Here is a 57671-nt window from a genome sequence, read left to right on the forward strand (position 1 = left end):
TTTGCCAACCATATCATAAGCTGTTTTGAATGCGGCACTCTCATCTGAAGGTTCTTTCCGAGGGGCCGCCTGAATTTGCTCCGGTCTTTTGATTTCAGATGAAATTGTCAGGAAAGGCTTGTAAGTTTCATTTAAGGCACATAAGACTCTGCCTTCCTCCAGAAGCTGATTCAGGTTGGAAATGTAGTCTTTTTTAAGCATGGGCAAATACTGAGCCAGCTTTCCTGCTGAAGACGAGCCGGATTTCTGACATATTTTATTGAAGATAATCTCCTTTAACGGCATGTTAAAACCGATATAGCTGGTTTTTGCCCCTTTGTATTCCCGAATATCACCTTTTATATAGGGCCGCAGTTTTTTGAGAACATCTGCCGGGCCTGAATTTTTTGTAAGCTCCAGATATTTTAGCAAAGCAGTGGGAAGACCGGTTCTGATCTGTGTTATTGTAAGATAATCCTTTTCCGATTTTTTTAACACATCTGAAATTTTTTTTTGAATGTCAGGAATGATCTCCTTTTCCATGAATAATTCCCCCATTGTAAAGCCAAACTCACCAGCGCAAAGGGCGGAGAGATAGCAACGAACAGCACCCCCTTGCATCCGTGTGTATCGCCGAGTTATACCTTTTTATTCAACATCTCCCATAACAATTTTTTCAATTATTGACTCATGAATTGGGTCATACCAATTTATTTTTTCACCAATCAAATCCCTTACCTTTTCGATTTCATCCTCAGTTAATTCTCTATTAAATTCCTGAATAGCAACCGTTTGAATATCTTCGATATTTAATGAATAAATAATATCGTTTTTATTTTTCATATTCCTCCAAAATCATAGATAAAAAATATTTTCTCTATGCCATTTTATTGCATTAGGGTGTGGATGATTTTGTTGGTTCCCAGGTAAAGAAATAAACAGGTCTTCTTTTAACATTTGTCCCATAAAGTTATAATTCCACATCCTACCAAAGTCAGCAGACAAATCTTGAATTTTTCCTGAAACAAGAACCTTAAAATTATCTTTCAAAGTAAACCAGCCAACATCGAATGCCCAATGATGTAAACGACATAATGCTAATCCGTTCAAAATATCATCTTTTCCATTTGAACTGTGAGGAACAATGTGTGCGGCTTCCACTTCCCACTGGTGATTATCCGGTGAGTAAATTTTCATACCGCAAACAGCACATTTAAAATCGTATGCTTCGATAATTGCTTGTCTGAAAGCGCGACTACGGAGTTTAATTTTTTTGGCGATTTTTATAGGTTTTTTAATTTTTTCAAAAGGATTATAGTTTTCCGATCTTTCTTGCTCAATCATTTTCTTTACTATCTTTTGAACCAATACCGTTCAGCACGATTTTTGCATACATTTGTAACTAACTGAATTCATATATCCGGAAAACTGAAATCCCGAAATGTCCGCCGGGCGTTTTTCGGAAACAATTTCTCCAAAATGCGGAAATGCCGGGCATTTCCGTCCGGCTATGCAAAAATCATGCCGAACGATATTGCTTTTGAACCTCAAAATATCTTATTGGCAAGATTTCTTTATGAGTTAAAGGAATATTTAATAATTCGAGTTCCCGCTCATAACCATCCTCTGTAAGCATCCATTCTTTTTTATTTGTTAGCTTCATCGTCTGAGTAGGTCGGGATACTAATTTTTCTTTTACTAAAGAGTCAGCAGCACGAAATAACAAACGATGCCAAAGGTAAGATTTTTTCTGATTATAACGGATTCAGGGGAGGCTCCGATTTCGGGAGGCTGCGCGCGACCTTCCGTTTTCGCAGAAAGCCGGACGGACATTCCCGGAAAACGTCGGTTTCCGGGAAAACAAATATCCTGAATTTCCGGTTCCCGGAACCCCGTGACGGACAGATTTTCCATTCTGACATATAGTCATTTCAGGATGTTGTGCCCTCCCCTAAATCCGTTATAATCAGGATTTTTACTCTGTTTTCTTTTTTATAAATAGTTTCAAGATACGCTGTTCTTTGTTCTTCTTTCAAACCAAAATCATCTGCAATTTCTTCAACAATATCTTCGGCAGCACTAAACTCTTTGATTACTCCATTATGATTGAATAATGATTTTAATAATGCCAGCTCAACTTCTTTTCGAGGTGGCATTTTTAAATTTTCAAGCATTTTTTTCTCGTAGCTCATTGCTTTATTCCGTGAGTGTAGTAATATTATCAGGTTAGGCATTCTTCAGAAAAAGCGGCCCTCTTATTACATTCGGTTGCCAAATATAAAGCATTCGTCGGATAACCCTTATCCCTGTTGACCCAGTTTGAAACATTTTTTCCAAATCCGCTACCAGCTTTTGAATTGTCTCTGATCTTATCTGTTTTGCTTAATTTTTTTAGTCGGTTTTTCGCCCAATCACCCATCGGAACCATGACAGACTCCTGGTACATTTTGAATTTTTTTGATTTATTAAACTGAAGACATCGTTCCCAGGCATCTCTGAAACGGTTAGGCCATTTACCAGGAAAACAGTTCTTCTTATGCCATACAAACTCTTCAGTCCAAAGCCAGCCTTGTTTTCTCATTTCCAATATTAATTCAATGACATAAGTATATCTTTCACCGTTTATGGCTTTTTCTTTTATGTTGAGAATAAACGTGCCATCAGGTTTTAAAACTCTGAGAAACTGTTCTGAACGGGGTAAAAACCATTTTACATATTGATTTGGCTTTATTCCGCCATAGGTATTATTTCTGCTATCAGCATATGGTGGCGAGGTAACTATCAGATTAAAGTGATTATCAGGGAATGTTTTCAGCATTTCCAAACAGTCACCTGTTATTATTTTAGTTTTTGGTATTGCCATTGACTATCTCCAAATATTCAGCGTTTCCAAGGTGTTGCATCGATCTATATAAACACGCCCTTTCAAAGCTTTTACAAAATGTTTTTGATTTACAGAAAATAAAAGTTTGCATAGATTTTTGAATCGTGATAATATTATATAATTTTAGTTAAGACCGTATTTTTTAAGTATCTGGAAAAAACGAAGTGAGGTTAGCAATTTTTATGAAAATTGTAAAGAAATACCTTAATTAAATAAGAGGCAAAAATTTCCCAAATTCAAAAGAACAAAGCGTATTGCATTTGAGGAACAAATAATAAGGATAAAAAATAAGGGGGATGTGTTATCGAAAAATAACGCAGATAAATCAGAAGGGGGAATTGGTACGCCTGGCAGGATTCGAACCTGCGACCTACGGATTAGCTTACCACTACAGATTTCCCTGCCAACCCGGAAGGGTTGTTTGTGGTCTGGACCATATCTTCACCATCTCAGGTGCAGCACATATGGCCTCTACGGATCCTTACCACAGAAAAGTCTGTGTATTGTAAGTTTCCTCGGTATTGCCATCATCAATCATCCCCCGCGGGGAGAGATAATCCTGTTAAGGTTTCACCGATACAGTGCTGTCCACTTTGCCGGTTCCTGTTTCCCGACAAAGGCTCCTATTTTTGTTGAAGTCCGTTGCTCTATCCAGCTGAGCTACAGGCGCATACCCATTAGTGAATTGCCATATAGCATGTCTTTTTTTACAAGTCCATAAAAAACGTACATGCTCACTCAATATTTTTGTTTTTTTTCTTTAATCGTTTGAATTTAAATCGTTTTTAACGGTATAAAAAAAGGGCTTTCGGTTCAGTTGGCATCAGAACAGACCAGGCAGGGCAGATTTAAGGCGGAAATAAACGCTCATAAAAAACCCGGGTTTTTTGCCCTCCCTGTTATGAAGATATTCTCAGATAAAAAAACGGGTTTTCAAAATGTATTTTCACGGTAAAAGTATAAAACAAATTTTCTTGAAAATATTCACAATCTCTGATATACTTTTTATCAGTTTTTTTTTCAAATAAATCAAAATAAAAGGTGTTAGCAGCATGGAAAACAATGTGCATGAATCCGACCAATCTTCCGACAAAGCCCTTGTCAAGTTTGATCCGCTTCAACGATATCTGGCAGAGGTCAGCCATTATAAACTTCTGACCAGGGAACATGAAAGAGAGCTTGCCGTAAAAGTGTGGGAAGACAGTGACCCTGATGCCGCGTATGAGCTGGTGACTTCCAATCTGAGGCTTGTGGTGAAAATCGCGCTGGAATTTCAGAGAGTCTGGATGCAGAACCTCCTGGATCTGATTCAGGAAGGCAATATCGGACTCATGCAGGCAGTCAAAAAATTTGACCCGTATAAAAATGTCAAATTTTCATATTACGCGTCCTTTTGGATAAAGGCATATATCCTTAAATTCATCATGGATAACTGGCGCCTGGTAAAAATCGGGACTACCCAGGGACAGCGAAAACTTTTTTTCAAGCTGAAAAAGGAAAAGCAAAAGCTGATTGACCAGGGATTTGATCCCAAGCCCAAACTCCTTTCCGAGAGACTGGGGGTGTCTGAGCGTGAAATTGTGGATATGGATCAGCGCCTTGACGGGTGGGATGTGTCGCTGGATGCCCCTCTGAAGAATGATTCTGACACAGAACGAATTGATTTTCTGAGTACAGCTGCCGAATCTGCCGAGGACAAAGTGGCAAAAAAAGAAATGGATATCCTTCTCCATAACAAAATTGCAGAGTTTAGGAAAAAACTCACAAAAAGAGAGCTTGAAATATTTAACCTGAGGATATTTTCTGATGCGCCGGCCACGTTACAGGAAATCGGTGACCGTTACGGAATATCAAGAGAGCGTGTCCGACAGGTGGAAAAAAATATTGTCACAAAAATGAGGGAGTTTTTTAAGCGGGAAATCCTTGACTTCAATTCATATACGAACAACGATGACGGTCAATAGCTGAGGGAGTGACGGGTATCCTCTTCTCAGTTTTTCTGCGCTTCATTATCTGTTACCCAAAAAATAATCAGGATAAAAAACAAATGAGAACCCTTTTTCCAAAGCTGACCATTTTTATTATGGTCGTTATTTTCAATCAGATGCTTTTTTCAGGCTGTGCGACATCTGTAAAAAAAGCAGAACCATTTATCCAAAGTGAAGATACCGAGGTCGCAGTATCACCGCCTGCCGATATTCAGGAGACACCAGTGGCGCCTGCGGATGCTGATATTGTTGAACAGCCAGATGAAAAAACAGTTGCTTATTTCAATCCCACTGAACAATATTATTATTACATAGAAGCGCAACTCCAAAGGAAAAGAGGACATACGGACAAAGCAATATATTATCTGAAAAAAACAATAGAAAATGATCCGGAATCCTTATATTTACAAAGAGAGCTTGCAAACCTTTATCTGCGTAAGAATGACAAGCAAAGTGCATTAAAGCTTGTTGAAAAGATGATCGGAAAGGAACCTGCCGGGAGCGTGGAATCGCTTATTATTTACGGAAGATTAAAACAGGAATTAAAACAGACAGATGGCGCAAAAAAAGCCTATGAGAAGGTTCTTGCTGATGACCCGAAACAAAAAGAGATTTATCTGCTTCTCGGGGGTCTGTATTTTGACGAAGATGATCTGACCCGGGCGTTTCAGGTCTATGAACGCCTGATTCAGAATTTTCCTGAAGCATATGCCGGACATTTTTTTCTGGGAAAAATTTATGAAAAGCGAAGTGATCTGGACGCTGCTGAAAGGGAATTTCAAAAAACACTGGATATTGAGCCTGATCTTGAGGAGCCAAGATTTGAATTGCTAAATATCTATGATACCCGGGGAGAAAAGGAAAAAGCGATCCGGATATACGAAGAGATGCTGGAAGAGAATCCTGACAACATAAGAGCAATGATGGGGCTTGCCTATTATTATCATAAAATCGGCTTATCAGAAAATGCTGAGGAACTGCTGACGGAACTGGGGGAAAGGAGCGCGACAGAGCCTGGAGTAATAAGAAATCTTGTTCAGTTTTATATTGATCAGAAACAATATGAGCCTGCTGTGGTTATCCTTGAGGGGATGCTGAAAGGGGCTCCGGACAATTCAGATATTCATTATGCAGCGGGTATTACCTTTGACGGAATGCAGAATGAGGCTATGGCAATTAAGCACTTCAGCAAAGTGACACCTGATTCCAGATTCTATCAGAATGCCGTGGTTCATATTTCTTTTCTGTATCAGGAGCAGGACAGGGTTGAAGATGCGATCCTTTTTCTGGAAAATGTCATCAGAGAGATACCTGACAATCCGGAATTCATGCTTTATCTGGGTACGTTTTATGAAGAAACTGAGGATTTTGAGGCATCTGTGGATATTCTGGAAAAGGGCCTTGAAATTGATCCGGATAATCCCCGGATTTATTTTCGGCTGGGGGTTGTGTATGACAAATGGGGCAGAAAAGAGGATTGCATAGAGGCCATGAAGGAATCCATACGGCTTGATCCTGAAAATGCCAATGCGTTAAATTATCTCGGGTATACTTACGCGGATTTGGAACAGGACCTGGATGAGGCCGAACGTCTTGTCATAGAAGCTTTGAAATACAAGCCTGATGACGGTTACATCATAGACAGCCTGGGATGGGTTTATTTTAAAAAAGGACTTTTCAATAAGGCCGTGAAGACTCTGGAAAAAGCAGTCCGCCTGGTTCCTGACGATCCGATTATACTGGAACATCTCGGGGATGCATACCTCAAAACAAATGACAGGAAAAGAGCCATTGAATTCTATGAGCGTTCCCTTTTAAAAAAAGAAGACAATGGCAAGGAATTTCTTGAAAAAAAGATTCAGGAACTTACGGAGGAAGAATTTCAACAGTGATGAAAACCAACCCTCTTTCTATTCTTTTGATAATGCTTTTTTTTATCTCCGCATGTACTCCCGTCAGCCCCAGGGTCAGCAAAACCTCCGTTGATTCGGCTGAGGCACAGCACCTGCTTACATCGTTAAAAAATAAAAACCACACCCTTAACTCTTTCAAAGGCATTGGAAAAATAAAGATATGGGATAAGGATAAATTCCAGATCGCCCGGGTGGCATGGCTCGGGGCAGCACCGGGAAAACTTCGTATCGAGGCGCTCAATGTCTCAGGTCAGCCCGTGGCAAGCATCGCAGGAGACGGAAAATGGTTTTATTACCGTAACCACGACGATTTTTATAAAAAACAGGCAAGCGATCCCAGCCTGAAAAAAATCGTTTCTGTCCCTGTCAGGTCCAGTGATATTTTTTCAATGCTCGCCGGCCGTGTGCCAATTCAGGAGCATCATCTGGCTTTGATTGTAAAACATGAATCTGAATATGTTCTGGAGTTGCAATCCAAATGGGGAAACATTATTGAGAAAATATATTTTGATACAAGCAAGACAATCGTGTCTAAAATTGAAATGTTTGACGCATTCGGATCCCTCACATACCGTGCGGCATTTGGCAGGATACGGACCATAGGAGACTACCAGATTCCTTTCACACTGGAATTATCAGATGATGATGATGACGCTGGGTTCCAGCTCCATATAAGCAACTACTGGACAGGCGTTCCTGTTCCGCCGTCAAAATTTATACTGACCCCGACTGATTAGCAGTTTCAAATTTCAAATTTAACCGTCCGAATTTCAAATTAAAAAATGGCAAAAAAAATTGCACTTGAGGCACGTCTTAAAAATTGCAAAAATGTCATCACATTAGGTGTTCGGCCCAATTTTTCCGCTTACAGCCCTCGGGACGCGGAGCTGATACGAAAAGCAGAGAAAATCTATTATCCGACAACTTTTTATGCTGACCTTTTTGACGCGGCAGGTAAAAAAACCTTTCCAAGTTATCACACCTACAAATGTGTTCAGGACAAGATCAGGCAGACCGCCCTGTTTAATCTGTTGGAGATACAACATCCCAGGACAAGAGTCTTTTACGGGAACCGCCAGAAGAATTCCATTCCTGATCATTTTCAATTTCCGTTTATTGCTAAAATTCCAAGAGGTTCCGCAATGGGCAGAGGGGTTTATCTTATTCAGAACAGAGATGACCTTTCCGCGTTCTGCGATCTGACAACTACCGCTTATATCCAGGAATACCTCCCCATTGACCGGGATATGCGGGTCGTTGTGGTAGGAAACAAAATTGTTCATGCTTACTGGCGCATTGCCGCTCCGGGCGAATTCCGGACCAATATCGCGGCCGGGGGAACCGTGTGTCTGGATCCGGTTCCCCAAAAGGCCCTTAATCTGGCGCTTCATACAGCATCCGCATGTCAATGGGATGACGTGGGGATTGATATTTGTGAAAATGACGGAAAATTTTATGTGATTGAAGCAAATATGAAATATGGTAAGGAAGGGTTCAGAAAGGCAGGGATAAATTATATTCAGATGATGGAACATCTGATCGAAAACGGGGAAATCTGATAAGAGGTCATAATAAAATTTTCATTATTTTTCCTAACACCTAACACCTAACACCTAACACTTTTTTATATAAATGTATCAAAATCGGACATATCGAAATTTATTCAGAGATGATCGGGCGTTTTTCAAGGTGGTTGTGAAAGAAACAGACCTGTTTGTACATGCGCCCGGACACCTTGAACAGCTCACAAGGGATCTGATATTGCAGCACAGAGGATATATTGAATCCTACATAAAAATGTATCCGGAATTTGCAACTGCCCTCACTCCCTGGCGCATCACCGGACCGGCCCCGATGATTATCCGGGATATGGCAACAGCCGCTGAAAAAGCCGGGGTGGGACCGATGGCTGCGGTCGCGGGAGCCATTGCCGAACATGTCGGGACAGATTTGCTGTCACATACAGATGAAGTTGTTGTGGAAAACGGGGGGGATATTTTTTTTAAAACAAATGATCCGCTTACCATCGGCATTTTTGCGGGAAGGTCTCCGTTAAGCTTAAAGATCGGTTTGCGGATTGATCCCGGGGAGGAGCCTGTGGCCGTATGCACTTCATCAGGCACAGTGGGGCATTCTTTAAGCCTTGGGAAAGCAGATGCTGTCTGTGTGATATCAAGGTCCTGTTCCCTTGCCGACACGGTTGCCACTTCAGTTGGCAACCGTTTAAAATCAGAGGCAGATATCCAAAAAGCAATTGATTTTGGAAAAAACATACAAGGAGTTATGGGACTTGTTGTAATTATAGGCAATAAGATCGGCGCATGGGGGGACGCGGAGATTATACCGCTTAAAGGAAAAAAAGGTTGAATTTTTAATAAAAAAAAGATAAAAAAACCGGACTTGTGACTTTTTGGTCTTTTGTGATGAAATTTTAAAGATAAAGGGAAAAGAATATGAAAACAATGTGGGCACCGTGGCGGATGGAATACATTCTGGGAGATAAGGAAGAGGGGTGTGTATTTTGCAACGCTTTGTCCGAGCAGGATGATCTGACACTTTACAAGGGCAAAACAACCATGGTGGTTATGAACAAATATCCGTACATCAACGGTCATCTTCTGGTGTCACCCATCAGACACATTTCCGCGCTGGATCATCTCAGCAGAGATGAAATGGGAGATTTGCTGATGACTGTTGAAAAATCCGTGGCCATTTTAAAACAAGTTATGAATCCTGACGGATTTAATGTCGGGCTGAACTTGGGAAAAGTGGCAGGAGCCGGTGTGGAGGAGCATCTTCACTTTCACATTGTGCCGCGGTGGTTCGGTGATGTGAACGCTCTTACTGTTTTTGCTGATGTGCGTGTTATTCCTGAGCATTTGAAAAGCACCTTTGACAATTTAAAGCCTCACTTTAATCAACTCTCACTTCAGAAGCCAGTGTAATACAAATCTGTTTTAACAATCCAGTTTTATTACATTCTTATATTTTTTAACACGTTTTTAAAGGAGGAAACATGAGGAAGGTTAAGATCGGTTACTGGGTAACTATTTTTGTGCTACTCGTGTTGTTTTTTGTGCAGAATCAGGATTTTTTCATGCAGAAAGTGGCGTTCAGCTGGAACATTATAAATATTGATGCGTTGGCAAATTTGGACTGGAAATGGTTCATAGATTATAAGACATCCGAATGGCAACTCATCATCTTTTTCCTGGCTTATTTTCTTGCAGGGGTGGTCGTAACTTTTATCTACAGTTTTTTTATACAACTCAAATATACCCGAACGATCAGTTCTCTGAACAGGACATGCACACTGCATCTTGATAAAATATCTGAGCTTGAAAGTGAAGTGGCATCATTACGAAGCGGTTCTTCTCTCCGGGAGAGCGCTCCGGAAATCAAAGAAGATGTCATTGATATTTCTTCCAAAGAAACAGATTCTCCTGAAAAAAAGAAACTGAAGAAAAAAGAGAAAAGCTCATAACTCACCACCTGTCTCGCCTTTCAGACATCCCCCTGCCCGGAGATGCATAATTCTGTATCCTCTTTCCCTTTGAAGGGAGGGCAGGGGATGTTGTACGCCATACCGGAACATTTATCTGTTTTCACTGAAAATATTTTCATAACTGGGAAAAACCGGGTATTTTATGAGCATTTCTTATTTAACATACTTGGAACAAAAGCAATTTTCATAAATTTTTGTGCAGTAACCCGGAAAACCTGATCATCAGGATTACAATAATTGAAATGGCAATTTTTTCAAACATCAGAATAAAGTTTCAGTTAATTAATGTTTAAAAATATCAAAAGATTATTAACAGAGGTGCTTTTACAAACAACTTAACAAAGAACAAACTATCCGTCAGCAACTATGAGTAACAAAACAACCCCGGTAATACAACAGTACTTATCCATCAAAGAACAATATAAAGACGCCATACTTTTTTACAGAATGGGTGATTTTTATGAAATGTTCTTTGAGGATGCCAAGCTTGCGTCCAAACTCCTTGAAATCACTCTGACCTCAAGAAACAAAAAAGATGATGTTCCCATTCCCATGTGCGGTGTGCCGGTCCGGGCCGTGCAGGGATATATCGCACGTCTCATACAACAGGGCTACAAAGCTGCCATCTGCGAACAGACAGAAGATGCCGCGGCAGCAAAGGGCATTGTCAAAAGAGAGGTTGTGCGGGTGATTACCCCGGGAATGATCATTGAAAATGAATTCCTGGATGAAAAATCAAATAATTATATCTTTTCAATAGCCACCCAGAAGGGTCGCGGCGATGTTTCTGTCATGGGATTTTCCTATCTGGATATTTCAACCGGAACATTTCGGGTATCTGAGTCAGAAGATTCGGATGCTGTTATTGATGAAATGCTCCGGGTCTCTCCCAAGGAAATCCTTTTACCGGAATCTTTGAAAAATCCGTCTTACTCCCAAGCAGCAATGAAAGACCTGCTTGCTTCGGTATCTGAAAAAGCGGTCACTTTTTTGGAAGACAGATTCTTTGATCATACCAGAGGAAGGGAACGACTGCTTGACCAGTTCAAAACCCTGTCTCTTGAAGGGTTCGGATGTGAGCATTTAAAAGCGGCCGTGAGTGCCGCAGGCGCGCTGATTTATTATGTGGGGGAAACCCAGAAACAAAAGATCGAACATCTTACCGGAATTGAAACTTATGTATTGGGTGATTATCTTCTCATTGATGATCTGAGCTGTCGGAATCTGGAGCTTGTCAAAAATCTGCGCACGGGAACCAAACAAGGCACGCTTCTTGGAACCATTGATCGGACAGTTACGGCCATGGGAGGGAGACTGCTGTTCAGATGGCTGAGATATCCGCTCATGAATGTGAAGAAAATCCTTGCTAGGCTTGATGCTGTGGAAGAAGCTAAGGAAAATCTTCAGGCTGCCAGAACAATTCGGGAAAATTTAAAAACCGTTTATGACCTTGAACGTATCGGGAGCAAGATTGCCATGGGATATGCCAACGCGAGGGATCTGATTGCGTTAAAACGATCCCTGAATATGCTTCCGAAGATCGCGTCGTTGCTTTCACAGTTTAAATCAGGGCTTTTTAAATGGAACAAAGAAACGGAGTTTTTTGAAAAAATCGGATTTCTGGCAGACCTTATTGAAAAGGCAATTCGTGAAGACGCGCCTCCCACCATTCATGAAGGCGGAATCATCAAGACCGGTTATAACAGCGAACTGGATGAATTAATAACCATCAGCAAAGACGGCAAAGGCTGGCTCGCACAGTTGGAAGTCAGAGAAAAGAAAGCCACAGGAATAAACACGCTCAGGGTAAGATATAACAAAGTGTTCGGGTACTACATTGAAATTCCAAGAAGCCGTGCTAATGATGTTCCGCCCCATTATGTTCGGAAGCAGACCCTGGTCAACGCGGAACGATACATCACGGATGAATTAAAAACCTTTGAATCAAAGGTGTTAAACGCCGAAGACCGAAGAGGCGCGCTTGAATATGAACTCTTTGATGAAATACGCAAAGAAATTGTAAAAAATAATCCTGAAATTCAGGCAGCTGCCCGGTTTGTGGCCAGACTGGACTGTTTATTGAATCTGTCTGAAATCGCAGAACAAAACAACTATGTAAGGCCCGAAATAAATACACAAGGGCATATTTTTATTGAACACGGACGGCATCCGGTGATAGAGAAGATGATCACAGGTGAACGTTTTGTACCCAATACGGTCAGGCTGGATGACAGTGAAAATCAGATTCTTATCATCACCGGCCCGAATATGGCAGGAAAATCAACAATATTGCGACAGGTGGCGATTCTGAGTCTGATGGCTCAGATGGGTTCCTTTGTGCCTGCGGGGAAAGCCTCAGTCAGTGTCATGGACAGAATATTTACCCGGGTGGGGGCGTTGGATAATCTTTCCCAGGGACAGAGCACCTTTATGGTGGAAATGCAGGAAACCGCCAATATTCTGAACAATGCCACATCAAAAAGTCTTGTGATCATAGATGAAATCGGGAGGGGAACCAGCACTTATGACGGGCTGAGTATCGCGTGGGCTGTTGCCGAATACCTGCACGACCTGAGAGCCAAAGGGGTGAAAACCCTTTTTGCCACGCATTATCATGAACTGACAGAACTGGCCATGACAAAGTCCCGGGTAAAAAATTATAATATCGCGGTAAAAGAATGGAATGATGAAATTATTTTCCTGAGAAAACTGGTCGAAGGCGGCACCAACCGAAGCTATGGCATACAGGTGGCAAGACTTGCAGGCATTCCTGACAAAGTCATACAACGGGCCAAAAAAATTCTTTTTGATATAGAAACCGGGGAGCATGGTGATGATGTTTCATACACAGCCCCGATGGTTCCCTCTCCGGAAGGAAAAGACCAATGCAGGGAAAGACCTGTGCAACTGGAACTGTTTGGCAGTCCCGGGCATTTTTTGACAGACGAACTTCAGAACCTTGATATCTCAACAATGACACCGCTTGATGCCCTCAATTATTTAAATGAACTTCAGGAACGAACAAAGAAATTAGGAATTGAGAATTAAGGAAAATAAGCTGCCTTCACTACTAAGGATTTCATATAAAAAACGGGATTCATAAGAAAAGGATTATGTCCCCTTCTTATACTCGGTGTTCAAATTTTTTTCCGCTGACCGGGTTCATTGGCAATTTCCAACCCGGGATATTATCCGGGGGGGTCCCTGTGTCAGCGCCACAAAGGCACGAAGGCACGAAGTCCCGCGAAGGTTCTTTGTGTGTCTTTGTGTCTTCGTGTCTTTGTGGCATTTTTACATAGTCAGGTACAAAATTTTTGTAGCAAAAAAAAGAGATCCGGCTTTGTTCTTTCAATAAGTTAAAGTGCCATTCCTCGCTAATTTGTAAAAAAACCGCTCGAACTATTGTACTGATAAGGTGTTATGTGTGAGTTATCTCAAAATACATCTTATCCTTTGAATACCCTTTTTATCCCATTGACTTATCCCTGAAAATAGGTAATGGATAACAGACAATATTTTTTAACCACTTTTCCTGTGACGGCCATGATCCGGAGTCACAACGAGACATAAAAGTTTCAGCGTTTTTCCTAACACTTAACACCTAACACTTTTTCTATAAAACCATATCTGATGTTAAACAAAAGCGTTTTCATATATTTTTTTATTATCAGTTGTATTGTTGGAATACTGGGCACCTGTGATTCCTTGGCAATCACAGCGGAAGAACAGTATTACAGAACAGAAGTTGCTTATAAAAACTTCCTGAAAGACCCTGAAAAGCTGAAATACAGGGAAAACTGGCTGGTATATATTGACGAATTTCGGGCTGCTTACAGACTGGACCCTTCCGGTACTCTGGCTGCTGCTGCCTTGTATATGTCCGGGGAACTTTATAAGGAGCTTTATAAGCGTTCATTCAAATCCTCCGACAAAAAACAAGCCATTGACTTGTTTCAGCGGCTATTAAAACGTTTTCCCACCAGCAATTACAGGCGTAAGGCTGAATCAGCCCTGAAAGCCTTTTCCAAGACAAGAGGTGCAAAATCATCTGTTAAAAAGGAAGCCGTTAAAAAAAGTTCATCTGAAAAGGCACGCGTTATAAAAACAAAAGTAAGAAAGGAAGTATTCAGAAGATCAAAACAGGCGTATAAAGCAAACAGAATGAAAAAATCCTGGCAGGAAAAATCCTGGCAGGAACGTAAAACGCGTCTGGTAGAAAAGTCCCAGCCCAAATATAAACCACCGATTATCAGTCCATACATAAATGCGGATACAACCATTATGAATCTGAGATTCTGGTCCAATCCCAACTACACCCGTATTGTTGTTGATGCAAATCAGGATACCTCATATACTTACAGATTGCTGAAAAAAGATTCCTCAGCCAACAAACCCCATCGGCTTTATGTTGATTTTGACAACAGCCAGTTAGGCAAAAACATTAAAAAGATTATTCCGATTAATGATGATTTGCTTATTGACGCACGGGCCAGTCAGTATCAGACAGATTCAGTCAGAGTCGTTGTTGATATCAAGTCCTTTGGAACCTACAAGATATTTTCTCTCAGAAATCCCTTCAGGACAATTATTGATGTGTGGGGGGGAGATAATAATTACCGATATGCGTCAGTACCATTTCAGAACAGAAAATTTGACGTAAAGAAACCAGAACATAAAAAAACAAAAAGTAAATCGCTGAAAACAGAAAAAAATGAAGGTGATGTTTTGAAAATAAAGCCGAGCGATATTGCAAAATCACTTGCATTAGGCGTAAGGCGCATTGTTATTGATCCGGGTCACGGGGGAAAAGACGCGGGAGCTGTCGGCTACAACAAACGTATTCTTGAAAAAAATATTGTTCTGAGCATTGGAAAACGGCTTGCCAGAAAGATTCGCCGAAATCTCGGGTGTGAGGTGATTATGACCCGCAGCACGGACCGTTTCCTCAGTCTTGAAGAGCGAACTGCCATTGCAAACACAAAAAACGCTGATCTTTTTATATCCATACATACGAATGCTCACCCGAAGCGAAGTGCCTATGGTATTGAAACCTATTTTCTGAATCTGGCCACAGATGATGAGGCCATCAGAGTCGCTGCCCGTGAAAATGCGACATCAAGAAAAAATATCAGTGACTTGCAGACCATCCTGCAAGACCTGATGCAAAACGCCAAAATTAACGAGTCGAGCCGTCTGGCAGCCCATATTCAGAAATCCTTATATCGGCAGATGAAAAAGAAGTATAGCAAAATCAAAAACAAAGGCGTAAAGCAGGCTCCTTTTTATGTTCTCCTGGGTGCTCAGATGCCTTCTGTGTTAGTGGAAACATCCTTTATCAGCAATAAAAGAGAATGTCAGAGACTGACCAATGCCACTTACCAGGAGCGTCTGTGTGACGCCATTGTAAACGGAATCCGTAAATATATTAAGGAAATGAATCCGACGGCATTACTGAGATTACATCCGGGAGGAAGCGGATAGCCAATCTGGTTTACTCAACAGTGAAAAGTTCAAAATTCAAAGTCAGAAGTTGTTCCGCAACCTTTTGAAATCACAGGGCGGCATATGCCGCCTCGGAAAATGTCGATACTCTTAATTTCAGGAGGTTATGAGAACTTACGACTGTCGAGTGGTTTAAAAGAAGGGAAAAACTATGACAACGACAAAGAGATTTTTTGTGCTGTTTATCGCTTTTACATGGATTATTTTTCTTGTGATTCTGCAACCGCACAAGCGGTGGGGGGGATGGAATGATGATGAAGACAGCCCTCAGAATGCGAAAACAGCAGCCCTTCTGTCTGCTCCTGCAAAGCTGGCCGAACCACAGATTCCCAACTTCATCACCAACAGCATCGGCATGGAATTTGTCTATATTCCCCCGGGAAGATTTATGATGGGAAGCCCCCGGGGTGAGGCCGGCAGGTATGATGACCGGGAAACACAGCATGAGGTGACACTGACCAGTGGATTTTACATGCAGACCACTGAAGTGACACAATCCCAGTGGGAATCGGTGGTGAAAAAGAACCCGTCTTATTTTAAAGATTGCGGCGGGGACTGCCCCGTGGAACAGGTTTCCTGGAATGATGTGCAGGAGTTTGTCTGGAAGCTGAACCAGATGGAAAAATCAGGACGATACAGCCTTCCGACTGAGGCGCAATGGGAATATGCGTGTAAGTCCGGAACAACCACCCGGTTTAACTGGGGAAATGAGGAGGACTGTTTCAAAGCAAATTACGGTGTGTCCTTTGTCCATCATAAATGCAAGGGGATAAACCCCGGAAAAACAATGAAAGTGTCGAGTTTCCCGCCAAACTCCCTGGGGCTGTATGATATGCACGGAAATGTCTGGGAATGGTGTCTGGACCGGTTTAATCTTTATGTCTCAAATTCAGCCACGGATCCGGCAGGCGCGTATGCTGCCGTGGAACGGGTTTACCGGGGAGGCAGTTGGAGTGTCAGCGCGCGCTATTGCCGCTCGGCCAATCGTGACAGCGGTAATCCGAATGACAGACTCAGCAGCCTGGGATTTCGCCTGGTCAGGGAGCCTTGAGAGGGGGCGAGAGGCGAGGGGCAAAGGGCAAGGGGTTGTTATTTTGCTCGGTTTCTTAACACCCAACGCCCAACATCCAACACCCAACACCTAACACTTAACACTTAACACCTGGGGGGATGAAAATGTTTCCAAGGCTCTGAAAAAGCTGATCCCGTTTTTGTTCCCCGCATTTTTTAACTGCCTGATTTTTAAGTCATAAAAAATTTGCGGAATAAAAATGGGATCGCAATTGTCAGCCCGGTTTGTGACATTTTCATCACCCCACTTAACACCTAACACCTAACACTTAACACTTAACACTTAACACCTAACACCCGACACATAAGGAAGATAAATATGGAACCACAAGAATGGAGTCCGGGTAAGTTATTAGAAATATCCGGATATTACTGGAAAACCTGCACACTTCATGCCGGAGTCAGCCTTGATGTGTTTACAATTATCGGTAAAAAACAACTCACATCCGGGGATGTTGCCCAAAAGCTGAACGGGGATGAAAGAGCCGTGGAAATGCTTCTGAATGCACTTTCAGCAATGCATCTTCTGATCAAAACAGGTGACAAATATGCTAACACACCTTCGGGTGAATCTTTGCTTTCAAAGGACTCTTCCCAATATATCGGCTATATGATTATGCATCATTATCATCTGGTGGAATCATGGTCTCAGTTGGAACATGCCGTAAAAACCGGAAAACCTTTAAGAACAAGTTCGTCTCGCGGAGATGAAAAACAGCGGGAAAGTTTTCTGATGGGCATGTTCAACATCGGCATGAGCATTGCCCCTGAACTGGCAAAACAGACAGATCTTTCGGACCGGTGTCATCTGCTTGATCTGGGGGGCGGTCCCGGAACATATGCCATTCATTTTTGCCTGAACAATCCGCAACTCAGGGCAGATATTTATGATCTGTCCACGACCAGGCCCTTTGCCGAAAAAACCATTGAAAAATTCGGCGTAACAGATCAGGTCCGTTTCACAGAAGGCAATTATCTTGAAGACAGGATTGAGGAAAAATATGATGTGGCATGGCTGTCCCATATTCTCCACGGCGAGGGACCCGGGGACTGCCAAAACATTATCATGAAAACAGTTTCAGCCCTGAGCCCGGGAGGCATGATCATGATCCATGACTTTATTTTAGATAATACAACGGACGGCCCGCTTTTTCCAGCCCTTTTTTCCCTTAACATGCTTTTGGGAACCCCTCATGGTCAGTCTTATTCTGAAAAACAGATCATGGATATGCTTGCCAAAGCCGGTGCAAAGGATATTCGGCGTATTCCTTTCCGCGGTCCCACTGATTCAGGAATTATCACAGGGCGTGTTGAATAAAGAATCCTGATCTCGCCGGACGTACTACACCACTTTGAAAGTCCGTGGTCCCCTTTAATGACCTCGGCCGGTCATGCGAAATCAGCCTGTCAGCTTCCCGGCAGAGGGTGATGTATTTACAAAGTGGTGTAGTACAGGCTTTAAATTCCATAATCAAGTTTTTTTTGTCATTCCTGCGAAAGCAGGAATCCACTGTTCCCGAAGGCGTGGCATCTGCTAAAACCAGAATTCCGCTCCTTATTAATGCTGTTCCCTGTAATATAAAAATCTTGACTATTTTTATAAAAATACTACTATAGCCAGCATTGAAAATACGATAAAAAGGAGTGCCAAACTTACAGTTTGGCAATTCGGAAATCTGGCCTGATTATTTCCGACAAGTTTGTTTTATACCATTTTTTTAAATTAAATTAAACTCAACACATAAGAAGAAATAAAACCGCAGGAATATCAGATGAGAATTTGATTTTTTTCTGATGATAACAGATTTAGGGGATGGCCGGTAACGCCTCCACGGGGCTTGGCCGAGGGGCCTGCAAACCTGCCTACTACAAATATGTCGCCCCTACGGGGCTTGGTCGGCATATGCATCAGGCTAAGACTGCCGGACGGGGTTTGCAACCCCGTCCGAAACGTTTGTTTTCGGGGGTCGGAAAATATTTCGGACGGGGTTGCAAACCCCGTCCGGCAGATCACGGGTTAATAAAAACAATGAGTTACGATCTTAGCCTGATGCATATGGGCTTGGTCGGCCCTTCCCTAAATCCGTTATCGTCAGGATTTTTTTATCTTTCTTATCTGATATTTTTGCTGTTATGATAAAATTTCATAAAAATTTCAAGGTTTTTCCTAACACTTAACACCTAACACCTAACACTTTCATACAAAAAGGAAGGAATTCATTATGAAACGCATGAGTATCATCACTGTCATTTTGTTGTTCCTGGCATCATGGGGCTTTGTGCCTTCGGCGGCCTCGGCCCGGCCCGAAACGGAGAAAGCTGATAAAACCCTGTCACCGTATTTTTTTGTAAAAAGCGATGATCCCGGTGTTGATCAGTTGCCGTTGAAATCAACGGTCGCACAGGTGAATGTCGCGGGTGTGATCGCTGATGTGAAAGTGACCCAGGTTTATAAAAATGAGGGCAGACAGACCCTTGAAGCCATTTATATTTTCCCGGCATCCACAAGAGCTGCTGTTTATGGCATGAAAATGACTATTGGTGAACGGACCATCATTGCCAAAGTATGTGAGCGTGAACAGGCCCGGGAGGAATATGAACAGGCAAAACAGCAAGGCAAAACCGCTTCGCTCCTTGAACAGCAACGCTCCAATGTGTTTCAGATGAATGTTGCCAATATTCTGCCCAATGATGTCATCACCGTGGAACTGAGCTATACGGAACTGCTCATTCCCACGGACGGCGTTTATGAATTTGTCTATCCCACAGTTACGGGTCCCCGGTATTCCAATCAGCCCGAAGCCGCTGCCCCCCGGTCTGAACACTGGGTGAAAAATCCTTATCTTCATGAAGGAGAAGCTCCGACTTACACATTTGATATCGCTGTCAACCTTTCCGGGAGCATGCAGATTCAGCAGGTGATCTGCCCATCCCACAAAGTAAATGTCAATTTTGACGCGCCCTCAGTTGCCACAGTAAAACTTGACCCGTCAGAGAAATTTGGCGGAAACCGGGATTATATTCTCAAATATCAGCTTGCCGGAGGGAAAATCGAAACGGGACTGCTTTTGTATGAAGGGGAAAAAGAGAATTTTTTTCTGCTCATGTTACAGCCGCCGGAACGAGTGACCACCGCCCACATCCCCCCCGTGAATATATTTTCATTGTTGATGTTTCCGGGTCCATGAACGGCTTTCCTCTTGATATTTCAAAACAATTACTGAAAAATCTCATTGGAAATCTCCGACCTTCGGATAAATTCAATGTGCTGCTTTTTGCCGGTGCGTCCCAGTTTCTTTCAGAGCAGTCATTACCCGCGACCCCTGAAAATATTAACAAAGCCATTCAGGTGATAGACTATCAGCGGGGCGGCGGCGGAACCGAACTTTTGCCCGCGTTAAAACGGGCTTTGGCATTCAAAGGAACCCAAGCTTATTCACGGTCGTTTGTTATTGTGACAGATGGCTACGTCACGGTTGAAAAAGAGGCATTTGATGTTATTCGAAACAGCCTCGGTTCTGCCAATATGTTTGCGTTTGGCATTGGTTCAAGCGTAAATCGTTATATTATCGAAGGCATGGCACGCGTGGGAATGGGAGAGCCATTTGTCATCACAAAGCCGGAGGAGGGACCGGGCAAGGCAGAGAAATTCCGGAAATACATTCAGTTTCCTGTGCTGACCCGGGCAAAAGCGGACTTTGGAAACTTTGAGGTCTATGATGTCGAACCCCCGGGGATTCCGGATGTGCTGGCAGAACGCCCTGTGATCATCTTCGGCAAGTGGCAGGGGCAGCCCAAAGGCAAAATCCGACTCACCGGGATTTCAGGGAATCAGGAATATGTGAAAACCGTTGATGTCAGCCAGATCAGACCCCTTGATGTCAATGCGGCCCTTCCTTACCTGTGGGCGAGACACCGAATCGCGCTGCTATCGGATTATAACAATATAAGGCGGGATGATGGTAACACCAAAGAGATCACCCGATTAGGGCTTAAATACAATCTGCTTACCGAATACACCTCATTTGTCGCCATTGATACGGTAGTACGCCGTAAAGATGGAAAAGTAACCACAGTGAAACAGCCTCTGCCGCTCCCGGAAGGTGTTTCAGATTATGCCGTGGGCCAGCCGGTGATGCGGTCGGCAGTCCGTCGTTTGTCAAAAAGCATAAGACCCCCGGCGGTACCCGGGGGGCGGGGAATAGCAATGCCTCTCATTGAATCAGAAATGGCCGTTCCTCCTCCCGAGCCCAAGGAAGAAAGAGAAAAGGTTGTCTCAACTGATGAAACGCTTATGAAACCCCGGATTAAAGGTCTTGTACGAGATGTATCAGATCAGATAAAGGTATCCGAAAACCTGTCAGAACAGGAGGTTCAGCGTCTGTTACAGCGACATCTTAAAGAGATTGAGCATTGTTTTCGTCAGACGTTGCAAAAAGAATCTGGGAGAGGAGAAGCTGTTTTAAAAATTGTCATTGATGCTGCCGGACAGGTTACGGACATAAAATTCATCTCCGCAGCTTTGAAAAATGAAGACTTGAATACATGCGTCATAAAGCAGGTAAGAGAGTGGAAATTTCCCGTACCCGCAGACGGAAAAGTCGCATCAGTTGAATATTCGCTCATCTTCGAGTAGGAAATTTGAAATTTGAGAATTGAAACTTGAAACTCGAAACTGGGAGCCAAAAATTTGCCATGGCATTTCGGATTTAAAGTTTTCCGGTTTCAAGTTTCAAGTTTCAATTCTCAATTCTCAATTCTCAATTTAATAAAACATGGTTCGAGAACTTTTCATCAGAAATTTTGCGATCATAGATGATCTTCATATCTGTTTTTCAGAAGGGCTTACGATATTAAGCGGAGAAACCGGCGCGGGTAAATCCATCATTATCAACGCTGTCAACCTTCTGCTCGGGAGCCGGGCTGACGCCAGTTTTGTTCGCACGGGCGCGGATACTGCCGAGCTTGAGGTCTTATTTCAAATCGCACCGGACAGCAGGGTTGCTGAAATCCTGAAAAATCATGATTATGACAGCGCCGACGGGCTTGTGATCCGAAGAATTATTTCCCGAAACAGCAGACACCGAACATATGTCAACGGCCGCATCGCCACCATAAAAATTTTGAATTCCATCACCGAAAACCTGGCCAGCATATCTGGTCAGCACGCGCATCAGCTGCTTTTAAAAGAAGAACATCATCTTATGATAGTTGATCAGTTTGGCGGTCTGATATCCTTTCGGGAAAAGGTCAGCAGGTGTTTTCATGAAATCTTTCCCCTGATTCAGCAGCTAAATGATCTTAAAGCTGTCAGAGACCGCCAGACTGAACAAATGGCATTGCTTGAATTTGAAAAAAAAGATATTACAGAAGCGTGTGTAAGCTGCGGAGAAGATTCAGCCCTTGAACGGGAGCGAATGCTTCTCAAAAACGGAGAAACACTTTATCAGGCGGTTTACAGCGGAATTGAAGAACTTTACAGCGCGCAGAACGCCATTGTGGAACGACTTGTGGAGGTAAAAAAGCGTCTTGAAGGGGCATGTGAGATAGACCCTGATCTTTCTTCAAACGTGAGGGGCCTGGATGATACCACTTTCCAGATAGAAGATATTGTCGAAGGGCTCAGAACATACCTTAATAATCTCCAGATAAATGAAAAACGTCTGGAAGAAGTTGAGGAACGTCTGGACACGCTTCAACGCCTGAAGCGTAAATACGGAGGCTCCCTTGAGGCAGTGCTTTCACATCTTGAATCTGTCGAGCATGAGCTTTCCGGGATTGAGAATCTGTCCGATAACATAACAGAAACAGAGGAAAAGCTCTCCCAACTGCATGACAAGCTGACGGGACTGGCTTCGGAACTGTCTGAAAAAAGAAAGAACACAGCGAAAATTCTCTCTCAGAAGGTGGAAGGAGAGCTTTCCACGCTGAATATGTCTCAGACAAAATTTGAGATAGATATCCGGCCCATACCGGCAGCCCATGATACAGATCCGTATCTCAGAACAGAAGATAATGCCATAACCGAAATCGGAATGGACAAGGTGAGTTTTCTTATTGCTCCGAATGTGGGAGAATATCTGAAACCTTTGGCAAATATTGCATCAGGGGGAGAATTGTCAAGGGTTGTGCTTGCGTTAAAGGCCATATTGGCTGAAACAGAATCCGTGGAAACGGTCATTTTTGACGAAGTTGACGCGGGGATCGGGGGAAGCACAGCCGAGGTTGTGGGAAAAAAACTGGCCTCTCTTGCTGCTTATCATCAGGTTGTCTGCATTACTCATCTGCCCCAGATCGCAAAATTCGGCGAGCATCATTTAAGAATATCAAAGCATGTTTCAGATGGCAGAACCTGCACCACGATTGATCCGTTAGATAAAAAAGACCGCGTGCAGGAAATCGCCAGGATGTTGGGGGGGGTGAAAATGACCCAAGTGACGCTGGATCATGCCCTTGAGATGCTTCAAAGCCGTTAATTCCGGAGTGCAAAAATTTTATTTTTGCATTTGCATAAAATTCCGGAGTGCAAAAATTTTATTTTTGCAAGTGCGAAAATTTTATTTTCGCACTCCGGATAAAAATATTCTTTATAACTTTTGAATGAAAATCAGGGACCATAGCAAATGCTACCATATAACATTTTTACAAATGCCGGAGGTTGGAAACTCATGAAAAAGAGAATAAAAATCAGGCAAATGACCAGAAGAATTGTGACGCTGCTTTTTTTAGTTTTGGTGTGTCTTATTTGTATTTCAGTGTCATATGCCGCGGATGTCCTTATTATAGCCAATAAGGATGTTCCCGCAGATGTGTTGAGCAAAAATGAGATACGAAGTATATTCCTCGGTGAAAAGACCATGTGGGGAAAGAACCGGAAAATTACCTTTGTGATATTAAAAACAGCAGAACATGAGATGTTTCTCCGGGAATACCTTGGAAATACTGCCGCACAATACCTCAATTACTGGAAAAAAATGGTGTTTACTGGCAAAAGCAAGTCGCCGAAAGCATTCAGAACAGCAGAAAAACTTATTAATTATGTGTCTGAAAAGACCGGGACTATCGGATATATCCCTTCAGGCGCATACAATGATAAGGTAAAGACAATTTCTGTAAAATAGGAGACAGATAAATGAGAAAATCAGCCATATTTTTTGCATCAGTTTTTATTTTTATGATCCCCGCTTTTTTGTATCCGGTTTATGCTTTTGAGACAGGAGATATTGAGATTCACGGGTTTATCTCCCAGGGATATCTGCTCACAGATGAAAACAACTATCTCGCGGAAACCGAAGACGGAACATTCGAGTTTAACGAGATGGGGATAAATTTTTCCACAGACCTGACAGAACAGTTACATATTGGTATGCAGTTTTTTGCTCGTGATCTCGGAACCGTGGGAAATGATGACATTGTTCTGGACTGGGCCTTTGCGGATTACAGATGGCGGGACTGGCTGGGATTCCGTGCCGGAAAAATCAAAATTGACTATGGGCTGTATAATGAAACCCGGGAAATGGATATGCTTCGTACAAGTGTGATGCTTCCCCAGAGCGTATATTCTGAATTGTGGCGGGACAGTTTTTCCGGCATAAAAGGGGCCGCGTTATATGGCTATGTGCCTTTGTCGGTCATGGGACGTTTTTCTTATGATTTTCAGATCGGTGCAATGAATTTTGAGGAAGATGAGGGATTCAGTCTGTCTTTTGCCCCCAGGCTGCATGAGTCCATGTATATCGGCAACATGGATGCGGATTATGCGTGGTTTGCCGATTTCCAATGGCATACACCGCTTCCGGGTCTCAAGACAAAATTTACATATTATGAGATAGAGAATCTGAAGGCAGAGGGAGAGCTTTTTCTGTTAAGCCAAGAAGGAGAGATTCTCAATTCTTCTGCAACTTATGAATTTGAAGAAAAAGACGGATATGTGTTATCCCTTGAGTATGTTTGGAAAAATCTGGTTCTTTCCGCAGAATATGCAGAAGATGATTATCTGGCAAGAATGAATATTGAAGAACTGATTCAGCCCGAAGAAAGCAATTCGCCAAAAGTGACGAGCAAGGGATGGTATGTTTCCGCGTCTTACCGTTTTACGGACTGGTTTGAGACGGGTCTGAGTTATTCGGAATATTATCCCGATGAAGACGATAAGGACGGAGACAGAAAAAAACCTGGAGAAGAATTTACGTCGTGGCTGAAGGTGACCACGCTGTCCACTCGTTTTGATATCAACGAATACTGGATATTAAAGCTGGAGACAAGTTATAATGACGGATTCGGCGGCATAAATGTGGCGGATAATCCCGATGAACTGGAACCTTACTGGTTTCTGTTTGCCGCGAAAATGACCTTTAGTTTCTAACAGACAGTTCAAGTGTCTCAGACTGTGTTTAAAAAGTCCCGTAGGGACAGCATCTTTGTAGTATAAGAAAAGAAAAACCCCTGTCCCCTCCCGAGTCCCGAGGGGACGGCATATCCCAATGCTGTTGACTTAAGAGTAAGCGGGTTTTTCGGTATTTTCTCCGGAGTGCGAAAAATGCTTTTTCGCAAGCGCAAAAATATAATTTTTGCACTCCGGATCCGTTCGGAATTGCCTAAGTCAACAGCATTGACGGCATATCCGGGCTGTAAATATGCTGTCCCCCAAGGACTCCGGAACACGGGGCGGCATGTCATTGCTGCAAAAATATGCCCGTCCCCACGGGACGTTTCAAACACCTTCTCAGGAGTTAAATCATGCGGAAATCGTTAAGTGTCGCACAAAAAATAGGTCTGAGTCTGATGATTCTGATCATTGGATACTTTGTTTCAACAGGCGTCGCTTTTACTCTGGGACGAGAAACCGAGTCACGTCTTTACGGTATATCAGAATATCTGTTCACGGCTTCCAGCCAAAGCAAAATTGCCCTGTCCGCATTTGAGGAACAGATAAAATATTACAATGACATTATTATGGTCGGGAACATGGGAGGTTATATGGAACAGGCCCGGAAAAAGGCGGATGAAGTTCAAAACGCGCTTGAGGTTATTCTTACGCTGACAGGGATTCATAAGGACAAAATAAATGAGGTTCGCAGCACTTCGGAAGAATTGAAACGCTTTAATGCTGCCGCACAAGCTGTATATATGGAATACCTGAAAAAGAGTACTGATTTGGAAGATATATTTGAAAGTGAAGATGAAGAAAAAGAAGGGTTGGAAGATGAAATTTTTCGCATTGGTCAGCAGACCGGTGAATTTCGGGACAGACTTACGGCGTTTTCCCAGAATTTTTCTGATGAGTTAAAGGCTGAACTCGCGGATATCAGCAGCCTTATCCGGCGCTATCGGTATATAAATGTGATGATATTTTTCGGCATCGCAGGTTTTGTGGGAATAGCCGTCTGGCTGGTTATTTCGCGTTCTGTCACCCGACCTCTGAGCAGGATTATCAGAGATCTTTCGATTTTTTCGGCTGATATTGTCTCCGAAGCAGTCCAGAGATCGTGTGTCAGCCGATCTCTGGCTGACAGGTCTTCGCAACAGGCTGCCACGGTGGAAGAAATTTCCTCATCACTTGAGGAGATGTCGTCCATGACGAAGCGTAACGCACATAGCGCGGCAGAAGCCCATGATATTGTAGAAAAATTAATTGTTCTGGTCAAAAAAACAGATGTGTTTATGACAGAACTCATGGCGTCCATGTCAGATATCTCAAAGTCAAGCGAGGAGACCTTCAAGATCGTCAAAACCATTGACGAAATTGCATTTCAGACCAATCTCCTGGCCTTAAACGCGGCTGTCGAAGCTGCACGGGCAGGGGAGGCAGGGGCAGGTTTTGCGGTGGTGGCAGATGAGGTCAGAAATCTTGCGCTGCGGTCTGCCAAGTCCGCAAAAGACACGTCTGCTCTCATTGAAGAGACCGTAAAGAAGATAAAAGACGGTAGTAAAATTACATCTGATACCATTGAAGCCTTCAAGGCCCTGGCCAAGGATGCTGTGAGCATGAAAGAACTCATGGCTGAAATCGCTGCCGCATCCGATCACCAGGCTCAGGGAACTGAGCATGTCAATATTGGTATAAGCGAAATGGATCAGCTCACTCAGCAAAACGCAGCCAGTGCTGAACAGGTTGCGTCATATTCCATAGAAATGAACGTCCGCGCCGAACAGATGAAACGCATGGTGGATAAATTGACATCCCTTGTCGGGGGGCGTTCTTTTTCAGCTTCACATAGCTCTTCAGGAGACGTCAGACCGCTGAATTTAATTGAAGAAAACAATTTGAAGAAATAAGCTGCGAAATAAAGTGGTTGTCTGAACCCTGATTTACCTGATGAAAGGATTTCCGGGAGTTTTGTTCCGCTGAGTCCGCATGCTGATCTGCGCGGATTAGCGATAAGCAGAGATTTGTCTGATTCATTATGAAATCCATGCTTATCGCTATCTGAATGGATTATGGATAAGCAAGGATTTTTGTGATTAATGACAAAATCCTTGCTTATCCGCTAAAGTGTGGACATATTGCCAAACGGTAAGTTTGACGCTTTTTTGAACATGCTTTGCTCTCAACGGAATATGAAATTTGAATGTTTTTTCAGGTATTGAAACTTTTATGATCCGCTGGCCCATATCTGACACTTTCATATGTAACGGATCCTGAGCAGATTGGTTTTATAAAAAATATGCGATGAAACAAAAAAATTGTTGCATAATTGTATTTATTTTTTTATAGAACTAATGAGAATATTCTTGTTATTCGTCATAGACGAATTCGGATATGCCAATCTGAATCCGGTTTTCAGTGTGAAAAATCGTTTTCACACCTGTTGATTGTTATAAATCAACTTGCTGGATTTCAACGAAATTCATGCAACAAAACAAAAAAGGAGTTCAAAATGGAAAAAGTGGCAGTTGTAGGTTGCGGCGCTTATATGGACAGCGGCTACGGATGTCCCGGGGAATGGCGATGTCTTAAAGCAGCAGCTCTCGGAGAGGGAAAATTTGAGGAACCATCTCAGGTCGTTATTTTTGTAAAATGTGAATGTCCGGGCAGAGCCTTAGTTCCCACCATGGGCATGTCAATGAAATTATCAGAAATAAAACCAGATAAAATTTATCTGAGTTCCTGTCTTGTCAATGCCAAACCTGGATGCCCTTATTCAAATGCCGATGAAATGGCACAGATTCTGGAAAAGAATACCGGAATTAAGGTGATTCAGGGAACACATGATTATCATTAATGTTTGAAACTTGCAACTCGAAACTCGAAACTTGAAACCCGAAATTCGAAACTCGAAACTCGAAATTCGAAATTCGAAACTCGAAATTCGAAACTCGGAACTTGAAACTCGAAATTCGAAACTCGAAACTTGATGGCGAATGTCGGATGCTCAGTTTTCAGGAATGAATTGATCCGATATCTGTAGTTTCAGCACTGGTCCGGTTCAATGGGAGTTTATATAAATACCGTTATCCGTTTAGTCAGAGATATGACAACCTGATGATTTTCAAACAGGATATACCTTATTCCGCCTAAAAATCCCGTTGAACTGAGCCCGTGTTCAATTCCCGCCTCCGATCCCCCTATAATAATTTGATAATTCATTATACCAATTCACTATTGAAATCAAGTATTGAAAAAGTACAATTATCTGCAACAGAACAAAATAAAGCTTTTGTATAGTATGATTTCAAAACTCAAATGGTATTACCATCCGATTTAGCCAAAAGTAGCTTTTGTCCCCCTGAAAATACTCCCTTTACCCCATTGACTGATTTTTTATTTTGTAACATAATATCAAAGAGCTTTTTTAAGCCTCTGTTTTTTATAAGATTTATTATAAAAGCAACGTCAGTTGACTGAATTATTTGTAATCGTTCAGATATTCAGACCCCGGAGTAGCCAGGAATAATTTTCCGGACTGTCCCGGGATAGACTGATTTTTTTTGCCGGCTGTTTATGCGGACAAAGATTTTGAAAAATTTTTGCCTGATTGTTCCTGTTGCGGGGTGATTATGAAAACAGAATAATAAAAATTAGTTAAAAAAATAAGTAAAACAAATTTTTTGGGATGACGTAAAAAACAAATCGTTCAATTGTATAAGCAATATAGACAGAAAGAATAAAAACTAACTCAACAATTAACGAATGATTATAAAAAAAGGGGGGGAAGAATGAAAAAGTTTTCAGGGGTTCTGCTTATAATAGCTTTTATTTTTATAATAGTCGTATCATCTTATGCGGTCAGCTATTCTGATTCTGAGTGGGCTTCAATGCTTCTTTTAGGTTTTGGCTTGGTCGCCTTTGCAAGCTTTATAAGAAATTTCGGAAAAAACTGAGCTTGCTGTATCCCGACGGAGAACGGGCTTGGTAAACTTTCTTTGTGACAGCAAATTTATCAGAGTATCCTGATAATAAATAGTTTTCAAAACTGACACGCTTAAAATGTTTTATTGAAATGACCATGGAGAAAGTCATCTCCTGACTGACCGGATTATTAAGTCTCGCCATGCTTTCCGGAAAAATGCCCTTTCCCAAACAGCATTCTCATAATGTGTTTTTCCAATTCGGAATATGTTTGCCCAACGCTGCTATGGGAGCCAGTGCGAAAAATGATTTTCGCACGCTTTTGAATCAGGCTTTTTTTTTGTATAGGAAATTATAGAATTTGATCGGAATGAAAAGAATGCCAGATAAGAAAAAATTATTTTCTTATCTGGCATTCTTGTTGTTTTGTTTTTTTGCAATATTCCTTCTTTCTTGACCCAAAGCCGGTTTTTATTATATACAGGCTTTAAGAAAAAGGTTGTCCGGAGTGCCAAACTTGCAGTTTGGCAATATTTCCGATGCCCGGAAACCGGACACTTCTGCCAAACTGCAAGTTTGGCACTCCGGACTGACAGATATTTTCTTAACATCTATATATCATTAACGATCTGGCAAACTTTAAATAAAGGAGGAAATATGGTTAAAAAATTGGATTGACGCTGTGCATGGTCTGTTTTCTTCTGTCTTTGTCACCCTTATCCCCCGGAGATGCTTTCGGGGCTGACAAGCCTTATATTTTCGGATTGCTTTTTGTGGGGCCATACAATGACAGGGGATACAGTCAGGCCCATTATGAAGGAGGAAAATATGTTGAAAAAACAGTTCCCGGGACAAAGATGATCTACATTGACAAGGTAAATCCCGCGGACCGTCCGGGGATTACCATTCCCCAGTTGGTGGATGACATGGTGGAAAAAGGGGCAAAACTCATCATTGCCAATTCAGATGACATGAAAGACGGCATTCGGGAAGCCGCGACCATTCATCCGGATATTCATTTTGTTCATTGTTCCGGGGATGATGTGCTGACCGGAAAATCGCCCAAGAATCTCAGCAACTTGTTCGGCCGCATGGAATATGGAAAAATGATGGCAGGATTTGTCGCGGCTCTGACCACAAAGACCGGTAAGATCGGCTATCTTGGCCCTCTGATCAACGAGGAAACCCGGCGCCTTGCCGCATCATGCTACCTGGGTGCGAGATATGCCTGGGACAAGGTGCTGAACAAAAACCCTGAAGCATTGAAATTTCAGGTCACTTGGATAGGTTTCTGGTTCAACATCCCCGGTGTGACCGCGGATCCCACCCAGGTGGCTCAGAATTTTTTCAACACGGGATATGATGTCCTTGTTTCAGGTATTGACACAACAGAAAGTGTTGTTGTTGCAAGACAGAAACGCAAAGAGGGGAAAGAAGTCTGGGGCATACCGTATGATTATGAAGGCGCATGTGAGGGAGCTTCTGATGTGTGTCTGGGGGTTCCCTATTTTAACTGGGGACCGTCATATGTCCGGCTTGTCAGGGCGTCAATGGCCGGAATTTGGAAATCCCAATGGCTTTGGGAAGGACCGGACTGGAAAGATATTAACAATCATGATACCAGCACCATAGGCTTTGCCCCCGGGCCTGCCCTGTCATCATCCGCAAAACAGCATTTGGATATGTTTATCAGAGATATGGGAACCGGTAAGCTGAATTTGTTCAAGGGGCCGCTTTCTTATCAGGATGGCAGCGTATTTCTCAAACATGGCGAAACTGCCACAGATAAGCAAATTTGGTATATGCGCCAGCTCTTAAACGGGATGACGGGGCAAAGCAGCGCAAAATAACTGCATGGCAGATTGAAAATGATCCTGAGATGCTCCCGGGGGATTGGGAAATCCGCCGAAAATGCCTGGGGTTTGTCAATTCCAGGCGAGCATTGAGCATTTTGGGAATATTGAAAAGCAGATTTACAGGATATCGTTTAAGATGCATATCGTCCTTGAAAACATCCACAAACATTACGGACCGGTGAAAGCCAATAATGGCGTGAGCCTGACCATTGCCCCAGGCACGATACATGGCATTTTGGGTGAAAACGGTGCCGGAAAAAGCACATTGATGAAAATTCTGGCAGGTTACATCCGAAAAACAAGCGGAACTGTCTGGGCAGGTGGCTCTCCGACCGACTACCGGACACCTGCTCAGGCTTCAAATCTGGGCATTGGGATGCTGTACCAGGAACCGCTTGATTTTCCGCTTCTGTCAGTTCTGGACAACTTCATGCTGGGTCAGACAAACGGTTTTGCAAATCACAGGAATACATTCAGAAGGCAATTTGAACAGATTGCAGGCCATTTCAATTTTACACTGAATCCGGATGTCCCTGTCAGAAACCTGACCATCGGTGAGAGACAGCAACTTGAAATGCTGAGGCTTCTGGCGTTGGGAATCCGGGTGCTGATCCTTGACGAACCCACCACCGGCATATCTGAGACACAGAAAGATATTCTTTTTCAGTCGCTGAACAAACTGGCATCACAAGGAAAAAGTGTCATACTTGTGTCTCACAAGCTGGAAGACGCGGACGCGTTGTGCGACAAGATTACGGTTCTGCGTCAGGGAACGGTCGCCGGAGAAATGAACAAACCCTTTGATACAAAAATCTTGCTGGAAATGATGTTTGGCACGCCGCCGCTCCCTCCGTCCTGCTCATGTTTGGGATCCGGAGAAGAACTTTTTGTCATGAAAGGCGTTTCCGCCCGGGGCGGCCGTGCAGGGCTTAAAAATTGTAACACCGTCATCCGTCAGGGAGAGGTGGTGGGACTGGCCGGACTGGAGGGAAGCGGTCAGGGCGTTTTCCTTCGCATTGCCGCTGGATTAAAGGTGCCGTTCAAAGGAGAACTCTATCTTCAGGATATGAAAATGAACGGAAAAGATCACCACGCATTTAAACAGGCACAGGTGAACTTCCTTCCGGGATCCCGGCTTGAAGAGGGGCTGATACCGGGCTTAACCCTTGCAGAACATTTTGCGCTTTTAGAGAATCGTAAAGGCTTTTTTGTGAGATGGGCAGAGGCATTCCAAAAGGCAAACGCGCAGATTAAAAAATTTCGCATCACGGGAACACCGGAATCCACTGTGGAATCTCTTTCCGGCGGGAACCAGCAGCGCCTTCTCCTCTCATTTTTACCTGAAAATTCTCTCCTTCTTCTCCTTGAAAATCCCACCAGAGGACTTGATCCGGAATCTGCTCACTGGGTGTGGCAGCATCTCCGAACATATTGTGAACGCGGCACAAGCATTGTTTTTTCATCTTCGGAACTTGATGAAATTCTCATGATTGCGGATCGTGTGGCTGTGTTTTTTGACGGAAAAATTATCAAAGATGTAAAGACAGATGAAACAGATGTCAATGAGCTGGGGATGGCCATTGCAGGGAAAATTGGAAACTGAGGAGAAAAAACAGGGTGATTTGAAACCAAAATCAAAGAAGACTCAGAGAAAGGAGCTTAATATTGAGCGTAGCTTTAAAAAATCAAACTTATCCTTATATCGGATCAGACCCGAACATTGCCGGAGGAGTTCCTTTAATTGAGGGAACCCGAATCACCGTGCGTTGCATTGCAGGGTATTATCAGATGGGGATGAGTGTGGATGAGATACTGAACAGTCTCTCTCATCTGACACCATCCCAGGTACATGCGGCCTTAGCCTACTATTTCGATCATCAGGAAGAAATTGACGCTGATCTTACAGAAGTATCTGATGAAAATTATTGGAAAGAGCAAGTCTTATCATGGGGCGAAAACCAATGAAGATTAAATTATTACTGGATGAGGATGTTCATTTGGCTTTGGCCGATTCTCTTCACAGAAGAGGATACGATGTTGTTCATATACAGGAAATGAAGCGCAAGGGCAAAAGCGATGCCGAACAGTTGGCAATGGCTGTCTTTCAAAAACGATGCCTGTTCAGCTTCAATGTTAAAAATTTTGTTATCCTGCATAACCAGTATGTTAATGAAAAGCGGGAACATTGGGGAATTTTTGCTTCAAAGCAGATCCCCGTAGGTGAAGCGCTTCGCAAGTTGTTATATAAATTGGGGAATACTTCTCATGAAGCCATGAAAAATCAGTTGAAATTTTTATAACACAAGGGTTTGCAAAAGTTACGAGATCAGTTTTCCGGCTGAAAGCAAAAGTGCGCTGAAGCGTGGCGTGAGAATCAGCTGGCTTCAGCCTGCTTTCGCTATCAGGGGCTTTCTGAATTCAGAATTTTAAAAAGTAAGGCTGATCCTGATAACGGGAATTACTATGAAAATATTCCGATATGCCTGCGAACTCATACTGACGCTGCTTGCGGTATTTTTCTTCACCACCCTCATTCTTCATCTCGTGGGAGCGCCGCCGTTTGAGGCTTATTATCACATTGTCAAGGGATCATTGGGATCATGGGTGAAGGTCGCCCATGTGATAACCACATGGATTCCCCTCACGCTTTGTGCATGCGGTCTTCTCTATACCTTCAGAATCGGTCTTTGGAATATCGGCATCGAAGGACAGATGATGATGGGCGCTGTTTTCACAACATTCCTTCTTCGCTTCGGTGTTGAAAGCGATATGCCGGTCTTTTTTTTAACATTGTCTTTTATTGCCGGAGCGATTGGCGGAGCTGTATGGGCGATGATTGCAGGTAGTTTAAAGACAAAAGGAGGCGTGAATGAAATTTTCGCAGGTCTCGGACTTAATTTTGTGGCTCAGGGGCTTATCCTCTGGCTTATATTTGGTCCGTGGAAACGGCCCGGCATCGCCTCCATGAGCGGGACAGAACTTTTTCCGCCAAAATTATGGCTGTCTTATCTGTCCTTCATCCGTCTTTCTCCTGCGGGCCTTTTTTTAGCTTTGATTGCCATAGGAGTGACAGCATTCATGTTGCGTTATGCCCGGATCGGTTTAAGTCTGAGAGCCATCGGAAACAACCCTCATGCGGCATACCTGTTCGGATTAAAACCTGACAGATATATGCTCCTTGCCATGATATTCGCCGGAGGATTTGCCGGTCTTGCCGGAAGCATTCAGGTGACCGGGATCTATCATCGCCTTCTGCCTGCCATCTCCGGCAACTACGGTTATCTGGCCCTGCTTGTGGTCATGCTCGCCAATTACAATGTCCGGATTGTTCCCGCAGTTGCCTTTTTCTTTGCCTGCCTGAATATCGGAAGTATTCAACTCCCCATGGTACTTCAATTAGATTCATCATTAAGCGGTGTCATACAGGGAACCCTGGTTTTGGCAACACTTGCCGTACACGCATGGCGAAACTTGAAACTTGAAACTTGAGGCTTGAAACTGGAAACTTATGAATGATCTGAATTTGACGATACTATTTGCCAGTGTTATCGCGGGGGCCGCTCCTGTTGTTTTAGCTGCTCTCGGAGAGACAATTACGGAAAAAGCCGGCCTCATCAATCTTTCTTTGGATGGCTCCATATTACTGAGCGCAATGACTGCTTTCGCTGTTGCTTATGAAACAGACAGTCTTGTCATGGGGGTTGTGTCAGGGGCAGTGGTTGGCGCTGCGGTTGCAGCTATTGTCGGTATTTTCAGTAGTTATCTCGGTCAGTCCCAGGTGGCGGTGGGATTTGTTCTGACCCTCATGACTCGTGATCTGGCGTATTTTCTGGGAAATTCTTATTCCCGTCTTCAGGGCCCCCAGGTTACGCCCCTTCCGATTCCGCTTTTCAAAGAGATTCCTTTTCTCGGTCTGATCTTTTTTAATCATAATCTTCTGGTTTATCTCAGTCTGTTTTTTATTGGTTTCTGCTGGTGGTATATTTATCGCACACCTTTGGGTTTGCAACTGAGGGCTGTGGGAGAACATCCTGCTTCTGCTTACGCCAGAGGAATAAATCCGCAAAAGGCACAAATATTGTATGCGGTATGCGGCGGCTTGCTGGTCGGACTTGCAGGCGCGGCCTTTTCCCTTTCTGCCAAACCAGGATGGGGGCGTCCCCAGGGAGCGGAAGGAACAGGATGGATTGCTCTGGCAATTGTCATTTTTGGCGGGTGGAATCCGGTAAAGGCAGCCGCGGGCGCTTATCTTTTTTCCTTTTTACAGATTTTAGGTATTTATTTTCAGGGATGGATCCCTTCTGTGCCTGCCCAGGTTTTCCAAGTCGCGCCGTTTCCGCTGATGATCTTTACCCTTTTGCTCATGTATTTTGTCCAAAAAGAATCTGTGATGAACTGGGCAGAAGAAAAAAAACGGATGAAATCCGCGCTTAAAATTTTTTCAGGAAATGCGCCAAGCGCGCTGGGCAAAGCATACAAACCTGACTGATCCGAAATATGCCTATAAAAACAGAATAAAAAAATATCGGATTTTTATTAATATTTAAGCTTGCATTGAAATGCAACTTATTGTAAACAAAGAGACAGAGGGAAGTTTAAGCTTTACAATAAATTAACCATCTTTATCTGTTCAAGGAGGTAAACATGAAAGCAAGAGTGGACAAAGGAGCATGTATGGGAGACAGAAACTGCAACATGGTTTGCCCGGAGGTCTTCAAGTATGACGAAGATGAACTGATGTCAATTGTTCAGTTTGACGAAATCCCGAAAGAGTATGAGGCTCGTACAAAACAGGCAGCAGAAGAATGCGGGGCCAATGCGATTACCATAGAGGAATAGTCGCGGCCATTACAGGGAAGGAGAAAGCCAGGATGGGAAAATTCAGAGAAAGTCAGACTGCAAAGAATCTGCTGACTGCTTTTGCAGGGGAATCCCAGGCACGAAACCGTTATACTTACTTTGCCGGCCAGGCAAGAAAAGACGGTTTCATGCAGATTGCAGATATCTTTGAAGAGACAGCAAACCAGGAAAAAGAACACGCGAAACGGTTCTTCAAGTTTTTCAATGGCGGTGAACTGGAAATTACCGGGAGCTTTCCCGCGGGTGTCATCGGCAACACATATGATAACCTGATCGCTGCTGCCGACGGTGAACGCTACGAGCATACGGAGATGTATCCTAATTTTGCCAAAATAGCGACCGAAGAGGGCTTTACCCGGGCAGCAGACACATTTCAGGCCATATCTGTTGCTGAAAGACAGCATGAAAAGCGATACCGTGATCTCGCGGCTAATATCAAGGCTGACAGAGTTTTTAAACGGGATCAGGAAGTTGTGTGGCGATGCCGTAACTGCGGTTATCTGCATTCAGCAAAAGAAGCGCCGGAGATGTGTCCTGCCTGTGTGCATCCCCGGAGCTATTTTGAGCTTTTGGGTGAGAACTGGTAAAAAAAAAGACAAATGACAGGCAATATTCAAGGGTGGGTTTGGATTTACCTTACCCACCCCGCATCTCAGAGGGGATTTGAAAAATACCCCTTTTTTAGTTTTTCAGGGAATTCTATATCTGAAAATTTAAAAACTTTCCAAGTCTGACGTGGTGATGCACTGCTTCGGAGAGTCTGAATTGCTTATAATCTGTTTGATTGCAGCTATGCAAGGCTTTTTGTGTCCGCCCTGCTGACCATTTTCAGACGGGGATTTTTCAGCCCGGCCAATATTGTCTTCCGCCTCTGACATGTCGCCACAGGTATTTTGTATAAAGAGAAGGTTTAATCCTTTTAGCATGAAAATATATTTGGAAAACCCGGGTTTTTTGTCTGTTTTCACCACATATTTTTATGACCGGGGGTGAAAAACCCGGGTTTTTTATGAGCGTTTCTTATATGAAATCCTTGTAGCGAGGACGGCTGTTATTATTTTCTGTGTAAAGAACAAAACACTTGATCATCAAAATTTTTTAAGTTAAATTATTTAAATATGCAGGGACAGACTTGTATTTTACCTCCATCTTTTGACAACAGGAATCGCACCCCTGACAGATATTCACTCATCATTATATAATCTCAGCAGGTTACGCTGTGATATCCGCTGTAACTCAGATAAAATAATGATTACAACTGTAACTGATATTTCTATATTATACCGACATATTATCTTCTGATATTTTTTAAATTTTTAAAAATTTTCCAGATGCGCCAAATCGTAAGGAGGGCCGGTCATGGCAGATGTAAAAGAATATTTGTGGAAAGGAAAAGACCCTAAGAGAAATAAGACCTTTAAAGGCAAGATGGAAGCAACAGATGAAAGGCCAGTGGAAGCCTATCTGAAAAAGCGCGGGATTATTAATTATAGCATTAAGGAAAAGCCCAAAGACCCGTTTGAGAACATTGCTTTTCTTCAGCCAAAAGTTGAAACAAAAGATGTCATTGTCTGGTGCAGACAGTTTTCCACCATGATTGACGCGGGGCTTCCCATTATCCAATGTCTTGACATACTCTCCTCCCAGGCGGAAAATCCCACTTTTAAAAAAGTATTGAAAGACATAAAAGTGTCCGTGGAAAGCGGGAACACCCTTGCCGAATCTTTGAAAAAATATCCTGACCAGTTTGACGAACTTTTTGCAAATATGGTGGAAGCAGGTGAAACCGGGGGTATCCTTGATACCATTTTGCGGCGTCTTTCCGAACATATGGAAAAAGCGGCGAAGCTCAAAGCCCAGGTAAAAAGTGCTATGATGTATCCGATCATCACCATGTGTGTGGCATTCATTGTCGTCATGGTTCTGCTGGTCTTTGTTATTCCTGTGTTTCAGGATATGTTTGCCGGTCTGGGAGGAGAGCTTCCGGCTCTGACTCAGGTAGTTGTAGATATGAGTGAGTTCGCAAAGAAGAATTTTCTTTTTATCGGAGTTGGTCTGGCCGGATTTATTATTACTCTTAAGAAGGTATATAAAACCGAAAAAGGGCATATTGTGATAGATGATCTCATGCTCAGTATTCCGGTAATGGGAATGCTGATTCGCAAGATTGCCGTGGCCAAGTTCACACGTACCATGGGCACAATGCTGCAAAGCGGGGTTGCTATTCTGGACGCGCTTGAAATTGTGGCAAAAACAGCGGGCCACAAAACCGTCGAGGCCACAATATATGATGTCCGTGCCGCTATTTCAGAAGGCCGTACAATGGCTGATCCGCTTGAAGAAAGCGGGGTTTTTCCTTCAATGGTCTGCCAGATGATTTCAGTGGGCGAGGCCACCGGTGCTCTTGATATTATGCTGGAAAAAATTGCTGATTTTTATGATGATGAGGTTGACGAGGCAGTAACCGGCATGACTGAAATGATAGAGCCTCTGATGATGGTATTTCTGGGCGGAACCATCGGAACCCTGGTTGTCGCAATGTATCTTCCCATATTCTCAATGGCCGGTGCGGTATAAGTATCTGTGCATAAGGTTTTCGCCATTTTTATCCTGATACTCAGGCGAGTTTCCGAAAATGAGCATACCGATGTGTAATATTCTTTTCCGGAAATTGTCTGAGTTCACACTTCAAACTTTCAATTTTAAATCTTCATCTGTAATGAATTTCAATAGTGATTTTTATCAGAAGCTGAAATGGCTCATGTTTTTCCGGGTCATTTTTACCACATTGTTACTGGGTTCCACCATTATTCTCCAACTTAATGAAACCTCTTCTCCCCTGGATGAATCGCTTTTAGCGCTTTACGGGCTTATTGCCGGTATTTTTATCCTTTCATTTTGCTATACAATGATCCTGAAATTTTTTCTTGATCCGGAAGCCCCCCCTCCCTCCGGCCGAGAGCCCGGAACCAGGAAAAAGAAACTTACACTTCCCCTTTTTACCTACATACAGATCAGCATAGACACATTTGTTGTCAGCCTGATAATTTTTATGACAGGCAGTTTTTCAAGTGTCTTTTCTTTTCTCTATCTTGTTGTAATTATCTACGCGAGCATACTCCTTTTCAGGAAAGGGAGCATGGTCATGGCTGCCCTTTCCAGCATACAGTACGGCGCGATGATTGATCTTGAATTTTACGGCATCCTCAAACCGTTCGGGATGGAAAGAAATCTTATCATTGTTGAGTATAACATGAGCCATGTTTTTTATAAAATCACCATGACCATGGTGGCATGTTTTGCGGTGGCCTTTCTGAGCAGCCTTTTATCAGAGCAGACAAAAAAAAGCAAAAAAGAACTCCTGGATATGGAAGCTCATGTGAAGCGGGTTGAAAAAATGGCAGCCGTGGGTGAGATGGCCGCAGGTCTGGCCCATGAAATCAAAAATCCGCTGGCTTCTCTCAGGGGGTCAGTACAATTGCTGCAAGATGATATTCCTTATGATTCGGAGCGTGACAAACTCATGCATATTGTTCTCCGTGAAGCAGATCGTCTGAACTCCCTTGTAAGTGATTTTCTTTTATTTGCAAAACCTCCCGCGGGCAGGGTTGAAATTTTTGATCTGGGTGATGCCCTGACAGAAACAGTGTCACTTTTTGAAAAAGACACGAACTGTTGTGAGAGGATTTCAATCGTAAAAGAAATTTTTTCCGGAGTCCGGGTCGAAATGGATCCGGCTCATTTACGCCAAATTTTATGGAACCTTCTTTTAAATGCGGCCGAGGCCATTGAAGATAACGGGCTGATCAGTATTAAAATGTATCTGTCAAAAGAGTATGCGGACATCAGTATTGCTGACACTGGATGCGGCATGTCAGATGAGGTTCTTAAAACCATTTTTGACCCCTTTGTTACAAAAAAAAACAGCGGAACAGGTCTCGGGCTTTCCATTGTGCATCGCATCGTAGAATCATGTGATGGCAGACTTGATGTTGAGAGCGAAGTCGGCAGGGGGACAACGTTTACGTTGAAATTAAAGCGTCCTGGTTCGGTCTGACAAACGTGATAATGATTTTAAACTGCTGGTTCCTGATTTCTGATTCTGCTGATATTTTCACGCGGGGTGTCTGTAAAATTCAGTAAAATTTTTATAAAATCCGGGGGGCCGGCAACTTAATCTTGACATTTTTCTACAGATAGCTTATTAAAATAAGCTTATTTTTTTATCAGAACCTAAGTTTTTTTCAAAAAATTTAGGTTCTTGTCTTTGTTCACAGGCAAAAAAAGGCTTTTATCCTGAAAAATGAACCGGTCTTTGCTGTTTTATGCAGTGATCAGCCATCAGTTTTCAGCTTTCAGAATCACCAGATTGAAAAAATTCGCTGTTCTGCTTTGAGGCGGTCTGTCACATGCAGCCATCTTTTTTACAGAGTCTGAACGCGGAACTGTGAACAGGGCCTGAATTTTGAATCATTTTCGATTTGCTGAGACTGTCATGACAAAACAGCGTCTCACTTGGCAGACGGGGAGACGGTTGCTTCGGAAACGTGCATTTGATACTCGGTAATCAAGTTTTTTTGCTGTCATTCCTGCTTTCGCAGACTTCGGCAGGCTCAGTCGGGTTGTCGAACAGAATCACAAATTTTTTGTCCGAACCAGGTCAAAAAGCTTGATTATCGAGTGATAAGGGAACTCAAAATAAATAATATACCTGATAAAAAAAGTAGGGTGGGTGGAGCGAAGCGGAACCCACCGCACAAGGTGGGTTCCGCTTCGCTCCACCCACCCTACTTTTCCACATTTTCGGGTATTTTATTTTTGAGGAAATCCCTAAGAACTGGCAACTGATTTATACGGGAGTCTGATAAAAAATCTATATGTCATTTGAGCTATTTATAAGCGGTCGTTATCTCAGGACCAGACAGAAACAGACATTTATCTCATTAATTACCATCCTTTCCATAGCGGGAGTTACGGTCGGGGTCATGGCGCTGATTATAGTGATTGCTGTCATGGCAGGCTTTGAGTCTGATCTTAAAGACCGTATTCTCGGGGTTGAATCCCATGCGGTGCTGATGCGTCACGGAGGGAATTTTTCTGATTATCCCCGTGTACTCGAATACCTTAAAAATGCTGACGGGGTTGAGGGGGCCACACCTTTTGTTTATACCCAGATCATGCTTCGTTCCGCTGCTGGTTTGTCCGGGGCTGTTTTAAGGGGAATAGATCCCGCATCAGCGGGCCGGGTAATAAAGATGAACACACAGGGCCGAAGGAAGAATGCGGATTTCAGCCTTCTTCGTCCTGGTTCCAAAATTCCGGGAATTATCATAGGCAAGGAACTTGCCAGAAATCTGGGCGTGACAGAAGGTGATGTGATTTATCTGATATCTCCCCGGGGAATGATATCTCCCATCGGCCTTATGCCTTCAATGAAACGGTTCAGGGTGCTGGCGAGCTTTGAATCCGGAATGTACGAATATGACGGTTCTCTTGCCTACATTCACATCGAAGATGCCCAGAATCTTCTTCGAATGGGCGCATCTGTAACTGGTATTGAAATCCGGGTAACTCAGGTCTATGAGGCAAATAAAATTGCAGAAAAGATCGTTAAAGATTTGGGATGGCCTTACTGGGCAAAAGATTGGATGCAGATGAACCAAAATCTGTTTTCTGCGCTTAAACTGGAAAAAACAGTGATGTTTGTTATTCTGGCGTTAATTATCCTTGTGGCGGCCTTTAACATCGCCAGTTCTCTGATTATGATGGTAATGGAAAAGACCCGGGACATCGCCATATTAAAAGCCATGGGCGCGACAGATAAAAATATTAAAAAAATTTTTATTGTCAAAGGAATGACCATTGGTGCCATTGGCACATTTTTAGGTGTATCTCTGGGGTTTCTGCTGTGTACATTGCTTAAACACTATAAATTCATTAAGCTTCCGGGAGATGTTTACTATCTCACGGCCCTTCCGGTGAAACTTGAGATGCCGGATGTGTTTATCATTTCTTCCGCCGCAATGGTGATCTGCTTTTTGGCAACGCTTTACCCGGCGCACCAGGCTTCCAAGCTTAACCCTGTCGAGGCCCTCCGTTATTAAAGATTAGAGATTGAAAACAGACAACAAAAAACCAAATGTTCCTTTAATTAATGTAAGGGGACTCTGTAAGAGCTTCAGCGCGATTGAAGACCGCCATAAGACAGGCCCTGCTCCTCAGTCATCAGGGGATCCTCGTATTGATGTTTTAAAAAACCTGGATTTTGATTTGGATGAAGGTGAGACAGTGGCGATTGTGGGAGCGTCCGGGATCGGCAAATCCACGCTTCTCCACATCATCGGGACCCTTGACCGCCCTGACAGCGGCACGGTCTTATTTCGAAATGAGAATGTTTTTCTTTTCAATAATAGCCAGTTGGCAAAATTTCGCAACGAGTCTGTGGGGTTTGTTTTCCAGTTCCATCATCTTTTGCCGGAGTTCAGCGCCCTTGAAAACGCCATGATACCGGGGATGATCAAAGGACTCAGCAAGCAGCACGCGGGCGAAGCTGCCAAAGAAATCCTTATCCGGGTAGGACTGAAAAACAGGTTGTTCCACAGGGTGGGGGAACTTTCAGGAGGGGAACAGCAACGGGTCGCCTTGGCAAGAGCTTTGGTTCTCAAACCTGCGATTCTTCTGGCGGATGAGCCTACTGGCAATCTGGATAAAAAAAACAGTGAACAGGTTCATGAGTTGTTCCTTGAGTTAAATCAGGAATACCATATGACCATGGTTGTGGTGACACACAATATGGAACTTGCAGCGTATATGTCACGCCGTGTGACAATTGCGGATGGAGAATTGAGAATTGAAAATTGAAAATTGAAAATTGAGAATTGAAAATTGAAAATTGAAAATTGAAAATTGAAAATTGAAAATTGAAAATTGAAAATTGAAAATTGAAAATTGGGAATTGGGAATTGGGAATTGAAAATTGAAAATTGAGAATTGAGAATTGAGAATTGGGAATTGGGAATTGAAAATTGAAAATTGAAAATTGCTTCTTTCATAATTTCCAATAGTTAATCCAGGGAGACTTCCATGCTGAAACGTTTAATCATTATTGCAATCATAAGCTGTTTTTCGACTACAATATGTTCGGCGGAAAACAAATCCCGAATCCGGGGCACTGAATTCCAGGCACCGAAAATTGTTGTGCTGCCTTTTGAAATTTATGCTTCAGAGAATATTTCATATTTGCAAACCAAAATTCCGGAAGTGATCGGAAATTATATGAAACAGGAAGGCGCTGTTGTCGTAGAAGCAGATAAAGTAAAGATAAGCAGACCGCGTTCCCTTTCTAAGCATGACATCCGAAAGATCGGCATCAGAAATGGCGCGGATTATGTCATATGGGGAAGTCTGACCCGGATCGGCCAAAAATTCAGCCTTGATTCAAATATGATGGATACACTTAACCGGGAGCCGATAAGCGCTTTTTTTGTGGAAGGTGAGAGCATTGAGAATCTCCCTGTAACCGTGAAAAAACTTGCGAGTGAGTTTGGCATAAAAATTTTTAAGCGGGAAAAGGTTGCCCGGGTCCTTGTCACCGGAAACCGGCGCATAGAGACAGATGCCATTAAACGAATGATAAAAACAAAGCCGGGTAATGCTTACCTTGCCAAAAGCCTTTCCGAAGACCTTAAAGCAGTTTATTCCATGGGATATTTTGATGATATCCGAATCGAGGCCCGGGAGACCCGTGAGGGAAAAATCATCACATTCAGGGTACAGGAAAAATCCACGCTTCGGCACATCCGCATCAAGGGAAATAAAATATTTGAAGATAAAGAAATCAGAGACGCTCTGGACATAAAGACAGGACAGACCCTGAATGTTTTCAGAATACAGAGCAATATTCAACGAATAGAGTCGCTTTACAAAGATAAAAATTACCATAATGTCAGCATTGCTTATGATATCAGACAACTTGACAATAATCAGGCGGATCTGGAATTTGTCATTGAAGAAGGTAAAAAAATCCGTATTAAAGAGATAGCCTTCGCAGGAATCAGCGCGTATAGTGACAAAGAGCTGAAGAAAGTGATGAAAACTTCGGAAAAGGGGTTCTGGTCATGGCTGACATCATCGGGGGAGTTTAACAGTGAGGAACTGGAACAGGATGTTGTGAGGCTTTCCGCTTTTTATCGCAATAACGGATATGCCCAGGCCAGAATCGGAGAACCCCAGGTCGAATACCGGGAAGAGTGGATATATATCACGATAAAAATTGATGAAGGCCCGCAGTTCAAAATAGGAAAGGTGGATATTGGCGGTGATCTTGTTCTGTCCAGGGAAGAACTTATAAAGCCCCTGAAGATTACCAAAGAGCCCCTTTATAATGAGGATGTTCTGCGTAATGATGTGCTTCTTCTTGCGGATATCTATGCGGACCAGGGATATGCCTATGCGAATATCACTCCCAGGCTTGATAAAAATATTGCAAAATCAACTATTAATATTACCTATCATATTGAAAAGGACAAACGGGTTTACATCGAAAAAATTATTATCAGCGGGAACACAAAAACACGGGATAAGATTATTCGCCGGCAGCTCAAGGTTCATGAGCAGGAACTTTACAGCAGCCGGGATTTGAAACGGAGCGTGCGTAATTTGCAGCGTCTCGATTATTTCGAGGATGTGAAGCTCAATACGCTGAAAGGAAGTTCCGATGACAGGATTATCATCAGGCTGGATGTGACAGAGAAGCCCACAGGAACCTTCAGTTTTGGCGGCGGATACAGCAGCGTGGAAAATGTTTTTGCCATGGCCTCTGTTTCCCAGCGAAACCTTTTCGGAAGAGGACAGATTCTTCAGTTAAAAGCTGAACTGGGAGGAACCACCAACAGATACACACTCAGTTTTACCGAACCTTGGCTTTTTGATATTCCATTGTCAGCCGGTTTTGACCTGTATAACTGGGAAAGGGATTATGATACTTATGATAAGGACAGCAAGGGGGGCGGTGTAAGATTAGGGTATCTTATTTATGATTTCACACGGCTGTATCTTTCCTATTCTTACGACGTGGGGGATATTGAAATTATTGACCGGGCCGAGGCCCCCGAATCCATAAAGGACATGGAGGGAGAAAATGTGACAAGCAGCATATCCACCACATTGCGCTATGATTCCAGAGATAAAATGTTTAATCCCACAGAGGGTGCTGATCATCGTTTCACTGCTGAATATGCCGGACTTGGCGGGGATATCGCTTTTACAAAATATACCGCGGAGCTTGGGCAGTATTTCCCCCTGTTCTGGGGAACTGTCGGCTTTCTCCATGCCGAAGGAGGATATGTCCGTGATGATGATGATGGAAAGCTCCCGGATTATGAACGGTTTTACCTGGGCGGAATGAATTCATTACGCGGGTTTGAATGGCGGGATGTATCCTTGAAGGAAAAAAATGAAGAAGGCGAAACTGTGGATGTCGGCGGATATAAATTTGTACAGTTTAATGCTGAATTTCTGATTCCCCTGATTAAGAAAGCAGGGCTGGTAGGGGTTTTATTTTATGATACAGGTAATGTTTATGACAAGTCCGAAGATATAGAGTTTGACAGTCTGCGCGAAAGCGCAGGATTTGGTTTCAGATGGTATTCTCCCATGGGACCGATTCGCATCGAAAACGGATATATACTCGATCCCGAAGAAGGAGAGAGCAGCAGCGGACGATGGGAGTTTACAATGGGCGGGGTGTTTTGAAACTTGAAACTTGAAACTTGAAACTTGAAACTGGGAACTGGAAAACCTGCATTTTCCAAGTTTCGAGTTTCAAGTTTCACCCAAAAAAGGAGGATATAAAAAGAATGCAATTTTTTAAAAAGATTTTTGCCGGAACGATTTTTCTACTTTTTTTCTTTGTGTTTTCTTCTTATGGTGCAGATGTCCCTAAGATCGCAATTGTGGATCTTCAAAAAGTCAGTGAATTGTCAAGCGCGGGTAAGAAAATACGTGCTGAAATCACTAAAAAAGGAAAAGCCATGGAGACTGAGCTGAAAACCAAGGCCACCGAAATTCAGAAACTCGAAAAAGGGCTGGAACGTGAAGCACCGGTAATGAGCAAGGAACAGCGGGAAAGTAAAAAGCGGGAAATTAATATAAAGCTGTATGATCTTAAATCCCTTGAAAAGAGATATAAGGAAGAATTATTTAAGTTCCAAAATGAAAAATTAAAAAAGATGAATAAGGAGGTTTTTGAGATTGTACAGGAGATAGGAAAAAAGGAAGGTTATCTTCTTATCATTGAAAAGATGGGGGTGCTATATGCTCCCCAGTCAATTGATATCACAGAACAACTGATAGAAAAATATAACGCCAAGTTTGCCAAATAAGAACCGGAAATCGGAGATTGGAAATCAGGAACCAAAGTTCATCCGGTTCTCAGTTTCCAATTTCCAATTTCAAATGTGGAAAAAGAGTTTTCAAAGGTAATAAGGTCATGGAAATATCACTTGCAGAAATCGCCAAAGCCGTTGATGGTGAAGTCAGGGGCGATGCTGATAAAACCATTCGGGGGGCTGCCCCTTTTGAAAACGCGGGTTGTGATGATATAACTTATGCATCCGGTTCAAAATTCCTGAAAAAAATAGATAAAACCGGGGCCGGGGCTGTTATTGTTCCTCAGAATTTTTTATCTCACGCGTGTTCAAAAGGCACAGTCATTGTAAAAAATCCGCAGGTTGCTTTTGTTAAGACTTTGGAGATATTTTATCCGGCTTCAGCACCGGAAAGCTCTATAAACCCGAATGCCTGTATCGGAAAAAATTTTAAATTCGGCAAAGATGTTTCCATCGGACCTTTTGTTGTTATCGGAGATAATGTGACCCTGGGTGACCGGGTGACGCTTCAGCCCAATACAGTGATCGGGGATAATGTGGTGATGGGAAATGATGTCCGTGTCTGGCCTAATGTGACGATTCTGGACCGTTGCAGGATTGGCGACCGGGTGACAATTCATGCCGGAACGGTCATCGGAAGCGATGGTTTTGGGTTTGCTCCTGACGGGGAGAAATATGTCAAAATTCCTCATACGGGTATTGTCCGAATTGATGATGATGTGGAAATCGGCGCAGGAAACACCATTGACAGAGCCACATTTGGTGAGACTTGGATAAAAACCGGTGTTAAGACCGATAACCTTGTTCATATTGCGCATAATGTGACAGTGGGAGAAAACACCGTGCTTGTGGCGCAGGTGGGAATTTCCGGGAGCGTGACCATAGGGAAACACGGGGTATTGGCAGGGCAGGCCGGCGTGTCAGGACATCTGACCATCGGAGATAATGTTACAGTCGGGCCCCAGGCCGGACTTGTCAAATCCGTGCCAGACGGCGAAACAGTATCAGGTTCTCCGGAGATGCCCCACAGATTATGGCTGAGAGTGTATCGAATTCTGCCAAAACTCCCTGAGATTAAAAAAAAGCTTGCCGAGCTGGAAAAGAAAGTGAATGCGTTGCGCTGATCAGCAGCATTTAAAAAAAACGTCTGAATGTTTTATTCCAAGAACTGAATTCATCAATATTTGCCCAAGTCGTTCAAAATTTACCTCACCAAAACGAACTGCCTCAGCTTCCTGGCTGGACCGAAAAGGAGAAACATATTCTCGGTTAAGGAATGAGCATGAAATAATATGCCCATTTTGATTTTTATATGTTAAAAAATTGCGTAATCCTGTAAAGTGTATTTCAAAATCACTTTATCAAAAGGAGATTATTATGCAACCCTATTCCTTAGAAGTAGAAGAAATCATGCGGCGATACTATGAGAGTCTGAATGAAAAAGACCGCCGGCGATATGCCGGTATTGAAGCTTTGAAATTGGGACATGGCGGACAAAATTATATTGCCAAAGTCTTGGGTTGCAGCAGGCGGACTGTGCGCAAAGGAGCGATCGAAGTAAGCGGCCTGCCCGGACACATCGTAGCAAAACAAATTGGAAAATCTCCTGCTGAATCTTCTGAAATACGTAAAAAAGGTGGCGGACGCAAACAGTATCTGACTGAGCACCCTGAAATAGACGAGCAGTTTTTGAATGTGGTGCGTGAGCATACAGCAGGAGATCCGATGGATGAAAAGGTACGATGGACAAATCTGAGGGAGTGGGAAATCGCGGAGGCTCTGGAAAAAAAATACGGAGTAAAAGTGAGTCGTAACATTGTCCGTCAATTGCTCAAAAAGCATGACTATCGGTTGCGTAAAGCTCAGAAACGCAAACCTATGAAAAAAAACGTACCAGATCGCGACGCTCAGTTTGACAATATTTTGAAACTCAGATCAGAATACCGGAAGGCCGGTAATCCCGTTATCAGCATGGATACCAAGAAAAAAGAATATCTTGGAAATTTTTACAGGAAAGGCCGACTATATACGCTGGAGGAATTGCAAGTTTTCGATCATGATTTTACAAGTTTTGCCGAAGGTGTCATAATTCCGCATTGTTTTTATGACCTGCGACTCAATATCGGGTATGTTCAGGTGGGAACAAGTCATGATACCAGTGAATTTGCCTGTGACAGTTTCCGTCATTGGTGGTATGGTTACGGTTGCCGAATATATCCAAATGCCACGTCAGTTTTGATATTGTGCGATGGTGGCGGCAGCAACAGTTCCCGACATTACCTTTTCAAACAAGATTTACAAATTCTGGCGGATGAAATCGGGATTGAAATCCGAATCGCTCATTACCCGCCCTATTGTTCCAAATTTAATCCGATCGAACATCGCCTGTTTCCTCATATTACTCGTGCGTGTCAGGGAGTAATCTTTTCAAGTTTGGAGGTGGTGACTGATCTGATAGCCAAAACACATACCAAAAAAGGTTTAAAAGTCTTTGTCCATGTTATTGATAAAGTCTATGAAACCGGTCGAAAAGTTGCTGAAACTTTTAAATCAGAAATGCGAATTGTATTCGACAAAATTTTACCCAAATGGAATTATCGTGCAATTCCAATAAATTAAAATGGGAAAGTTATTTAATACCGATTCCTAAAGGGGGCCGCCGAATTCCCCGTAACACCTAACACCTAACACCTAACACCTAACACCTAACACCTAACACCTAACACCTAACACCTAACATTTTCTTTCAAAGAAAGGAGAAATAACATGTTTAATCTGAGTATCAGCAAATTAAAGGTGAGCGGATTGGCAATGGTATTTCTGGGCTTTTCCGCCCTCGGACATGCTGACGACATTACCGATTCCATCAACGAAGCATTGGAGTATTATAAAAACGGGGAATATACGGATGCCGCACAAAGCCTTGACTATGCCTCACAATTGGTTAAACAAAAAAAGGCTTCGGGGCTGGAATCTTTTCTTCCGAAGCCCCTGAGCGGATGGACCGAAGAAAAGACCCAATCCCAGGCGGCAGGTAGTGGCATGTTTGGCGGCGGAATAACTGCTGAACGTAAATACAATAAGAATTCGGCTTCTGTCACTGTCCAGATTATTACAGATTCCCCTATGATGCAGGGTGTGATGATGATGTTTTCCAACCCCATGTTTGCAGCCTCTGACGGCGGAAAACTTGAAAAAATAGGGCGTCAGAAAGCAATTGTCAAATTTGACGCCGCAAACAAGAAAGGGGAAATTAAAATTATTGTTGCAAATCGTTTTTTTGTTTCAATTGAGGGCCACGGCGTAACAAAGGACGATTTAAAAGGATATGCAAAGGCTGTTGATTATAAAAAGTTGGCATCTCTGCCTTAGCCATCCTGCGGCTCGTAAATTCACTTGTTTCCAGGTTCCGCCTCACTGTCATTAAGTTAAGAAAAATATATCAGTTCTGTCCCTGATTCCTCCGGCAATGAATTGCCGGGGGAAGGGTTACTGTCCTGATGATTCTTTTAAAAAAAGTAAGGAGACAAAGAAGTGAGATCAAAATTATTCCTTTTCATATTCCTTTATCTTTTCGGAATGACTCTGTTTATTTTTCCCCATGATTTATTAGCGCAATCGCAGGTACTCGGAACCTGGTACATTCCTCATTATGTTGAAAACAAAGACAGCGGCGTATTTATTGATCTGTTTAAGAGACTTGAAAATCGAACAGGTAAAAACATAGAAATCAAAATTTATCCGCCAAAAAGAAGTATGCTCCTTTTTAACGAGAACAAATTAGACATAATTTTTCCTGCCATGGACATACATATGCCCAAAAATATTATAAAATCAGAGTTTGTTTTTCAAAAAGAGATATATGCGTTTGTTTTGGAAGGCGAACCTGTTCCTCTTTCCGTAGAAGATCTTACAGGAAAAAAAGTCGGATTGGTAAGCGGTTATTCCTATCCGAAATCAGTAACTCATAGCAAAGACATTGAAGTTGATTATTCAAATAGTCCGATCAACAATATCAGAAAACTGAATGCCGGAAGATTTGATGTTATCCTTGACGATATAAGACTTGTTGAAGATGCACTTATAAAGATCGGCATAAAAAATGTGATTTATAATCATAAAAAACCATTTGCCCTGATAGACTTTTATTTTGCGTTTCACTCAACGCCCGAAGGCGAAAGAATGGCAAATCTTTTTTCCAAAGCCATCAGAGAAATGAAAGCGGACGGAATCATAAAAAAAATAATAATGACGGAGTAAAAAAATAACATTTTTTTACTCTGTAGTTCCGTGTTCAGGCAGTGCCACACCGCCTGAACACGGAATTACAAAGTGCTTTTTGCCGGACGAAGTTGCAAACCCCGTCCCCGGCAAAACAATGCGGAAATTTCGCTTTTATCGAAACGTATTATAATTATTCTGATTATAACGGATTTAGGGGAGGGCACAACATCCTGAAATTATTATGCCGGAAGATGCCGTTTTCCCCGCATGTCATTCCGGGGAAAATTTTAAAAAGCCTGTGCCCGTGCAATGGTTCGGACAGTTTTTAACGGCGGATTCCGTAAAAACCGCCCTGTTTCCGGAATCGGAAAAGTTACATTTTTTGTAAGTTTTTATTGCTGTTAATTTAAGACAGTTATACAAAAACTTACAAATTTTGTAAGTTTTTCCTTTTGAAAAAAATGACAAAATTTGCAGGAAATTTTTCAGATCGGAGCCGCATTTTATTTCATGTCAGCCCGGAAGCTGACATGCGAATAAATACGGCAGGCCTGTAAAATAAAAATGATATCATAAGGATAAGTTCTGTCTCAGTGAAATTTGTCTGCAAAAACTGTCCGAACCATTGAATCCTTTGCCGCATAAACGGCGGGTTCCGGGTTGAAATCGGAATGACAGTGCCGCCGGGAAGCCTCCCCTAAATCCGTTATAATCAGTAATTATTTTGTTCTGAAGTGAGCCATCTGAAAATGTCACTTTTTGCCGTTATTTTTTATCCGATTTTGTCCGCTCCCTTCGACAAGCTCAGGGTACGCTGTTGGAACGGCGTTCCCGCGCTCCCTTCGACAAGCTCAGGGTACGCTGTTGGAAGGCCGTTCCCGCTCCCTTCGACAAGCTCAGGGTACGCTGTTGGAACGGCGTTCCCACTCCCTTCGACAAGCTCAGGGTACGCTGTTGGAAGGCCGTTCCCGCTCCCTTCGACAAGCTCAGGGTACGCTGTTGGAACGGCGTTCCCACTCCCTTCGACAAGCTCAGGGTACGCTGTTGGAAGGCCGTTCCCGCTCCCTTCGACAAGCTCAGGGTACGCTGTTGGAAGGCTGTTCCCGTTTTCTTCGACAGGCACAGGACACGCTGTTCCCGCTCCCTGAGCTTGTCGAAGGGAGCGGGAACAGCGTGTCCTGTGCCTGTGCCTATCGAAGGGTAACAGGGCAGCCGGAAAGCGGGCAAATAAAAATAGGTAATTTAGACAGCCTGGTTCTGAAGTAATCATGAATTTATTTAACTGAAAGGATGCTGAAACTCGATGTTCAAATTTTTTTCTGTCATTCCGTTCGACTGAACTCACGCCCAAGCCTGCGAAAGCAGGAATGTTTTTGTTCGAATCGGGTCAGAAAACCTGATCATTGAGTGAAAGGAGTATGTTTTGTTTTACGGATTATTAACTCGGAAATCACTCGGAGTCTTGCTCTCTGTTTTTATTATTTTTCTCATCCTGCCTCTGTTTCTGCCCAGATTTTACATATACCTGCTGGCCCTGATTCTTATCACAGGACTGCTGGCGACCAGTCTCAATATGGTCTTAGGCTACGGAGGCATGTATCAGTTTCATCACGCGGTTTTTTACGGGGCAGGCGCTTACACCTTTGCGCTGATGCTGACGAAAACAAAACTTCCCGTATGGAATGCCTTTCTGGCAGCTCCTGTTATTGCCGGACTGCTGGGACTTCTGATAGGGATCATTTGCATCCGGTTATCAAAACTTTATTTTGGTATGCTTCAAATTTCCCTGGGGTCTCTGGTCTGGGCCATCGTGTTCAGATGGTATTCTTTTACTGGTGGTGATGACGGCATTCATGGCTGTTCTGTACCGGAGATTGCGTCCGTCAATGAATCTTATTATTTCACAGTTTTTGTCACGGCCATCTGTCTCATCCTTATGTATCTGATTATCAATTCTCCTTTCGGAAGGATATTTCAGGCCATCAGGGACAACCCGGAAAGAAGCGAGGCCGTAGGTGTGAATGTCAGACTTCATCAGCTTATCGGGCTGGTCATTGCTGCTTTTTTTGCGGGGATAGCAGGCTCCCTTTTTGTGGTTGTGGAAGGCTGTGTTTTCCCTGATCTGATGTTTTGGACCTTATCCCTTGAAATCCTGATCATGTGCCTTCTGGGAGGCTGGTTCACCTTCCTGGGACCAATGTTGGGAGCGGCCATTATTGTAAGTCTCAGAACCTTTGTGGGAATATACACGGAATACTGGACGCTTATACTGGGAATTGTGCTGATGCTGTTAATCCTCTTTTTACCAGAAGGTGTTCTGGGGTATTTTCAGAAAACATTTAAACTGAAAGCTGAGTAAATTCTAAGCAGATTTTAACTAGCTGATTTTAAACATCTGCATGGATTAGGGATAAGCAAGGATTAAAAAAAGGAGCCTTGAAAAATCCTTGCTTATCCCTCATCCATGCAGATGTATCGGAGCAGATAGCAGATATATCGGAGCAGATAAATGTTATATATAAAAGCGGTTCAAAAATCTTTTGACGGGTTCATGGCTGTAAACGGTGCCAATCTGTCGGTGGACAAAGGAGAGATCGTTGCTGTTATCGGGCCGAACGGGGCCGGAAAAACCACTCTGTTCAGTCTCATCACCGGCCAGTTGAAACCTGACAGCGGAGAGATTATCTTTAAGAATGAGAATATTGCAGGATTACCACCATATGCAATTTGCAGAAAGGGAATCAGCCGATCCTTTCAGGTTGTGAATATTTTTAACCGTCTGACAGTGTTCGAAAATGTGCAGGCGGCTGTTCTTTCCCATCAGAAAAAGGTGCTGAACCTTTTTTCACCAGCTAAAAATATGGCAGTTAAGGAAACTGAGGAACTGCTGGAGAGCGTGGGACTTACTGACAAAGCAGACAGCATCTCCGGTTTGCTGTCCCACGGTGATCAGAAAGTGCTGGAGATGGCCATTGCCCTGGGAAACCGCCCTGAGCTGCTGATTCTGGATGAGCCTACGGCCGGGATGTCTCCCGAAGAAACCGCTGTTTCCATTGATCTGATCAGGCGGCTGTCCCGGGAACTGGGGCTGACTATTCTGTTTTGTGAGCATGATATTGCCCTGGTGTTTTCCATTTCCCATAAAATCATGGTTATGCAGCAGGGGCAGACAATTATCCAGGGAAAACCGGATGAAGTAAGGGAAAACAAGCAGGTGCAGGAAGCCTACCTCGGAGGTGCGAACTAAGTTTCAAATTTCAAATTTCGGAGGAGGAAAAATGAAATTCCCATATGGTGTCTGTGATTTTTACAAAATTATTACCAATAGCTATTTTTACGTTGATCGGACTGACCGAATTCCACTGATAGAAGAAGCCGGAGAACATCTGCTTTTTCTCCGTCCCCGCCGCTTCGGCAAAAGCTTGCTGCTGTCCGTGCTGAAAAATTATTATGACATTGCCCGGGCCGATGACTTTGAAAGATTGTTCGGCGGTCTGGCTGTCGGCAAAAATCCCACAGACAGACATCATCAGTATTTTGTCCTGGAGTGGGATTTTTCAGCGGTCAGTCCTCATGGCGAACCCGAACAGATTCAGCAGCGGTTGTATGATTATGTAAATAGCTGCATAAGAGCGTTTTCCAAATACTACCGGGAGTTTCTGACAGAGGAGATTATCATCAACCCGACCGACGCCCAGGACTCGCTCCAGTCACTGCTGACAGCAGTACGCCAGACAGACCACAGGCTTTATTTGCTGATTGATGAATATGACAACTTCGCGAATGAGGTAATGATGGGAACCCGCAAGATGAGAGAGGACCGTGATATGCTGGTCCCTGCCATGAACAGGGACGAGGCCCGGCATGCGTCCAGAATATTCTACAGACACGGCGACATGGGGCCGTTGAGCGATTTCATCGAACAACGCTGTTTCAGTATTCTTGACAACCGGGACTACCGCTGGGCAGACGAACTCACGGTCAAGACAGCGTTTCTGATGCTGCTGTTTAATGATACGCTGTACATCACAGATTCGGAAACCGAGCTTGGACGGGGCTATGCTGATCTCACCATGATCCTCCGCCCGGATATGCGGCACTATCAGTTGCCGGATGTTCTGATGGAATTCAAATACGTGAGTCTGAAAAACGCGGGATTAAACGGGGCAGAGCTGAGAGATTCGGGCCGTGACGAGATAACAAAACTGGAACCTGTGAAGGAAAAGCTCGCGGAGTCGGAAAGCCAGTTAAAACGCTATGGCCGGACATTGGAGAAGACTTACGGCGATGTGCTGCGGCTCAGGGCTTACAGTGTGGTGTCCCTCGGATTTGAACGCCTGGTGTGGCGTGAACTCCCAGCTTCTTAAGCACTGGAGTTCTGAAGTCTGACAGAGTGCATCTCAGAGGATGTTTGAAAAGTCCCGTAGGGACGGCATATTTGTAGCCCTGTAGAAACGGCATATTTGTAGCCCTGTAGGGACGGCATATTTGTAGCCCTTTTTCAAACACACTCTGATTAATGTGCTTTTTTTGCCGCTCATTTCTTACTTTTATTTTACATGGTTTGACAGAGGAGACAGTTCTGATGAACTTATCGCAGATATTAGCTTTGACAGCCTCAGCTTATCCGCAAAAAGATGCCATTATTTTTGAAGGCAGACCTTATACGTTTCAGGATATCACCCGGGAAATAAAACGCACAGCAGCATTGTTGAAAAAACTGGGCGTGAAAAAAGGGGACAGAGTTGCCCTCCAGTTGCCCAAGTCAATGGAATTCATATTTTTCCATCTTGCAAACCTTTCCATCGGTGCCATCACCCTGCCGCTGAATACAGCATTCCGAGGCGAGGAGATGGCCTATTATCTGAAAGACTCTCAGAGTTCCCTTTTTGTGACTTATGAAAAGAATTATTCAGAACTCAGGTCTGTCATTGATTCCGCGGAAGGTCTCAGTTGCCTGCTGACAGACGGAAACCAGGATGGCGTGTTCTGCTACAGCGAGGAAAGGGAACATGCGGACTGTTCGGAAGAACCGGACTATCCCGCACAAGATGATGACATTGCTCTCATCTGCTATACATCCGGAACCACGGGCCTTCCCAAAGGGGCCATGATTACCCACAGAAACCTTGTGGAAAACATGAAATCACTTCAAAATGCCTGGGAATGGACAGACCAGGATATCCTTCTCCATATCCTTCCCATCTTTCATGTTCATGGTCTGGAGGTTGCCCTGCACGGTGGGTTGTTTGCAGGTTCCACGATAATCATGCACGAGAAATTCGATCCTTCAAGGGTCTGGCATACCATTGAGGAAAAACAGTGTACTATGCTCATGGGGGTTCCCACCATGTATTACCGACTCTTGAATCAGTATCAGGTGTCAGAGAAAACGCCTGATATCCGTTCCATGCGGGTGTTTATCTCCGGCTCGGCTCCGCTTTCGGAGAAGGTTTTCGAACAGTTCAGAAATACAACCGGATATACCATCCTGGAACGTTATGGCATGACCGAAGCCGGTATGATCACATCCAATCCCATTGAAGAAGCGGAAAGAAAGGCAGGAAGTGCGGGCTATCCGTTCCCTGGCGTGGAAATCCGTATTGTGGACAAGGATGGAGAAGATATTTCTCCCGGAGAAGTGGGGGAAGTCTGTATCAGAGGAGATAATGTTTTTAAAGGATACTGGCGGAATCCTGAAAAAACTGAGGAAGCTTTTGCAGGTGACTGGCTGAAATCAGGAGACATGGGATATGAGGCTCCGGATGATGGCATGCGCCTGTATCTCTCGGGGCGTTTCAAAGAACTGATCATTACTGGCGGATACAATGTTTATCCCAAAGAAGTGGAGAATGTCATAGACCGGTATGACAGCGTGCGGGAGACCGCTGTTATCGGTCTGCCAGATGATGATTTCGGAGAAAAAGTCACGGCTGTTGTGGTGCTGAAAGATAAAACAGCAATAGCTGACCCCGGGGAAATCATTGCATTCTGCAAGAAAAGTCTGGCCGGGTATAAATGTCCCAAAACTGTTTTTTTTCGTGAGGAACTTCCGAGAAATGCCATGGGAAAAGTGCAAAAACATTTGCTCAGTGACGAGCTGCAAGCCGATATTCTTTAGCGCATGTTTGAAACGTCCGTATGGTTGCAACAGGTGATATACCGTCCCTGTCACTCGATGATCAAATTTTTTGACTCGATTCGAACAAAAAGTTTGTCATTCCTGCGAAAGCAGGAATCCGTTTCTAACTGATTCGGCGTTCCGGGAGCAGTGGATTCCTGCTTTCGCAGGAATGACAGAAAAAAATTTGAACATCGAGTGTCAGGACTTTTCAAACACGCTCTTTGCAGGAAAAAAATATTAAGGGATTCGGTTTCCAATCCCTTAGTCAAAAAAAACAGGAGTGATCGTGGCTAAAAAAAAGAAAAAAAAGACCAAAAAGAAAAAGGCTAGCGTGAGAAAGAATTTAAGGTCAAATCTCAAACCTGTGAAATCCAAATCACCGGACACAGAGCGGATTATGAAGGAACTGACAGATATCGAGAATACTCCTGACGGGTTCCGTCCTGTCCATATCAGTCAGGCGATTCTGGAATATGCAAAACCCGTCATAGAATTTTGTGAAGATGACGAAGAAGATATGAAGGGGATGGAGATTGCACAGGCGCTCTGAAATTACAATATATTCCCAAAAGAGGGGGACCCGGATGAGAAGATTAAAAATGAAATTATCACCCGCATAAAAGTTCAGTTTAGAATGGATCATGAAAGCGCATCTGATTTCTTTACAAAAATGATCGAAAGAAGGGGATACCTCTTTCCTTCGGAGGTACAGCAGAAGAATCCGCTGTTTAAGATCATGAGAAAGGAATTGCAGGAGCTTACAAGCGATTTTAGTTACGATGAATTAATTTTTGCGAAAGAACCTGTGCCGCCGGATACCAAAGATAAAAACCTCGTCGAAATGATCAGCCAGATGGATAAGTACATTATTGACGAAGCAGACTATGATGACTGGGAAGATCATTATTTTTCAATGGCAGAGGAATGCCGTGACAGGTTTAACAAATGGCTGATTGACAAGGGGCTGAACCTGTACAGCGAAGATTTTCCGTTTTATTTGGAAACCTATCTGGACTTCATATATCATTATACGCATGATGATATTGTCATATTAAAGAAAGTTCAGCCAGTATATATGGAGGAAT

Annotated in this window: 49 protein-coding genes (2 of these 49 running past the window's edge); 44 read left to right on the plus strand and 5 right to left on the minus strand. The window is 43.2% G+C overall.

The features are described 5' to 3' along the window. The 5 genes from dnm_RS25170 to dnm_RS25190 form a co-directional block, all read right to left on the minus strand. Positions 1-522, minus strand: the 5' portion of a protein-coding gene (locus dnm_RS25170) for a hypothetical protein (RefSeq protein WP_207679644.1). The gene continues 225 nt to the left of window position 1, outside the view; only the first 522 of its 747 coding nucleotides appear in the window; it begins with the start codon at positions 520-522; its stop codon lies beyond the left edge, outside the window. A gap of 105 nt (positions 523-627) precedes the next feature. Beyond that, entirely contained in the window at positions 628-822 is a 195-nt protein-coding gene (locus tag dnm_RS25175; RefSeq protein ID WP_207679645.1) for a hypothetical protein, read from the minus strand. 12 nt (positions 823-834) lie between these two features. Beyond that, the gene (locus dnm_RS25180) at positions 835-1323 is read right to left on the minus strand and encodes an HNH endonuclease (protein ID WP_207679646.1); all 489 of its coding nucleotides are present in this window, start codon (positions 1321-1323) and stop codon (positions 835-837) included. 587 nt (positions 1324-1910) lie between these two features. Then, positions 1911-2171: a hypothetical protein gene (locus dnm_RS25185; protein ID WP_207679647.1), complete on the minus strand. Its 261-nt coding sequence runs from the start codon at positions 2169-2171 to the stop codon at positions 1911-1913. Between the two features lie 29 nt (positions 2172-2200). Beyond that, positions 2201-2842 (minus strand): DNA-methyltransferase, encoded by a 642-nt coding sequence (locus tag dnm_RS25190; protein ID WP_207679648.1) that lies wholly within the window; start codon positions 2840-2842, stop codon positions 2201-2203. Positions 2843-3159: 317 nt separating this feature from the next. Between dnm_RS25190 and dnm_RS25195 the strand changes: the two genes are divergently transcribed. The 44 genes from dnm_RS25195 to dnm_RS25410 form a co-directional block, all read left to right on the plus strand. After that, positions 3160-3372 (plus strand): hypothetical protein, encoded by a 213-nt coding sequence (locus tag dnm_RS25195; protein ID WP_207679649.1) that lies wholly within the window; start codon positions 3160-3162, stop codon positions 3370-3372. A gap of 543 nt (positions 3373-3915) precedes the next feature. Further along, positions 3916-4827, plus strand: a complete 912-nt coding sequence (locus dnm_RS25200; RefSeq protein WP_207679650.1) for a sigma-70 family RNA polymerase sigma factor — start codon at positions 3916-3918, stop codon at positions 4825-4827. 83 nt (positions 4828-4910) lie between these two features. Then, the gene (locus dnm_RS25205) at positions 4911-6743 is read left to right on the plus strand and encodes a tetratricopeptide repeat protein (protein ID WP_207679651.1); all 1833 of its coding nucleotides are present in this window, start codon (positions 4911-4913) and stop codon (positions 6741-6743) included. Then, complete coding sequence (locus dnm_RS25210; protein ID WP_207679652.1) at positions 6740-7501, plus strand: DUF4292 domain-containing protein; 762 nt, start codon at positions 6740-6742, stop codon at positions 7499-7501. Before dnm_RS25205 ends, dnm_RS25210 begins: the two co-directional genes overlap by 4 nt. 45 nt (positions 7502-7546) lie before the next feature. After that, on the plus strand, positions 7547-8323 hold the full coding sequence (locus dnm_RS25215; protein ID WP_207679653.1) for an ATP-grasp domain-containing protein: 777 nt from the start codon (positions 7547-7549) through the stop codon (positions 8321-8323). A gap of 73 nt (positions 8324-8396) precedes the next feature. After that, positions 8397-9131, plus strand: a complete 735-nt coding sequence (locus dnm_RS25220) for a UPF0280 family protein (protein WP_207679654.1) — start codon at positions 8397-8399, stop codon at positions 9129-9131. Between the two features lie 86 nt (positions 9132-9217). After that, positions 9218-9709, plus strand: coding sequence for an HIT family protein (locus dnm_RS25225; RefSeq protein ID WP_207679655.1), 492 nt, complete (start codon positions 9218-9220; stop codon positions 9707-9709). Positions 9710-9780: 71 nt separating this feature from the next. Then, positions 9781-10248 (plus strand): LapA family protein, encoded by a 468-nt coding sequence (locus dnm_RS25230; RefSeq protein ID WP_207679656.1) that lies wholly within the window; start codon positions 9781-9783, stop codon positions 10246-10248. Between the two features lie 387 nt (positions 10249-10635). Beyond that, complete coding sequence (gene mutS / locus dnm_RS25235) at positions 10636-13317, plus strand: DNA mismatch repair protein MutS (RefSeq protein WP_207679657.1); 2682 nt, start codon at positions 10636-10638, stop codon at positions 13315-13317. A 657-nt stretch (positions 13318-13974) separates the two neighbouring features. Beyond that, positions 13975-15750, plus strand: coding sequence for an N-acetylmuramoyl-L-alanine amidase (locus dnm_RS25240; RefSeq protein WP_246556087.1), 1776 nt, complete (start codon positions 13975-13977; stop codon positions 15748-15750). A 172-nt stretch (positions 15751-15922) separates the two neighbouring features. Continuing rightward, positions 15923-16822 carry a formylglycine-generating enzyme family protein gene (locus dnm_RS25245; RefSeq protein WP_207679659.1) on the plus strand — a complete coding sequence of 300 codons (900 nt, stop codon included), beginning with the start codon at positions 15923-15925 and terminating at the stop codon, positions 16820-16822. A gap of 339 nt (positions 16823-17161) precedes the next feature. Further along, the gene (locus dnm_RS25250) at positions 17162-18160 is read left to right on the plus strand and encodes a methyltransferase (protein ID WP_207679660.1); all 999 of its coding nucleotides are present in this window, start codon (positions 17162-17164) and stop codon (positions 18158-18160) included. A gap of 904 nt (positions 18161-19064) precedes the next feature. Continuing rightward, a complete protein-coding gene (locus dnm_RS25255) occupies positions 19065-20030 on the plus strand; it encodes a VIT domain-containing protein (protein ID WP_207679661.1) in 966 nt (321 codons plus the stop codon). Next, positions 20027-21478: an AgmX/PglI C-terminal domain-containing protein gene (locus tag dnm_RS25260; protein WP_207679662.1), complete on the plus strand. Its 1452-nt coding sequence runs from the start codon at positions 20027-20029 to the stop codon at positions 21476-21478. Before dnm_RS25255 ends, dnm_RS25260 begins: the two co-directional genes overlap by 4 nt. Before the next feature lie 139 nt (positions 21479-21617). Then, positions 21618-23318, plus strand: a complete 1701-nt coding sequence (gene recN, locus dnm_RS25265; protein WP_207679663.1) for a DNA repair protein RecN — start codon at positions 21618-21620, stop codon at positions 23316-23318. Positions 23319-23510: 192 nt separating this feature from the next. Next, entirely contained in the window at positions 23511-23963 is a 453-nt protein-coding gene (locus dnm_RS25270; RefSeq protein ID WP_207679664.1) for a type 2 periplasmic-binding domain-containing protein, read from the plus strand. A gap of 11 nt (positions 23964-23974) precedes the next feature. Further along, a complete protein-coding gene (locus dnm_RS25275) occupies positions 23975-25207 on the plus strand; it encodes a hypothetical protein (RefSeq protein WP_207679665.1) in 1233 nt (410 codons plus the stop codon). Between the two features lie 374 nt (positions 25208-25581). Then, positions 25582-27120, plus strand: a complete 1539-nt coding sequence (locus dnm_RS25280; RefSeq protein ID WP_207679666.1) for a methyl-accepting chemotaxis protein — start codon at positions 25582-25584, stop codon at positions 27118-27120. A 602-nt stretch (positions 27121-27722) separates the two neighbouring features. After that, on the plus strand, positions 27723-28067 hold the full coding sequence (locus dnm_RS25285; RefSeq protein ID WP_207679667.1) for a CGGC domain-containing protein: 345 nt from the start codon (positions 27723-27725) through the stop codon (positions 28065-28067). Positions 28068-29001: 934 nt separating this feature from the next. Beyond that, the gene (locus dnm_RS25290; RefSeq protein ID WP_207679668.1) at positions 29002-29166 is read left to right on the plus strand and encodes a hypothetical protein; all 165 of its coding nucleotides are present in this window, start codon (positions 29002-29004) and stop codon (positions 29164-29166) included. 654 nt (positions 29167-29820) lie between these two features. After that, positions 29821-30984, plus strand: coding sequence for a BMP family lipoprotein (locus dnm_RS25295; protein ID WP_207679669.1), 1164 nt, complete (start codon positions 29821-29823; stop codon positions 30982-30984). A gap of 61 nt (positions 30985-31045) precedes the next feature. Continuing rightward, the gene (locus tag dnm_RS25300; protein ID WP_207679670.1) at positions 31046-32593 is read left to right on the plus strand and encodes an ABC transporter ATP-binding protein; all 1548 of its coding nucleotides are present in this window, start codon (positions 31046-31048) and stop codon (positions 32591-32593) included. A 62-nt stretch (positions 32594-32655) separates the two neighbouring features. Beyond that, complete coding sequence (locus dnm_RS25305) at positions 32656-32955, plus strand: DUF433 domain-containing protein (RefSeq protein ID WP_207679671.1); 300 nt, start codon at positions 32656-32658, stop codon at positions 32953-32955. Continuing rightward, positions 32952-33290 (plus strand): DUF5615 family PIN-like protein, encoded by a 339-nt coding sequence (locus dnm_RS25310; RefSeq protein WP_207679672.1) that lies wholly within the window; start codon positions 32952-32954, stop codon positions 33288-33290. The genes dnm_RS25305 and dnm_RS25310 overlap by 4 nt, the downstream gene beginning before the upstream one ends. 163 nt (positions 33291-33453) lie before the next feature. Next, a complete protein-coding gene (locus dnm_RS25315) occupies positions 33454-34479 on the plus strand; it encodes an ABC transporter permease (protein WP_207679673.1) in 1026 nt (341 codons plus the stop codon). A 19-nt stretch (positions 34480-34498) separates the two neighbouring features. After that, entirely contained in the window at positions 34499-35479 is a 981-nt protein-coding gene (locus dnm_RS25320; RefSeq protein ID WP_207679674.1) for an ABC transporter permease, read from the plus strand. 155 nt (positions 35480-35634) lie between these two features. Further along, positions 35635-35829 carry a ferredoxin gene (locus dnm_RS25325; RefSeq protein WP_207679675.1) on the plus strand — a complete coding sequence of 65 codons (195 nt, stop codon included), beginning with the start codon at positions 35635-35637 and terminating at the stop codon, positions 35827-35829. A gap of 32 nt (positions 35830-35861) precedes the next feature. Further along, positions 35862-36437, plus strand: a complete 576-nt coding sequence (gene rbr, locus dnm_RS25330; protein WP_207679676.1) for a rubrerythrin — start codon at positions 35862-35864, stop codon at positions 36435-36437. 772 nt (positions 36438-37209) lie between these two features. After that, positions 37210-38427, plus strand: a complete 1218-nt coding sequence (locus tag dnm_RS25335) for a type II secretion system F family protein (RefSeq protein ID WP_207679677.1) — start codon at positions 37210-37212, stop codon at positions 38425-38427. A gap of 58 nt (positions 38428-38485) precedes the next feature. Continuing rightward, entirely contained in the window at positions 38486-39907 is a 1422-nt protein-coding gene (locus dnm_RS25340) for a two-component system sensor histidine kinase NtrB (RefSeq protein ID WP_207679678.1), read from the plus strand. Positions 39908-40727: 820 nt separating this feature from the next. After that, positions 40728-41954 (plus strand): lipoprotein-releasing ABC transporter permease subunit, encoded by a 1227-nt coding sequence (locus dnm_RS25345; protein WP_207679679.1) that lies wholly within the window; start codon positions 40728-40730, stop codon positions 41952-41954. A 10-nt stretch (positions 41955-41964) separates the two neighbouring features. Next, positions 41965-42711 (plus strand): ABC transporter ATP-binding protein, encoded by a 747-nt coding sequence (locus tag dnm_RS25350; protein WP_246556088.1) that lies wholly within the window; start codon positions 41965-41967, stop codon positions 42709-42711. Positions 42712-42933: 222 nt separating this feature from the next. Beyond that, on the plus strand, positions 42934-45603 hold the full coding sequence (gene bamA, locus dnm_RS25355) for an outer membrane protein assembly factor BamA (protein WP_207679680.1): 2670 nt from the start codon (positions 42934-42936) through the stop codon (positions 45601-45603). Between the two features lie 104 nt (positions 45604-45707). Beyond that, the gene (locus dnm_RS25360; RefSeq protein ID WP_207679681.1) at positions 45708-46232 is read left to right on the plus strand and encodes an OmpH/Skp family outer membrane protein; all 525 of its coding nucleotides are present in this window, start codon (positions 45708-45710) and stop codon (positions 46230-46232) included. 107 nt (positions 46233-46339) lie between these two features. Further along, on the plus strand, positions 46340-47362 hold the full coding sequence (lpxD, locus tag dnm_RS25365) for a UDP-3-O-(3-hydroxymyristoyl)glucosamine N-acyltransferase (RefSeq protein ID WP_207679682.1): 1023 nt from the start codon (positions 46340-46342) through the stop codon (positions 47360-47362). Between the two features lie 253 nt (positions 47363-47615). Further along, on the plus strand, positions 47616-48857 hold the full coding sequence (locus dnm_RS25370; RefSeq protein ID WP_246555998.1) for an ISAzo13 family transposase: 1242 nt from the start codon (positions 47616-47618) through the stop codon (positions 48855-48857). A gap of 147 nt (positions 48858-49004) precedes the next feature. After that, positions 49005-49610 (plus strand): hypothetical protein, encoded by a 606-nt coding sequence (locus tag dnm_RS25375; protein ID WP_207679683.1) that lies wholly within the window; start codon positions 49005-49007, stop codon positions 49608-49610. Between the two features lie 162 nt (positions 49611-49772). After that, entirely contained in the window at positions 49773-50498 is a 726-nt protein-coding gene (locus tag dnm_RS25380) for a substrate-binding periplasmic protein (RefSeq protein ID WP_207679684.1), read from the plus strand. A 1387-nt stretch (positions 50499-51885) separates the two neighbouring features. Next, positions 51886-52821 (plus strand): branched-chain amino acid ABC transporter permease, encoded by a 936-nt coding sequence (locus dnm_RS25385; protein ID WP_207679685.1) that lies wholly within the window; start codon positions 51886-51888, stop codon positions 52819-52821. Between the two features lie 150 nt (positions 52822-52971). Beyond that, positions 52972-53709 (plus strand): ABC transporter ATP-binding protein, encoded by a 738-nt coding sequence (locus tag dnm_RS25390; protein WP_207683754.1) that lies wholly within the window; start codon positions 52972-52974, stop codon positions 53707-53709. Positions 53710-53740: 31 nt separating this feature from the next. Continuing rightward, on the plus strand, positions 53741-54829 hold the full coding sequence (locus tag dnm_RS25395; protein WP_207679686.1) for an AAA family ATPase: 1089 nt from the start codon (positions 53741-53743) through the stop codon (positions 54827-54829). Positions 54830-55047: 218 nt separating this feature from the next. Beyond that, entirely contained in the window at positions 55048-56583 is a 1536-nt protein-coding gene (locus dnm_RS25400) for an AMP-binding protein (protein ID WP_207679687.1), read from the plus strand. Positions 56584-56872: 289 nt separating this feature from the next. After that, positions 56873-57136, plus strand: a complete 264-nt coding sequence (locus tag dnm_RS25405) for a hypothetical protein (protein WP_207679688.1) — start codon at positions 56873-56875, stop codon at positions 57134-57136. Positions 57137-57220: 84 nt separating this feature from the next. Beyond that, positions 57221-57671 carry the 5' portion of a hypothetical protein gene (locus dnm_RS25410; RefSeq protein WP_207679689.1) on the plus strand. 191 nt of this gene lie beyond the right edge of the window, so the window shows 451 of its 642 coding nt (coding positions 1-451); its start codon is at positions 57221-57223; the stop codon falls past the right edge of the window.

The sequence above is a fragment of the Desulfonema magnum genome (assembly GCF_017377395.1).
GTDB lineage: Bacteria > Desulfobacterota > Desulfobacteria > Desulfobacterales > 4be13 > Desulfonema_C > Desulfonema_C magnum.

Bases quoted from the DNA above. Each gene is read 5' to 3' on its own strand.
- dnm_RS25185 (WP_207679647.1), bottom strand. From the start codon at position 2,171: ATGAGCTACGAGAAAAAAATGCTTGAAAATTTAAAAATGCCACCTCGA.
- mutS (WP_207679657.1), top strand. From the start codon at position 10,636: ATGAGTAACAAAACAACCCCGGTAATACAACAGTACTTATCCATCAAA.
- dnm_RS25230 (WP_207679656.1), top strand. From the start codon at position 9,781: ATGAGGAAGGTTAAGATCGGTTACTGGGTAACTATTTTTGTGCTACTC.
- dnm_RS25215 (WP_207679653.1), top strand. From the start codon at position 7,547: ATGGCAAAAAAAATTGCACTTGAGGCACGTCTTAAAAATTGCAAAAAT.
- dnm_RS25175 (WP_207679645.1), bottom strand. From the start codon at position 822: ATGAAAAATAAAAACGATATTATTTATTCATTAAATATCGAAGATATT.
- dnm_RS25300 (WP_207679670.1), top strand. From the start codon at position 31,046: ATGCCTGGGGTTTGTCAATTCCAGGCGAGCATTGAGCATTTTGGGAAT.
- dnm_RS25290 (WP_207679668.1), top strand. From the start codon at position 29,002: ATGAAAAAGTTTTCAGGGGTTCTGCTTATAATAGCTTTTATTTTTATA.
- dnm_RS25245 (WP_207679659.1), top strand. From the start codon at position 15,923: ATGACAACGACAAAGAGATTTTTTGTGCTGTTTATCGCTTTTACATGG.
- dnm_RS25205 (WP_207679651.1), top strand. From the start codon at position 4,911: ATGAGAACCCTTTTTCCAAAGCTGACCATTTTTATTATGGTCGTTATT.
- dnm_RS25260 (WP_207679662.1), top strand. From the start codon at position 20,027: ATGAACGGCTTTCCTCTTGATATTTCAAAACAATTACTGAAAAATCTC.
- dnm_RS25370 (WP_246555998.1), top strand. From the start codon at position 47,616: ATGCAACCCTATTCCTTAGAAGTAGAAGAAATCATGCGGCGATACTAT.
- dnm_RS25225 (WP_207679655.1), top strand. From the start codon at position 9,218: ATGAAAACAATGTGGGCACCGTGGCGGATGGAATACATTCTGGGAGAT.
- dnm_RS25310 (WP_207679672.1), top strand. From the start codon at position 32,952: ATGAAGATTAAATTATTACTGGATGAGGATGTTCATTTGGCTTTGGCC.
- dnm_RS25345 (WP_207679679.1), top strand. From the start codon at position 40,728: ATGTCATTTGAGCTATTTATAAGCGGTCGTTATCTCAGGACCAGACAG.
- dnm_RS25375 (WP_207679683.1), top strand. From the start codon at position 49,005: ATGTTTAATCTGAGTATCAGCAAATTAAAGGTGAGCGGATTGGCAATG.
- bamA (WP_207679680.1), top strand. From the start codon at position 42,934: ATGCTGAAACGTTTAATCATTATTGCAATCATAAGCTGTTTTTCGACT.
- dnm_RS25180 (WP_207679646.1), bottom strand. From the start codon at position 1,323: ATGATTGAGCAAGAAAGATCGGAAAACTATAATCCTTTTGAAAAAATT.
- dnm_RS25340 (WP_207679678.1), top strand. From the start codon at position 38,486: ATGAGCATACCGATGTGTAATATTCTTTTCCGGAAATTGTCTGAGTTC.
- dnm_RS25195 (WP_207679649.1), top strand. From the start codon at position 3,160: ATGTGTTATCGAAAAATAACGCAGATAAATCAGAAGGGGGAATTGGTA.
- dnm_RS25250 (WP_207679660.1), top strand. From the start codon at position 17,162: ATGGAACCACAAGAATGGAGTCCGGGTAAGTTATTAGAAATATCCGGA.
- dnm_RS25285 (WP_207679667.1), top strand. From the start codon at position 27,723: ATGGAAAAAGTGGCAGTTGTAGGTTGCGGCGCTTATATGGACAGCGGC.
- dnm_RS25395 (WP_207679686.1), top strand. From the start codon at position 53,741: ATGAAATTCCCATATGGTGTCTGTGATTTTTACAAAATTATTACCAAT.
- dnm_RS25275 (WP_207679665.1), top strand. From the start codon at position 23,975: ATGAGAAAATCAGCCATATTTTTTGCATCAGTTTTTATTTTTATGATC.
- dnm_RS25315 (WP_207679673.1), top strand. From the start codon at position 33,454: ATGAAAATATTCCGATATGCCTGCGAACTCATACTGACGCTGCTTGCG.
- dnm_RS25325 (WP_207679675.1), top strand. From the start codon at position 35,635: ATGAAAGCAAGAGTGGACAAAGGAGCATGTATGGGAGACAGAAACTGC.
- rbr (WP_207679676.1), top strand. From the start codon at position 35,862: ATGGGAAAATTCAGAGAAAGTCAGACTGCAAAGAATCTGCTGACTGCT.
- dnm_RS25270 (WP_207679664.1), top strand. From the start codon at position 23,511: ATGAAAAAGAGAATAAAAATCAGGCAAATGACCAGAAGAATTGTGACG.
- dnm_RS25360 (WP_207679681.1), top strand. From the start codon at position 45,708: ATGCAATTTTTTAAAAAGATTTTTGCCGGAACGATTTTTCTACTTTTT.
- dnm_RS25220 (WP_207679654.1), top strand. From the start codon at position 8,397: ATGTATCAAAATCGGACATATCGAAATTTATTCAGAGATGATCGGGCG.
- dnm_RS25320 (WP_207679674.1), top strand. From the start codon at position 34,499: ATGAATGATCTGAATTTGACGATACTATTTGCCAGTGTTATCGCGGGG.
- lpxD (WP_207679682.1), top strand. From the start codon at position 46,340: ATGGAAATATCACTTGCAGAAATCGCCAAAGCCGTTGATGGTGAAGTC.
- recN (WP_207679663.1), top strand. From the start codon at position 21,618: ATGGTTCGAGAACTTTTCATCAGAAATTTTGCGATCATAGATGATCTT.
- dnm_RS25335 (WP_207679677.1), top strand. From the start codon at position 37,210: ATGGCAGATGTAAAAGAATATTTGTGGAAAGGAAAAGACCCTAAGAGA.
- dnm_RS25200 (WP_207679650.1), top strand. From the start codon at position 3,916: ATGGAAAACAATGTGCATGAATCCGACCAATCTTCCGACAAAGCCCTT.
- dnm_RS25190 (WP_207679648.1), bottom strand. From the start codon at position 2,842: ATGGCAATACCAAAAACTAAAATAATAACAGGTGACTGTTTGGAAATG.
- dnm_RS25390 (WP_207683754.1), top strand. From the start codon at position 52,972: ATGTTATATATAAAAGCGGTTCAAAAATCTTTTGACGGGTTCATGGCT.
- dnm_RS25255 (WP_207679661.1), top strand. From the start codon at position 19,065: ATGAAACGCATGAGTATCATCACTGTCATTTTGTTGTTCCTGGCATCA.
- dnm_RS25280 (WP_207679666.1), top strand. From the start codon at position 25,582: ATGCGGAAATCGTTAAGTGTCGCACAAAAAATAGGTCTGAGTCTGATG.
- dnm_RS25295 (WP_207679669.1), top strand. From the start codon at position 29,821: ATGGTCTGTTTTCTTCTGTCTTTGTCACCCTTATCCCCCGGAGATGCT.
- dnm_RS25400 (WP_207679687.1), top strand. From the start codon at position 55,048: ATGAACTTATCGCAGATATTAGCTTTGACAGCCTCAGCTTATCCGCAA.